Annotated in this window: 61 protein-coding genes (2 of these 61 running past the window's edge); 42 read left to right on the forward strand and 19 right to left on the reverse strand. The window is 33.4% G+C overall.

The features are described from left to right. A protein-coding gene (locus CHHT_RS01555) for a DNA-methyltransferase (protein ID WP_002819561.1) crosses the window boundary here: on the forward strand, positions 1-321 show its end. The gene continues 588 nt to the left of window position 1, outside the view; only the last 321 of its 909 coding nucleotides appear in the window; its start codon lies beyond the left edge, outside the window; the stop codon is at positions 319-321. Here CHHT_RS01555 and CHHT_RS01560 read toward each other — a convergent pair. The 3 genes from CHHT_RS01560 to CHHT_RS01570 form a co-directional block, all read right to left on the reverse strand. Then, the gene (locus CHHT_RS01560) at positions 318-884 is read right to left on the reverse strand and encodes a hypothetical protein (protein WP_002819560.1); all 567 of its coding nucleotides are present in this window, start codon (positions 882-884) and stop codon (positions 318-320) included. The two genes, CHHT_RS01555 and CHHT_RS01560, sit on opposite strands and share 4 nt — an antisense overlap. Further along, entirely contained in the window at positions 881-1,087 is a 207-nt protein-coding gene (locus CHHT_RS01565) for a helix-turn-helix domain-containing protein (protein ID WP_002819558.1), read from the reverse strand. The genes CHHT_RS01560 and CHHT_RS01565 overlap by 4 nt, the downstream gene beginning before the upstream one ends. A gap of 128 nt (positions 1,088-1,215) precedes the next feature. Next, positions 1,216-2,595: a phosphoethanolamine transferase gene (locus CHHT_RS01570; RefSeq protein ID WP_141079406.1), complete on the reverse strand. Its 1,380-nt coding sequence runs from the start codon at positions 2,593-2,595 to the stop codon at positions 1,216-1,218. 412 nt (positions 2,596-3,007) lie between these two features. On the opposite strand from CHHT_RS01570, the gene CHHT_RS01575 reads away from it, so the two are divergent. The 11 genes from CHHT_RS01575 (at position 3,008) to argS (ending at position 11,763) form a co-directional block, all read left to right on the forward strand. Continuing rightward, positions 3,008-3,628 carry a riboflavin synthase gene (locus CHHT_RS01575; protein ID WP_034962405.1) on the forward strand — a complete coding sequence of 207 codons (621 nt, stop codon included), beginning with the start codon at positions 3,008-3,010 and terminating at the stop codon, positions 3,626-3,628. Continuing rightward, entirely contained in the window at positions 3,612-4,289 is a 678-nt protein-coding gene (gene pgeF / locus CHHT_RS01580; protein WP_034962402.1) for a peptidoglycan editing factor PgeF, read from the forward strand. The genes CHHT_RS01575 and pgeF overlap by 17 nt, the downstream gene beginning before the upstream one ends. Before the next feature lie 32 nt (positions 4,290-4,321). Beyond that, a complete protein-coding gene (locus CHHT_RS01585; RefSeq protein WP_034962401.1) occupies positions 4,322-4,543 on the forward strand; it encodes a hypothetical protein in 222 nt (73 codons plus the stop codon). A gap of 148 nt (positions 4,544-4,691) precedes the next feature. Then, positions 4,692-5,471 carry a 30S ribosomal protein S2 gene (rpsB, locus tag CHHT_RS01590; protein ID WP_034962398.1) on the forward strand — a complete coding sequence of 260 codons (780 nt, stop codon included), beginning with the start codon at positions 4,692-4,694 and terminating at the stop codon, positions 5,469-5,471. Next, a complete protein-coding gene (gene tsf / locus CHHT_RS01595) occupies positions 5,471-6,535 on the forward strand; it encodes a translation elongation factor Ts (protein ID WP_034962396.1) in 1,065 nt (354 codons plus the stop codon). Before rpsB ends, tsf begins: the two co-directional genes overlap by 1 nt. A 2-nt stretch (positions 6,536-6,537) precedes the next feature. After that, positions 6,538-7,176, forward strand: a complete 639-nt coding sequence (locus CHHT_RS01600; protein WP_034962393.1) for an ABC transporter ATP-binding protein — start codon at positions 6,538-6,540, stop codon at positions 7,174-7,176. A 35-nt stretch (positions 7,177-7,211) separates the two neighbouring features. Continuing rightward, complete coding sequence (gene fliR / locus CHHT_RS01605; RefSeq protein ID WP_034962391.1) at positions 7,212-7,985, forward strand: flagellar biosynthetic protein FliR; 774 nt, start codon at positions 7,212-7,214, stop codon at positions 7,983-7,985. A 62-nt stretch (positions 7,986-8,047) separates the two neighbouring features. Then, entirely contained in the window at positions 8,048-9,289 is a 1,242-nt protein-coding gene (locus CHHT_RS01610; protein WP_034962389.1) for a hypothetical protein, read from the forward strand. Further along, positions 9,286-9,897: a guanylate kinase gene (gene gmk / locus CHHT_RS01615; protein ID WP_034962387.1), complete on the forward strand. Its 612-nt coding sequence runs from the start codon at positions 9,286-9,288 to the stop codon at positions 9,895-9,897. Before CHHT_RS01610 ends, gmk begins: the two co-directional genes overlap by 4 nt. Before the next feature lie 61 nt (positions 9,898-9,958). After that, positions 9,959-10,171: a twin-arginine translocase TatA/TatE family subunit gene (tatA, locus tag CHHT_RS01620; protein ID WP_034962385.1), complete on the forward strand. Its 213-nt coding sequence runs from the start codon at positions 9,959-9,961 to the stop codon at positions 10,169-10,171. Beyond that, entirely contained in the window at positions 10,171-11,763 is a 1,593-nt protein-coding gene (gene argS, locus CHHT_RS01625; protein WP_034962381.1) for an arginine--tRNA ligase, read from the forward strand. The genes tatA and argS overlap by 1 nt, the downstream gene beginning before the upstream one ends. Here the strand turns inward: argS and CHHT_RS01630 are convergent. Further along, entirely contained in the window at positions 11,735-12,610 is an 876-nt protein-coding gene (locus CHHT_RS01630) for a LysR family transcriptional regulator (RefSeq protein WP_034962378.1), read from the reverse strand. The two genes, argS and CHHT_RS01630, sit on opposite strands and share 29 nt — an antisense overlap. A 95-nt stretch (positions 12,611-12,705) precedes the next feature. Between CHHT_RS01630 and CHHT_RS01635 the strand changes: the two genes are divergently transcribed. After that, positions 12,706-13,731, forward strand: a complete 1,026-nt coding sequence (locus CHHT_RS01635; RefSeq protein ID WP_034962376.1) for a YeiH family protein — start codon at positions 12,706-12,708, stop codon at positions 13,729-13,731. A gap of 39 nt (positions 13,732-13,770) precedes the next feature. Here the strand turns inward: CHHT_RS01635 and nadD are convergent, their stop codons facing one another. Next, positions 13,771-14,625 (reverse strand): nicotinate (nicotinamide) nucleotide adenylyltransferase, encoded by an 855-nt coding sequence (gene nadD / locus CHHT_RS01640; protein WP_034962375.1) that lies wholly within the window; start codon positions 14,623-14,625, stop codon positions 13,771-13,773. A 59-nt stretch (positions 14,626-14,684) separates the two neighbouring features. On the opposite strand from nadD, the gene gap reads away from it, so the two are divergent. From gap to fabI, 4 genes are all read left to right on the forward strand, one after another. Further along, positions 14,685-15,677: a type I glyceraldehyde-3-phosphate dehydrogenase gene (gap, locus tag CHHT_RS01645; protein ID WP_034962373.1), complete on the forward strand. Its 993-nt coding sequence runs from the start codon at positions 14,685-14,687 to the stop codon at positions 15,675-15,677. A 1-nt stretch (position 15,678) separates the two neighbouring features. Beyond that, entirely contained in the window at positions 15,679-16,884 is a 1,206-nt protein-coding gene (locus tag CHHT_RS01650) for a phosphoglycerate kinase (RefSeq protein ID WP_034962371.1), read from the forward strand. Positions 16,885-16,981: 97 nt separating this feature from the next. Continuing rightward, positions 16,982-17,650, forward strand: coding sequence for a triose-phosphate isomerase (locus tag CHHT_RS01655; RefSeq protein ID WP_034962368.1), 669 nt, complete (start codon positions 16,982-16,984; stop codon positions 17,648-17,650). Between the two features lie 17 nt (positions 17,651-17,667). After that, a complete protein-coding gene (gene fabI / locus CHHT_RS01660) occupies positions 17,668-18,492 on the forward strand; it encodes an enoyl-ACP reductase FabI (RefSeq protein WP_059429585.1) in 825 nt (274 codons plus the stop codon). A 19-nt stretch (positions 18,493-18,511) separates the two neighbouring features. Here the strand turns inward: fabI and CHHT_RS01665 are convergent, their stop codons facing one another. From CHHT_RS01665 to CHHT_RS01685, 5 genes are all read right to left on the reverse strand, one after another. Further along, the gene (locus CHHT_RS01665) at positions 18,512-18,841 is read right to left on the reverse strand and encodes an ArsR/SmtB family transcription factor (protein WP_034962366.1); all 330 of its coding nucleotides are present in this window, start codon (positions 18,839-18,841) and stop codon (positions 18,512-18,514) included. A gap of 7 nt (positions 18,842-18,848) precedes the next feature. After that, a complete protein-coding gene (locus CHHT_RS01670; protein WP_034962361.1) occupies positions 18,849-19,808 on the reverse strand; it encodes a permease in 960 nt (319 codons plus the stop codon). Positions 19,809-19,957: 149 nt separating this feature from the next. Continuing rightward, positions 19,958-21,529, reverse strand: a complete 1,572-nt coding sequence (locus tag CHHT_RS01675) for a DNA polymerase III subunit gamma/tau (protein WP_034962359.1) — start codon at positions 21,527-21,529, stop codon at positions 19,958-19,960. An 8-nt stretch (positions 21,530-21,537) separates the two neighbouring features. Continuing rightward, entirely contained in the window at positions 21,538-22,875 is a 1,338-nt protein-coding gene (gene rho / locus CHHT_RS01680; RefSeq protein ID WP_059425916.1) for a transcription termination factor Rho, read from the reverse strand. 181 nt (positions 22,876-23,056) lie between these two features. Beyond that, a complete protein-coding gene (locus CHHT_RS01685) occupies positions 23,057-23,938 on the reverse strand; it encodes an aldo/keto reductase (protein ID WP_234945121.1) in 882 nt (293 codons plus the stop codon). Positions 23,939-24,120: 182 nt separating this feature from the next. On the opposite strand from CHHT_RS01685, the gene CHHT_RS01690 reads away from it, so the two are divergent. Further along, positions 24,121-26,481: a heavy metal translocating P-type ATPase gene (locus tag CHHT_RS01690; protein ID WP_034962357.1), complete on the forward strand. Its 2,361-nt coding sequence runs from the start codon at positions 24,121-24,123 to the stop codon at positions 26,479-26,481. Between the two features lie 2 nt (positions 26,482-26,483). Continuing rightward, a complete protein-coding gene (ccoS, locus tag CHHT_RS01695; protein ID WP_034962355.1) occupies positions 26,484-26,714 on the forward strand; it encodes a cbb3-type cytochrome oxidase assembly protein CcoS in 231 nt (76 codons plus the stop codon). 53 nt (positions 26,715-26,767) lie between these two features. On the opposite strand, the gene CHHT_RS01700 is transcribed toward ccoS, so the two are convergent. Together CHHT_RS01700 and CHHT_RS01705 are read right to left on the reverse strand one after the other, a co-directional pair. Continuing rightward, a complete protein-coding gene (locus tag CHHT_RS01700; RefSeq protein WP_034962352.1) occupies positions 26,768-27,082 on the reverse strand; it encodes a c-type cytochrome in 315 nt (104 codons plus the stop codon). A gap of 138 nt (positions 27,083-27,220) precedes the next feature. Next, positions 27,221-27,535: a c-type cytochrome gene (locus tag CHHT_RS01705; protein ID WP_034962350.1), complete on the reverse strand. Its 315-nt coding sequence runs from the start codon at positions 27,533-27,535 to the stop codon at positions 27,221-27,223. Positions 27,536-27,675: 140 nt separating this feature from the next. Between CHHT_RS01705 and gmhB the strand changes: the two genes are divergently transcribed. The 4 genes from gmhB to gmhA are packed head-to-tail and all read left to right on the forward strand — an operon-like array spanning position 27,676 to position 31,082. Further along, on the forward strand, positions 27,676-28,182 hold the full coding sequence (gmhB, locus tag CHHT_RS01710; protein WP_051663733.1) for a D-glycero-beta-D-manno-heptose 1,7-bisphosphate 7-phosphatase: 507 nt from the start codon (positions 27,676-27,678) through the stop codon (positions 28,180-28,182). Beyond that, positions 28,179-29,147, forward strand: coding sequence for an ADP-glyceromanno-heptose 6-epimerase (rfaD, locus tag CHHT_RS01715; RefSeq protein ID WP_034962346.1), 969 nt, complete (start codon positions 28,179-28,181; stop codon positions 29,145-29,147). Before gmhB ends, rfaD begins: the two co-directional genes overlap by 4 nt. Further along, positions 29,140-30,516, forward strand: a complete 1,377-nt coding sequence (gene rfaE1, locus CHHT_RS01720; RefSeq protein WP_034962344.1) for a D-glycero-beta-D-manno-heptose-7-phosphate kinase — start codon at positions 29,140-29,142, stop codon at positions 30,514-30,516. Before rfaD ends, rfaE1 begins: the two co-directional genes overlap by 8 nt. Before the next feature lie 2 nt (positions 30,517-30,518). Continuing rightward, entirely contained in the window at positions 30,519-31,082 is a 564-nt protein-coding gene (gmhA, locus tag CHHT_RS01725; RefSeq protein ID WP_034962342.1) for a D-sedoheptulose 7-phosphate isomerase, read from the forward strand. On the opposite strand, the gene waaF is transcribed toward gmhA, so the two are convergent. Next, positions 31,048-31,992 carry a lipopolysaccharide heptosyltransferase II gene (waaF, locus tag CHHT_RS01730; protein WP_034962340.1) on the reverse strand — a complete coding sequence of 315 codons (945 nt, stop codon included), beginning with the start codon at positions 31,990-31,992 and terminating at the stop codon, positions 31,048-31,050. The genes gmhA and waaF overlap by 35 nt on opposite strands. Next, on the reverse strand, positions 31,976-33,007 hold the full coding sequence (locus CHHT_RS01735) for a glycosyltransferase family 4 protein (RefSeq protein ID WP_034962339.1): 1,032 nt from the start codon (positions 33,005-33,007) through the stop codon (positions 31,976-31,978). The genes waaF and CHHT_RS01735 overlap by 17 nt, the downstream gene beginning before the upstream one ends. A gap of 81 nt (positions 33,008-33,088) precedes the next feature. Between CHHT_RS01735 and CHHT_RS01740 the strand changes: the two genes are divergently transcribed. The 5 genes from CHHT_RS01740 to CHHT_RS01760 are packed head-to-tail and all read left to right on the forward strand — an operon-like array spanning position 33,089 to position 38,551. Then, entirely contained in the window at positions 33,089-34,390 is a 1,302-nt protein-coding gene (locus CHHT_RS01740; RefSeq protein WP_064019631.1) for an O-antigen ligase family protein, read from the forward strand. After that, positions 34,365-35,285 (forward strand): glycosyltransferase family 9 protein, encoded by a 921-nt coding sequence (locus CHHT_RS01745; RefSeq protein ID WP_034962333.1) that lies wholly within the window; start codon positions 34,365-34,367, stop codon positions 35,283-35,285. Before CHHT_RS01740 ends, CHHT_RS01745 begins: the two co-directional genes overlap by 26 nt. Next, positions 35,282-36,337, forward strand: a complete 1,056-nt coding sequence (locus CHHT_RS01750; RefSeq protein WP_034962330.1) for a glycosyltransferase family 4 protein — start codon at positions 35,282-35,284, stop codon at positions 36,335-36,337. Before CHHT_RS01745 ends, CHHT_RS01750 begins: the two co-directional genes overlap by 4 nt. Then, positions 36,327-37,406: a glycosyltransferase family 9 protein gene (locus tag CHHT_RS01755; protein WP_034962327.1), complete on the forward strand. Its 1,080-nt coding sequence runs from the start codon at positions 36,327-36,329 to the stop codon at positions 37,404-37,406. The genes CHHT_RS01750 and CHHT_RS01755 overlap by 11 nt, the downstream gene beginning before the upstream one ends. Continuing rightward, positions 37,403-38,551: a glycosyltransferase family 4 protein gene (locus tag CHHT_RS01760; RefSeq protein WP_034962325.1), complete on the forward strand. Its 1,149-nt coding sequence runs from the start codon at positions 37,403-37,405 to the stop codon at positions 38,549-38,551. Before CHHT_RS01755 ends, CHHT_RS01760 begins: the two co-directional genes overlap by 4 nt. Here the strand turns inward: CHHT_RS01760 and CHHT_RS01765 are convergent. Continuing rightward, a complete protein-coding gene (locus CHHT_RS01765; protein ID WP_232051097.1) occupies positions 38,496-39,536 on the reverse strand; it encodes a glycosyltransferase family 9 protein in 1,041 nt (346 codons plus the stop codon). The two genes, CHHT_RS01760 and CHHT_RS01765, sit on opposite strands and share 56 nt — an antisense overlap. 135 nt (positions 39,537-39,671) lie before the next feature. On the opposite strand from CHHT_RS01765, the gene CHHT_RS01770 reads away from it, so the two are divergent. Further along, a complete protein-coding gene (locus CHHT_RS01770) occupies positions 39,672-40,442 on the forward strand; it encodes a polysaccharide deacetylase family protein (RefSeq protein WP_034962323.1) in 771 nt (256 codons plus the stop codon). On the opposite strand, the gene rfaQ is transcribed toward CHHT_RS01770, so the two are convergent. From rfaQ to waaC, 4 genes are read right to left on the reverse strand one after another with little or no spacing between them, the layout of a single operon-like run. Then, positions 40,421-41,491: a putative lipopolysaccharide heptosyltransferase III gene (gene rfaQ, locus CHHT_RS01775; RefSeq protein WP_034962322.1), complete on the reverse strand. Its 1,071-nt coding sequence runs from the start codon at positions 41,489-41,491 to the stop codon at positions 40,421-40,423. The genes CHHT_RS01770 and rfaQ overlap by 22 nt on opposite strands. Further along, positions 41,488-42,183, reverse strand: a complete 696-nt coding sequence (locus tag CHHT_RS01780; protein WP_034962321.1) for a glycosyltransferase family 2 protein — start codon at positions 42,181-42,183, stop codon at positions 41,488-41,490. The genes rfaQ and CHHT_RS01780 overlap by 4 nt, the downstream gene beginning before the upstream one ends. Continuing rightward, positions 42,180-43,064 (reverse strand): lipid A biosynthesis lauroyl acyltransferase, encoded by an 885-nt coding sequence (locus tag CHHT_RS01785; RefSeq protein ID WP_034962320.1) that lies wholly within the window; start codon positions 43,062-43,064, stop codon positions 42,180-42,182. Before CHHT_RS01785 ends, CHHT_RS01780 begins: the two co-directional genes overlap by 4 nt. Continuing rightward, positions 43,057-44,025, reverse strand: coding sequence for a lipopolysaccharide heptosyltransferase I (waaC, locus tag CHHT_RS01790; protein WP_034962318.1), 969 nt, complete (start codon positions 44,023-44,025; stop codon positions 43,057-43,059). The genes CHHT_RS01785 and waaC overlap by 8 nt, the downstream gene beginning before the upstream one ends. A gap of 59 nt (positions 44,026-44,084) precedes the next feature. On the opposite strand from waaC, the gene CHHT_RS01795 reads away from it, so the two are divergent. From CHHT_RS01795 to CHHT_RS01855, 13 genes are all read left to right on the forward strand, one after another. After that, entirely contained in the window at positions 44,085-44,894 is an 810-nt protein-coding gene (locus CHHT_RS01795; protein ID WP_034962315.1) for a 3'-5' exonuclease, read from the forward strand. A 41-nt stretch (positions 44,895-44,935) separates the two neighbouring features. After that, a complete protein-coding gene (locus CHHT_RS01800) occupies positions 44,936-46,153 on the forward strand; it encodes a nucleotide sugar dehydrogenase (RefSeq protein ID WP_083427825.1) in 1,218 nt (405 codons plus the stop codon). Between the two features lie 9 nt (positions 46,154-46,162). Beyond that, positions 46,163-47,221 (forward strand): NAD-dependent epimerase, encoded by a 1,059-nt coding sequence (locus CHHT_RS01805; RefSeq protein ID WP_034962313.1) that lies wholly within the window; start codon positions 46,163-46,165, stop codon positions 47,219-47,221. Further along, positions 47,218-48,036, forward strand: a complete 819-nt coding sequence (locus tag CHHT_RS01810; protein WP_034962311.1) for a DNA ligase — start codon at positions 47,218-47,220, stop codon at positions 48,034-48,036. Before CHHT_RS01805 ends, CHHT_RS01810 begins: the two co-directional genes overlap by 4 nt. 10 nt (positions 48,037-48,046) lie before the next feature. Next, positions 48,047-48,289 carry a hypothetical protein gene (locus CHHT_RS01815; protein WP_034962310.1) on the forward strand — a complete coding sequence of 81 codons (243 nt, stop codon included), beginning with the start codon at positions 48,047-48,049 and terminating at the stop codon, positions 48,287-48,289. An 87-nt stretch (positions 48,290-48,376) separates the two neighbouring features. Further along, positions 48,377-49,585 (forward strand): MFS transporter, encoded by a 1,209-nt coding sequence (locus CHHT_RS01820; RefSeq protein WP_034962308.1) that lies wholly within the window; start codon positions 48,377-48,379, stop codon positions 49,583-49,585. A 52-nt stretch (positions 49,586-49,637) separates the two neighbouring features. Next, the gene (gene galE, locus CHHT_RS01825) at positions 49,638-50,630 is read left to right on the forward strand and encodes a UDP-glucose 4-epimerase GalE (protein WP_064019634.1); all 993 of its coding nucleotides are present in this window, start codon (positions 49,638-49,640) and stop codon (positions 50,628-50,630) included. Continuing rightward, a complete protein-coding gene (locus CHHT_RS01830; RefSeq protein ID WP_034962306.1) occupies positions 50,627-51,955 on the forward strand; it encodes a UDP-glucose dehydrogenase family protein in 1,329 nt (442 codons plus the stop codon). The genes galE and CHHT_RS01830 overlap by 4 nt, the downstream gene beginning before the upstream one ends. A gap of 127 nt (positions 51,956-52,082) precedes the next feature. Then, positions 52,083-53,612 carry an oligosaccharide flippase family protein gene (locus CHHT_RS01835; protein ID WP_034962304.1) on the forward strand — a complete coding sequence of 510 codons (1,530 nt, stop codon included), beginning with the start codon at positions 52,083-52,085 and terminating at the stop codon, positions 53,610-53,612. Next, positions 53,609-54,652, forward strand: coding sequence for a glycosyltransferase (locus CHHT_RS01840; RefSeq protein WP_034962302.1), 1,044 nt, complete (start codon positions 53,609-53,611; stop codon positions 54,650-54,652). The genes CHHT_RS01835 and CHHT_RS01840 overlap by 4 nt, the downstream gene beginning before the upstream one ends. Then, positions 54,649-55,692: a glycosyltransferase gene (locus CHHT_RS01845; protein ID WP_034962300.1), complete on the forward strand. Its 1,044-nt coding sequence runs from the start codon at positions 54,649-54,651 to the stop codon at positions 55,690-55,692. Before CHHT_RS01840 ends, CHHT_RS01845 begins: the two co-directional genes overlap by 4 nt. Further along, positions 55,689-56,810, forward strand: coding sequence for an N-acetylgalactosamine-N,N'-diacetylbacillosaminyl-diphospho-undecaprenol 4-alpha-N-acetylgalactosaminyltransferase (pglJ, locus tag CHHT_RS01850; protein ID WP_034962298.1), 1,122 nt, complete (start codon positions 55,689-55,691; stop codon positions 56,808-56,810). The genes CHHT_RS01845 and pglJ overlap by 4 nt, the downstream gene beginning before the upstream one ends. Beyond that, positions 56,794-57,247, forward strand: the start of a protein-coding gene (locus CHHT_RS01855; RefSeq protein ID WP_034962296.1) for an STT3 domain-containing protein. Its footprint extends 1,826 nt past the window's final position; only the first 454 of its 2,280 coding nucleotides appear in the window; its start codon is at positions 56,794-56,796; its stop codon lies off the right edge, out of view. Before pglJ ends, CHHT_RS01855 begins: the two co-directional genes overlap by 17 nt.

Raw genomic sequence — 57,247 nt, forward strand, 5'->3', positions numbered from 1 at the left:
GTAAACAATGTAAAGAAATACGGAGTAGGACTTTTAAAAACAGAAGGCTATATAAATCATAATGGCTTTCTATCAAATATATTTGAAGGCTATCAAAGAGATAAAAAAGATGATTTCAATAAGCATATAACGGTTAAACCAATAAAACTTATAGAAAAATTAGCAGAGATGATTGTTCCAAAACAAACAAATAATATTATAATTGACCCTTTTATGGGAAGTGGGACAACAGCATTAGCTTGTAAAAATTTAGGTATTCCATATATTGGTTTTGAATTAAATGAAGAGTATATTAAAATAGCAAATATGCGATTATCTTAAAAATCATATTTGGCTTTTAAACAAGCCAAATATTGAACTATATCTATTCCACCATAGTTTATGATAAAATCAAAAGCATCTTTGTCAGAGATAATTTCCCAACCGCCGTTTATAGCAGCAGTAATAGCCGCTGGTAGGTTATCGTTTCTTAAAATCAGGAAAACTGGATTATATCCCATTTCTTTTAACATTTTTCCATATAATTTAAATTTTTTCAGCGTTCCACTATCGCCTGAACCAATTCGATATTTAGCATCAATTGCCAAATTACCTATGAAATAATCTACAGGGTGGTCTGTTCCAAAATCAACACTTTCTGGTGGCTTAAATAGATTATTGGAAGTAAAAAGCTCTTTGGTTATTAATTCCCAAACTCTTCCAAGCTCTCTATTCCAATATTGCATATTTTGCATTTTTGTTTCATAAGTTATATTAAAAAAATCCATTAAAATATCTGAGTCAGAAACAATTGTGTCAAATTTCTTTGATTTAAAATTACTTTTATATTGCGACAAAATATCAATAACATTACGTTCTATTTGCTCTATAACTATATTCATCATTTTAGTAACTCCGACAAATCAGCTCCTAGAGCTTTTGCAATTTTATAAGCATTTATTAGGGTAATATTTTTCTCACATCTTTCTATACTGCCAATATAAGTTCTATGCAGACTAGATAATTCTGCTAACTTTTCCTGAGTAATATTTAGTGCTTGTCGTCTTTTGCGAACATTTTTTGCAAATATGTTTAAAATGGAAATCATAATTTATATTTTATAAATAAGTAACAAAATAAATCAACACTCTATTGATAGCATTTTTTAGAAATCAATACACTATAAAAACAGAGCCAATTTAAATTATGCTGATTATTTATTATTAGTACATGTATTCATGGTTTTAGTTCCAAATCATAATCTTTTCCGCTGTAAAATCTTTTTCTGCTAGCATTGAATGCATTATCAAATAGACTTCTTGTATTGTTAAAATCTTTGCTTTTTATTCCTGCAATATCCATAAAAGCATGAATAAAATCATCACTCATAAATGGCAAATTTTGAGCATTTTGTATCTTTTTTATAATATCTGGACGATTTTGTTTTAGTTGCGAACTGACGTAAATCATAAAAGGAATTTCTACCATATATCTTGAGGCCATGGTATCACTATGTCCTGCAAAATCTCTAAAATCATAAACTTCTTCACCATGATCGCTAAGATAAAATACAATTGCTTCATCATCTTTAAATTTATCCATTATATCACTTACTATTTTATCATTATAAAGTATTGCATTTACGTAATTGGCTACTATTTTGGATTGTTTTTTATCTAGATTAATATCGGTTTTGATATCTTGATAAGTAAATTTTTCAAAATTTGCTGGATATCTCTCTTTATATCCTCTATGTGTACCAAGAAGATGAAATATATAAAAGCTATTTTCTTTTGTTTGCGGTAAAGTTTTAAAAATATCAAGTAAAATACCATCATACGTTAGTGGCGATTTGCCATCAACTCTTTGACTTGAATATTTTGTAATATGACTTCTTTTTGCTATTACAGAGTAAGAGTTTCCATATGAGGCTACTGATTCTTGATTGCTAAGCCAAAATGTTTTATATCCGGCAAGTTTTAAAATGTCAATCAAATTCATATGCTTATACCAAGCTGTAGATGAATTTTCATAGTTTTTAAATGTTAGAACGCTTTCTAAAGCTTGATTTGTATGTGAATATGATGATATTATATCGTTAAAAATAAAAAGTTCTCCATTTTTGGTTTTTTGGCTTAAATTCTGCGTGTTTTTTAATGGATATCCATATAAATTCATATAGTTTCTTTGTGTGCTTTCACCGATTATTAAAGCTATTTTTGGAATTGCATTTTTTATTTCAACTTGATAATTTGTAGATTTTATGGATTTGTCTAAATTTCCTTCCATAATTTTTATCTCTTTTAACATCTCATTTTGGTTGATGAATGTTTGATAAATAATGTCTATCCATTGCTTGAGATACATTTTATCATTTGTTATGAAGCTATCAAATTTTTTAATTAGCACTCCGGTTGATATGATAAAAATTATCAAAAGAATGATTTTAAATTTTTTAGTGAGTATTTTTAGATTGTCTTTGTTTGATTTAGTACAAAAAAATAAAATAGAAAAAGCAGTAAAACCAAGTAAAAATGGAAGTGGCTTCGTTATATATGAGTTTAGGAATTCTAGCGACTCATTTGGATTTGTAGATAAAAGTGTATCAAAAAACACTAAATTTAATGTGTCATGAAAATTAATAATAAGAAATATTTCTACTATACCAATTAATGCAAAAATAATGACAAAAATACGTTGAATAATTATGCATATATATGGGTAAAAAACTAAGTATATAAAAAAGGCAGAAAAATACTAAAAAATTTGAAATAAGATGTGCGATGCATTGTTTTTGCATTCTATAAAATTCATTTATACCCCCCCCTATGACAATATTATAGAAAAGCATACTCAAAAATAATTCAACAAGCAAAATATAAAATAATCTTCTATTTAAAATCATTTTGATCCTTAAAATTATAGTTTAAATATATGTATAATAGCAAAAAAATATTATTTCCAAAGTAAAATTTGTAAAAATGAGCTAAATTTAATATAATTTCTTATCAAATTTTAGGATAAGATAATGTTTAATGGGCTGATTAGAGAGATTGCAAAAGTTAAAAGTTTTGATGGCAAATTTTTAAGTTTAGAAGCTAAATTTAGACCGAGTTTAGGTGACAGCATAGCGATAAATGGAGCTTGTTTGAGTGTCGTTAGCATTCAAAATGATGGTTTTAGCGTAGAGCTTAGTAGCGAAAGTTCTAAGAGTTTAGCCATAGAAAATTATAAAGATAAAGTCCATATAGAGCCTGCGATGAAGATAGGCGATAGGATAGATGGGCATTTGTTGCAAGGTCATATTGACGCTGTAGGTGAGATAATAACTATCAAAAAGTTGCTAAGCGGGACTGATTTTTTTATAAAACTCCCAAAAGATATTATGCATTTAGTGGCAAATAAAGGAAGCATCGCAGTTGATGGTGTGAGTCTTACGATAAATGAAGTTTTTGAAGATAGCATAAGACTTACTATCATACCTATTAGCTTTAGAGATACGCTTTTTGGCGAGTTTAAAGTAGGTAGGCGAGTAAATATCGAAACAGACCTTTTGGCTAGATATGTAGAGCGGATTTTGGGTATCAAAAATAGCCACAACAAAAAACTATCGTGGCAAGAAGCGGATTTTTATGCTAGTTTGTATTGAAAATAATGACGTTTTAGCCGGATTTAGCACTAAAAAAGGTGGTGTTTCGAGCGGCGTTTATGAAAGCTTAAATTTAGCTACTCATGTTGGCGATGACAGACAAAACGTACTTGAAAATAGAGAAATTTTAAGGCGTAAAATCGGCGCGAAAAAGCTGATTTTTATGGATCAAATTCACTGCGATGAGATTTTTGAAGTATTAAGTTTAGATGATGAAATTCCGCCTTGCGATGCTCTTATCACTAGTCTAAAAAACGTAGCATTATGCGTCTTGGTGGCTGATTGTTCGCCTGTGCTGATATATGATAAGCTTCAAGGCAAAATAGCTGCTATCCACGCAGGACGCGCTGGAGTAACACTTCAAATAGTTACAAAAACGATCAAAAAAATGGGATCAAAGGCTATAAATTTAAAAGTAGTAGTAGGTGCAAATATAAGCGGGAAATGTTATGATATAGGAAATTTAGATCTAGGTGAGTTTAATAAATTTAAAAACGGAGTTAAATTTAATATGAATGCGGCTTTAAAATGTGAGCTTGATAGTTTTGGTGTGAGAGATTATGAATTTAGTGATATTTGCACACATTGCGACGAGAGATTTTTTTCATACAGAAGAGATGGTGTGACAGGAAGATTTTGCGGATTTATCTACCTAAAATAGGTAAATTTAAAAATATAGATTAAAGGAATACAATGCATTATGACGAGTTTAAACCTAGTGATTTAAATTTGATACTTATAGCTCAAAATGCCAAAAAATTTGGTATCGATTTTATGAGCAATCCACGTACTTTAGAACTATTATTTTCCAAAAAACAGACAAAGATCGCTCAGCCAAATTTAGAAGCTTTATCTCATATATTTGAAGTTTTAGAACGTATCAAACAAAATAGTCAGCTAAGCAATAAACCTTAAATCATATTTAAATTTATAAAAATATAAGCAAAAAAAAGATAAAATCCAAACTTCATTTCACATATGCTAATCCTTGTTTAGTTGCAGTTAATGTCGCTGTTAAGGAGCATAGAGGAATAAACTAATCAAATTTTTTAAGGAGAAACTCATGGTTACTATGAGAGATTTACTAGAGTGTGGTGTGCATTTTGGTCACCAAACAAGACGCTGGAATCCAAAGATGAAAAAATTCATTTTTGGCGAGAGAAAAGGTATCTATATAATAGATTTACAAAAGACTATTAGATACTTCAGATACACATATAATGTTGTTAGAGACGCTGCAGCTGAGGGCAAAACTATACTATTTGTCGGTACAAAAAAACAAGCTGGTATAGCAGTAAAAGAGTACGCAGAAAAATGCGGAATGCCTTATGTAAATCACAGATGGCTTGGTGGTATGATGACAAACTTTGGAACTATAAAACAATCAATAAGAAAACTTGAAGTTATAGAAGCTATGGAAGAAGACGGCTCTATAAACTTACTTACTAAAAAAGAAGCTTTGATGCTAAGACGCAAAAAAGAGAAGCTTTTAGCAACTCTTGGCGGTATCAGAAATATGAAAAGCTTACCTGATATGATGTTTATAATTGACACTGTAAAAGAGAAAATCGCAGTTGCTGAGGCAAACAAACTAAGAATGCCAGTAGTTGCTCCTATCGATACAAACTGCGATCCAGACACTATCGACTTCCCGATACCTGGAAATGACGATGCTATAAGAAGCGTTCAATTATTCTGCCAAGAGATGGCTGAAGCTATCAACGAAGGTAAGGCTTTAAGAGATCAAGACGAAACAGAGCAAGAAGTAGCTCCAGTAAGTCAAGAAGAAAAAGACGAAGTCGTGGCTGAGGCTATGAGCGAAGCTGATTTTGAGGAGCAATAATGGAAATAAGCGCAAGTATGGTAAAAGAGCTCCGTGAAAGTACCGGAGCTGGTATGATGGACTGCAAAAAGGCTCTCCAAGAATCAAATGGAGATATGCAAAAAGCAGTTGATATACTAAGAGAAAAAGGTCTTGGTAAAGCAGCCAAAAAAGCTGATCGTTTAGCGAGTGAAGGCCTTGTAAGCGTAGTCGTAAGTCAGGACAACAAGACTGCAACTATAACTGAGATTAACTCTGAAACTGATTTTGTGGCTAAAAATGCGACTTTTGTAGACCTAGTTAAAAACACAACTGTTCATGTTCAAAGCAACTCTATAAATACAGTTGAAGAGCTAAAAGAGAGTTCTATCAACGGTGTTAAATTTGAAGAGTATTTTCAAAGCCAGATCGCAACTATCGGCGAAAATTTGGTTGTAAGAAGATTTGAAACTATCAAAGCTGGAGTAAATGGCGCAGTTGCCGGATATATTCACTCAAATAGCCGTGTGGGCGTTTTGATAGGAGCAGCTTGCGACTCTGAGGCAACAGCTAGTAAAATTCATGATTTCCTAAGAAATCTTTGTATGCATGCTGCTGCTATGAAACCTCAAGTTATAAGCTATAAAGAGTTTGACCCTGAGTTTGTAGAAAAAGAGTATCTAGCTCTTAAAGGTGAGCTTGAAAAAGAAAATGAAGAGCTAGTTCGTCTTAAAAAACCTCTTCATAAAATACCGGAGTTTGCAAGCCGTGCTCAGCTAAATGATGAAATCATTGCAAAGGTTACTGAGCATTTAAAAGAAGAGCTTAAAAAACAAGGCAAACCTGAAGCTATCTGGGATAAAATCCTTCCTGGACAAATCGATAGATATATAGCGGATAATACTCAACTAGATCAACGCCTTACTCTTTTAGGACAATTTTATGTAATGGACGATAAAAAAACTATCGAACAAGTTATCGCTGAAGAAGCAAAAAAACTTGGCGGTAGCATCGAGATCGTAAGCTATGTACGCTTTGAAGTAGGCGAAGGCTTAGAGAAAAAGACAGAAGACTTTGCAGCTGAAGTAGCAGCTCAAATGGCTTAATAATGCTAAAAGCGGTAAATTTATCCCATAAATTTGACTATCCGCTTTTTAGTGATCTAAATTTAGATATAAATCCCGCCACTACCACAGCCATAACAGGCGTGAGTGGTAGCGGGAAATCTACTATCTTACATATTCTTTCCACGCTTTTAAAACCTGCTAGTGGCGAAGTTATATACAATGAAAAATCAATTTATAATATAAATGAAAATGAGCTTTTAAAAATTAGGCGCTTAGAATTTGGGATAATATTTCAAGCACACTATCTTTTTAAGGGTTTTAATGCTTACGAAAATATCGAGCTTGCAAACGTACTAAGCGGACATAAGATCAATATAGAACTTTTAAAAAAGTTAAAAATAGACCACGTGATGAACCAAAAAATCGGCGAACTTAGTGGCGGACAGCAACAAAGAGTTAGCATAGCAAGAGTTATGAGTAAAAAACCGCGTATTATATTTGCAGATGAGCCGACTGGAAATTTAGATAAAAATACGGCAAATGAAGTTATGGACGTGATATTTGACTACGTTAAAAATGAAAATGCTGCGCTTGTGATAGTAACACACGATGAAGATTTAGCAAGCAAGTGTGATTTTAAATTTAGGCTAAGTGAGCAAAAATTAGAGCAATTAAGCTAAATTTTGCTAAATTTATAAAAAATTAGAGCAAAATTATGGAGTTTGTCAATTTCTTAGGTCAAAATAATGTAGTAACATTTTTTCTTCTTTTTGTAAGAACTGGTGCATTGATGATATTTTTTCCATTTTTTAGCCATATGCAAATTCCAGTTGTTGTAAAAACCACTTTAGCTTTTATGCTTACTATTTTTTTATTTCCTTTAGCAGACTCTTCTTTAAACCTTGCAAATTTACAGATAGAATATCTCATATTAGAAACATTTGCTGAGCTTATGTTTGGACTTTGTGCTGGAGTGCTTTTGATGCTTGTTTTTGGAGCTATCCAGCTAGCAGGTGAACAGATATCAATGATAATGGGTTTTTCTATGGCTAGCGTTATAGATCCGCAAAGTGGTATGAACTCACCGCTTATCTCAAATATACTAAATTTCATAGTTTTGCTTGCATTTTTGCTATTTGATGGACATCATATCATATTGCAATTTATAGCTTATTCGCTAAATTTTATTCCGCTTGGTGGATTTTATCCAGATGAAAATATAGTAAGATATACCGCAAAAGGTGTCATGAATCTATTTTTATTTGGTTTTATTATATCGTTTCCTATTTTGGCACTATCTCTTTTAGCTGATCTTATCTTTGGTATGCTTATGAAAACTATGCCGCAGTTTAACCTTTTAGTCGTAGGTTTTCCTATAAAGATCGCAATAGGATTTGTAGTTTTAGCAGCTATAATCTCTGCTCTCGTAAAACTTTTTACCACTTTAATGATGAGAGTTTTTAATGATTTACCAAGCTTATTTTTTTAAATAAAGCTTTTAATAATGAAAAATAGCGTAAAATACATAAAATTATTGTGTAAGGGGCTAAAATGAAAGTTATTGTAGTAAATGATAATCCAGCTGTTTCTCGTCTTATCAATATAAGTCTTACAAGACTTGGCTATGAATTTAACGAAGTCAAAAATCTAGAAGATATAACTAGTAAGGATAATGAGCTACTAATATGCGATAGCTCTCTTTTTGATAAAGACGTAGATTATAGTTCTTATGCTAAAAATATTTTATATTTGGTTCCTAGAGGTAGTAAAATAGATGAAAATGCTCAAATATTGGAAAAACCATTTTTGCCGACGGATTTTATAGAGACTGTAGAAAAAATAATCAGCCCTAAAAATCACGATAAAGCTGAAGATAAAAATAGCGATTTTAACGATCTAGATGCTTATGATAACGTAAAGCTAGGAAATGAATTTGGAGAGTTTAAAGATATTAAAGACGCTGATTTTGAAGATAATCAAGATGAGATAGAAGCTTCAAATGATAGCTTTTTAGATCTTGATGATGACGATAAAGCGACTAATAACGCTTTAACTGATGAAAAATCAGATGAAAAATCAGAACCAGATGAAATACAAAACGATCAAGCTCAAAATACTCAAATACAAATAAAAGAAGACGAAAACGCGAAAGATGAGCTAGATGGTGATTTAAATTTAGATGATCTTGAAAGTGAAAAGATAGATGAGAATGGCGAAAAAGAAGATGAGCTTGATGAGCTAAATGATGAAGATGTTAAAGAGAATATCCAAACTAAAAATAGCGATAAAGAGCTTGATGAACTTAGTAGTATGATCGATGAGATAGACCAAATGGATCTAGATGCTAAAGATCTTAATGAAAACGATATAGAAGAGTATAGCGATATAAAAGAGCAAGATGTGGATGAATTTGCCTTTGAGGATATAGAAAGCTTAAAAGAAGATCTTGATTTGCAAGATATAGAAGATGAAAAACAAACTATAGTTGATGAACCAGAACAAGAAAATATAGATGACGATACTCAAAATTTGAAAGATTTAGAAGAAGATATGGAACCAAATGAAAATTTACAAAATCTCGATGAGATAAAAGAAGATGAGATAAAACAAGCTTTAGACGAGCCTATCATTGAGACAACGCAAAATCTACCACAGACAAAAGATGCATTGCCCGGCGAGTTGGCACAAAATATAGGAAAAGAGCTAGAAACTCTGCTAAGTAGTGGATCTTTAAAAGAGGTCTTAAAAGGACTAAATATAAAGATAAATATCAGTTTTGAGGAAAAAGAGTGAGCGGACAAATTCTTATCTTAAGTGGTCCTAGCGGAAGTGGAAAAAGTACGCTTTTATCAAAATTGATGAAGGAATTTGATGGTATTTATTTTTCCATTTCAAGCACTACTAGAAGTATAAGAGAAGGCGAGATTGCTGGAGTAAGCTATCATTATATCAGCGAAGATGAGTTTAAAAGGGGCATAGACGAGGGTAAATTTTTAGAATGGGCACAAGTACATAAGAATTATTATGGAACTAGTCTTGAGCCAGTTGAAGCAGCTCTAAAAGCTGGAAAGATCGTCATCTTTGATATAGACGTGCAAGGTTTTCATCTAGCACAAAAAAAATACGGCGAAATCATAACATCGGTTTTTGTCACTACCAAAAATAGAGACGAACTAAAAAAACGACTAAAACTTAGAGGTACTGATAGCGATGAAGTTATAGAAAATAGGCTTTTTAACGCCGCTACTGAGATGGCTCACATAAGTGAATACGACTACTTGATCATCAATGAAAATCTAGAAAAATCATATCTAGATTTAAGGGCTATTTTTAGCTCTCTTTTGGTAAAAGTCGAAAATTATGCCGTAAATCAAGTGATAGATGATTGGTGCAATAAGTAATTTATCTGTTTGTTAAATTTATAATTTTATGTTAGAATATTTTTAAAATTAAGGAGAAAATATGGGTAGTTTTAGTATGGGACACTGGCTAATAGTACTTGCTATAGTCGTTTTATTATTTGGAGCAAAAAAGATACCAGAACTAGCAAAAGGTGTCGGTAAAGGTATAAAAAGTTTTAAAAAAGAGATGGAAGATGAGCCAGTAGAAAAAATAGAAAAAGCTGAAGATACACAGAATGTTCAAAAACAAAACGAAACCACAAAGAACGTTTGATGAAAAACAGTGTTAAAGCTGAAATTTACAGTATTTTAGAGCGTGACTTTATCTTAGAAAAACCAAAAGATAAAAATTTAGCCCACTACGCAACTCCGCTTGCATTTAGCTTGGCTAAAGAGCTTAAAAAATCTCCTATGCTTATAGCGGAGGAAATTGCAAATAAATTTAAAAATAGCAAGTTGTTTGATGCTATCTCGATAAACGGATATCTAAATTTCAAGCTCAAAGGTGAGTTTTTAGATGATTTAGCAACCAAAGCTTTAAAACTTGATAACGCTTTTGGCACTAATATATCAAATAAAGAGAGTATCTTTATCGAGTATATCAGCGCAAATCCAACTGGACCTTTGCATATAGGGCATGTAAGAGGCGCGGTTTATGGCGATACATTAGCAAGGATAGCTAGACATATAGGAAAAGATGTTTTTACAGAGTACTATATAAATGATGCAGGAAATCAGATAGATCTACTTGGTGTATCCATAAGTCTTTTTGCCCGTGAAGTTTTATTTAGTGAAAATGTGCAGTATCCTGAGAAATATTATCGTGGCGAATATATCGAAGATATCGCTAGACTTGCGCTTGATAAATTTGGCAAAGAGATATTTTATGATGAAAGTAGAAATTTAGAGCTTGCAGAATTTGGTAAAGATGAGGTTTTGAAGGTCATTAAAAAAGATCTTAGCGACGTTGGTATATTTATAGAAAGCTGGGCTAGTGAAAAAGCGCTTTATGACGGTCTTGAACTAACTATAAAAAAGCTTGAAAATAGTGGTGAGATGTACGAAAAAGACGGTACTATCTATATAGCCTCTACAAAACTAGGCGATGACAACGATAGAGTTGTAGTAAGAAATGATGGTAGACCTACATATCTAGCTGGAGATATAGTTTATCACAATGCTAAATTTGAGAAGAATTTTGATCATTATATAAATATTTGGGGAGCAGATCATCACGGATATATAGCTAGGCTAAAAGCTGCTATACATTTTTTAGGTTATGATGAAAATCGTCTTGAAGTTATATTGATGCAGATGGTTAGCTTGTTAAAAGAGGGAAAACCGTTTAAGATGAGCAAGCGTGCAGGTACTAGTGTGCTTATGAGTGATATCTTAAGTGAGATAGGAAGCGACGCGCTTAGATTTATATTTATCTCAAAAGCAAATACGAGCAGTCTTGAGTTTGATATAGATGAGCTTAAAAAGCAAGATAGCTCAAACCCTATTTTTTATATAAATTACGCACACGCTAGAATAAATCAAATTTTCGCAAAAGCCAAAAAGTCACCTAGCGACGTCATAAATGCTGATCTTTCAAGCTTGGACGAAAATGCGAAAAATCTCCTTTTTGAAGCTCTTTTATTGCCTGAGGTTTTAGAAGATGCGTTTAGTTCAAGATCTTTACATAAGCTACCCGACTATCTTAAAACTTTAAGTGCGAGTTTCCATAAGTTCTATAATGAAAATCGCGTGGTAGGCGCTAGTAATGAAAATGAGTACTTAAAGCTATTTTCAGTCGTGGCTCTAAGCATTAAAGTAGCCCTAAATCTTATGGGGATCAAGGCAAAAGAGAAGATGGAGCATTGAGCTTGTAGATGATGCTATCTTTTAGCTCATCTACAAATCTTAAAAAATCAGCGTCCATATCTTTTTTCGCATGAAAAACTATACTTAGATCTCTTTTAAATTTGATATTTTTAATACGCACTTCATATAGATCTTTTGATAATGCAAATTTAGGTAAAACACTAAAAAATTTCTTACCTATCAAAGCTTTTTTTATCGCTTCTGTAGAGTTTATTTCCAAAGATATATTTAATCTTACGTCGCTTGGAATTTGAGATAAAAAAGTCTGCCTTGTACCTGAGCCATTTTCTCTTAATATCCAGCTAAATTTGGCCAACTCGTCGATATAAAACTCTTTATCCGCGTAATTTTTATCTCCTGTTACGACTACTAGCTCATCATCGCAAATTTTTATTTTTGAGATATTTTTATCGTAGATATCGCTCTCTATCACTCCTAAATCACATTTATGCTCTAACAACTCATTTACGATATCATACGTATTTTTTATGTTGAATTTGATGTTAAATTTATCATTTAGCTCTGCTATGATATCTGCTAAAAGATAGTTTCCGGTATTTTGGCTGGCTAAAATATTTAAATTTAAAATAGATCTGCTTTGCATTTTAAGCTCTACTTCTTTAAGCGAGTTATATATCGGTGTTATCATTTCGAGAAATGCTTTACCTTTTTGATTTAAGATGAGATTTTTATTTATTCTATCAAAAAGTAGCCCGTTTAACGAGTTTTCTAGCTCTTTTATGGAGTTTGAAAGTGCAGATTGTGATATATCAAATTCCTTTGCACTTGTGCTTACATTTTTTAGCTCACATAGCTTTAAGAAGTGTTCTATCTGTTTTATCGTCATATTTATCCATATATAAAATATATGATTATAACATAAAAAATATATTTTCCATATCAAAGTCATTTTTAGTATAATTCATAAAAAAAAGGAAAAATATGACTCATAAAGATATTTATATCAAAAGACGAGTAAAAGCTTGGATTTTTATGATGATACTTGGAGTTTGCGCTTATAGTCTTTCACTAACAGAACCGTTTGCAAAACTTGGTATATCAGCACTTATCATAGCTGTAGTTTTAGGTGCTTTTTTTGGAAATACCGCTCATTCTTTAGTCACTCTTGTGAGCAAAACAGGAGTTCTAGCTGTTTGTACAAAGCAAATTTTAAGACTTGGCGTTATATTTTACGGCTTTCGTATCACTATGGATGAAGCTTTAAGCGTAGGATTTGGCGGTGTTGTCTCGGCTGCGATCATTGTTTTTAGTACATTTTTACTTGGGTATTTCATAGGTATAAAACTCGGGCTTGATAAAAAATCGGCAGTTCTTATTAGCTCAGGCTCTAGTATATGTGGTGCGGCGGCCGTCTTGGCTACAAATAGTGTAGTAAACGCTGATTCAAACAGAGTCGCCGTGGCGATTTGTACGGTTGTCGTCTTTGGAAGCTTGGGAATGTTTCTATATCCTTTGATCTACAATCTTGGTTTTAGCGGACTTAGTGAGCTAGAAGCAGGGTTTATGAGCGGGGTTAGCTTACACGAAGTAGCTCACGCAGTAGCAGCGGGAAATGCCATAGGAGAAGACGGCGCTAGAGTTGCTGTCATTGTTAAGATGCTCAGAGTTTTGATGCTAGTGCCATTTTTGATCTTGTTAAGCGTGTTTAGCTTATATTTTTTATGCGAAAAGAAAAAAGGTGATAAAAGAGGGTCTTTCCCTTACTTCGCAGTTTGGTTTATAGTGGCTTTAGTGGTCGGCTCATTACCGTTTTTTCCTAGAGACACGCTGATGCCATTGATAAATTTATCTGATACGTTTATGCTATGCGTGGCGATGGGAGCTCTTGGGCTTACTATCACGAAAAATGCTTTAAAAAGTGCTGGAAAAATACCTTTTATATTGGCTACTATTTTGTTTTTTTGGTTGATGTTTTTAGGATTTATTTTGGCTAAAAGTTTTATTTGATAAGCCTTTTAAAATAGAAGAATTTAAAAGGCTGCAAATTTATTTTTTAAGATCTTTTAAAAATTCTTCTATATTGTATTTTGCTCTGTAAGCTTCGCTCATAAGATGGATCATGATATCGCCTAGGTCGATCACTGTCCAGTCATCGCTGCTCTCAACGCCTAGAAATTCTTCACCATTTGGTTTGAGTTCAGTTTTTAGATCGTCTAAAAGTGCGTAAGCATGGCGACCAGTAAGAGTCGTGGCTATGATGACGAATTTAGCTAAATATTCGCGACCTTGCATATCTACAACTTCGATATTTTCAGCTTTTTTTTCATCAAGTAGTTTCGTGATCCTATTTATCCTGTCTTGCATTTGTTTTTCCTCGTAAAATTTGATAACGTCCCTGCGTATAAGTTCTGGAACATTAGAAAAGTCAAGCTCGTCTCTGACTTTTGTCGATGAGATTTTAACATTTAAATCTAGTTTTTGCAAATTCGGCGGTACATAAATATCATCCCTTGAGGCGACTACGAACTTTACCAAGGTATTTAAAATGTTAAATTTATACCATTTTTCTAAATTTGCAAGCTGATCCGCGCCGATGATGAGATAGATCATACCCGGATTATAAATTTTTTTAAAATGCAAAACGCTTTCTAGGCTAGGTACGGCTCTATTTTGTTCTATTTCAAACTTACTAATCTCTACTTTTTTTAAATTTCCCCAAAGAGTTTCGCACCAAACAAGGCGTTTTTTGGGATCTGTGCTAAATTTAGATTTAAATGGATTTAAAAATGTTGGGACAATGATGAGCTTATCTATATCTAAAACTAGCAAAGCGGTTTTTACTATTGCGTTATGACCGTTATGAGGAGGATCAAAACTTCCGCCGAAAATTGCAATATTCAATATTTTTTAACCTTTTTTTTAGTAGAATTAAACTTAATTATACCCAAAAAAGGAATAAAATGGCGCTTAAAATTGCAATCAATGGTTTTGGAAGAATCGGTAGATGTGCTGCAAGAATTATATTAAATAATCCTGAGTATGAACTTGCTGTTATAAACGATACCGCTGAGCGAAAGATGACTAGATATCTACTGAAATACGACACCGTTCATGGCGAATTTGATAAAGAAGTAAATGTTATAGATAATAATTATATCGAAGTGGACGGTAAAAAGATCAGGGTTTATTCTACTCGTGAGATTGAGAGTTTAGATCTAGAGGGTATCGACGTTGTTTTAGAATGTACAGGTAAATTTCTCACAACTGAAAAATGTGAAGCATATCTAAAACAAGGCGCTAAAAAAGTAGTTATGAGCGCACCTGCAAAAGACGATACTCCTACTTTTGTCTTAGGTGTAAATTCAAACACTTATAAAGGCGAAAAGATAGTGTCAAATGCGAGCTGTACGACAAACTGTTTGGGTCCTGTTACTAGAGTATTAGAAGATCTTTATGGTATAGAGAAAGGTCTTATGACTACTATCCACGCTTATACAAACGGTCAAAGTTTAGTAGATGTAAAGTGCCGTGACTTTCGCCGTAGTAGAGCCGCTGCGGCAAATATAATACCTACTAGCACGGGCGCAGCAAAAGCTATGAAGCTTGTTATGCCAAGCTTGAACGGTAAGCTCCACGGACAGAGTGTTAGAGTTCCTGTGCCAAATGTTTCTATGGTCGATCTTACTGCGGTTTTGGGTAAAAGCGTGAGTAAAGAAGAGCTAAACGCTGCTTTTGTAAATGCTAGTAAGACAAGTCTAAAAGGCATTATGGCTGTTGATTTTGATGAAAGAGTTAGTAGCGATTTTAACACTTCTAATTACTCAAGCATAGTTGCAGCCGATCTTACTCAAGTAATTTGCGGCGATATGATAAAAGTTATGGCGTGGTATGATAATGAGTGGGGTTATACTTCAAGACTCGTAGAGATGGCTAAATTTATAAGCGAGAGATGATATGAGCGAGATAATTTCTATAAAAGATATAAATTTTAAAAGCGGTAGTAAGGTTTTTGTAAGATGCGATTTTAACACTCCTATGGATGAGTTTTATAATATCACAGATGACAGAAGGATCCGCTCAGCGATCCCTACTATCAGATACATTTTAGATCAAGGTTGCTCTGTTGTTTTGGCGAGTCATTTAGGACGTCCAAAAAACGGCTACGAAGAAAAGTTTTCTTTACTTCCAGTAGCAAAGAGGTTAGGCAGGCTTTTAGATAGAGATATAATCTTTGCTACTGATGTAGTAGGAAATGACGCAAAGAACAAAGTAGCTTCTTTAAAACAAGGAGAAGTTCTTTTACTAGAAAATCTTCGTTTCGAAAAAGGTGAAACGAAAGACGATGAAAACTTAGCTAAAGAGCTAAGTAAATTTGGGGATTATTACGTAAATGACGCTTTTGGAGTATGCCATAGAGCTCATAGCTCGGTTCATGCTATTACAAAACTATTTGACGATGAGCATAAGGCTGCTGGATTTTTACTGATAAAAGAGATTGAATTTGCTAGAAATTTGATAAAAAAACCGACTAGACCGTTTGTGGCAGTCGTGGGCGGAAGCAAGGTCAGCGGAAAGCTTCAAGCACTTACAAATTTACTTCCTAGAGTTGATAAACTCATCATCGGCGGCGGTATGGCGTTTACCTTTTTAAAGGCTATTGGTGAAAATATCGGAAATTCTCTTCTTGAAGAAGATCTTGTAGAAGAAGCTGCAAATATACTTAAAAAAGGACGCGAACTAGGCGTTAAAATTTATTTGCCAGTTGATGTAGTTGCGGCTCAAACATTTAGTGCTGACTCTGCTATAAAGTACGTCTCTGTTCAAGAAATTCCAAATGGTTGGATGGGGCTTGATATAGGTCCAGCTAGCATTAGACTATTTAGAGAAGTCTTGAGTGACGCGCAAACCATATGGTGGAATGGTCCTATGGGCGTGTTTGAGATGGATAAATTTAGCAAAGGTAGCATAAAAATGAGCCATGCTATAGCTGAGGGTTTTGCTACTTCAGTAGTCGGCGGTGGTGATACGGCTGATGTTGTAGAGCGCGCCGGAGACGCAGATGAGATGACGTTTATCTCGACTGGCGGTGGAGCGAGTTTGGAGCTTATAGAAGGCAAAGAGCTTCCAGGCGTTAAAGTATTGCTCAAAGCTGAATCTTGAGTCTGATAGCAGCACGAAGTGGATGCTTGCATACTCAAATAAATTTAGATAATAGACTAACATATCTGTTTTTACTAGAAGCATTAAAGGGTCATAAATGATATATGCGGCAAATTTGAAATGTAACCACACAAGAAGCGGTTTTTTGGAGTATGCAGGAGAGCTTGACAATAAAATAAGCGGTGAGAATGTGATAGTTTTTCCGCCTTCAAGCGCGTTTTTAGAAGCTAAGTTTAAATTTGTTCAAGGTGCACAGAACTTTTATCCGTGTGATAGTGGCTCATTTACCGGAGAGATAGGGGCAGCTATGCTTGATGAGTTTGGCATCACTACTGTCTTGATCGGACATAGCGAAAGAAGAGCTTTAGGAGAAGACGAGCCGTTTTTAAAGGCAAAATTTGATTTTGCAAAGCAAAAAGGCTGGGATATCATCTACTGTATAGGTGAAGATGATATAACTCATATGAACGGAAGTACAAAAGAGTTTTTAACAGATCAACTTGAAAATATCGACTTAGAATATGAAAATTTAGTCATAGCTTACGAGCCTATCTGGGCTATTGGTACTGGAAAAAGCGCAAATTCTGCGATCATAACAGATATTTTGGATTTTATATCTACAAAAACGACTGCGCCATTGCTTTATGGTGGAAGCGTAAATGAGAAAAATATATGTGATATAAAAGCTATAAAAAACTGCAACGGAGTTTTGGTAGGAACTGCAAGCTGGGACGCAAAAAACTTTATAAATTTGATAAAAGCTTAAATAAAAAGGAAAAAATAGTGGTAATGAATGGTAAAAAAGGACTTATAGTCGGCGTAGCAAATAAGATGAGCATAGCTTATGGCATCGCAAAAGCGTGTAAAGATCAGGGTGCAACTTTGGCTTTTACGTTTTTAAATGACGCTATCAAAAAGCGCGTTGAGCCTATCGCAACTGAGCTTGGAAGCTCTCTTATATATGAGCTTGACGTAAACAACAAAGAGCATTTAGACTCATTAGCAAGTAAGATAAAAGCTGATTTTGGGGATATCGATTTTATAGTTCATGCTGTTGCTTACGCTCCTAAAGAAGCTTTAGAGGGTGAGTTTATAGATACTACAAAAGAAGCATTTGACGTGGCTATGGGTACTAGTGTGTATTCGCTTATAAGCCTTACTAAAGCTGTTTTGCCTGTGCTAAAAGAGGGCGGTTCGGTGCTTACTTTAAGTTATCTTGGCGGAGCTAAGTTTGTGCCGCATTATAACGTAATGGGTGTGGCAAAAGCGGCTCTTGAGAGTAGCGTAAGATATCTTGCTCGCGACCTTGGAAAGAAAAATATAAGGGTAAATGCTATCTCAGCAGGCCCTATAAAAACACTAGCGGCTAGTGGAATAGGCGACTTTAAGATGATACTAAAATGGAATGAATGCAACGCTCCACTAAAAAGAAACGTTAGTATAGATGATGTTGGCAAAAGTGGAATGTATCTTTTAAGCGACCTTGCTAGTGGTGTTACGGGTGAAATTCACTACGTTGATGCAGGATATAATATAATGGGAATGGGCGACGCCGTAGTAGGCGAAAACGGCTCTACTGTCCTTGCGTGGGATAAATTCAAAGAGTAAATTTGATAAAAGTGTTTTATTAAAAACACTTTTCTTTTTGAGTAATTCTATTTAATTCTGGCAAATTAAGCTGGATATTTTGAATTTCATTTAAAGCATTTTTACAATATGAGTTCATATTTTCATTAAGTCCATAGTAAGCCCATACACCTTTTCTCTCAACACTTAAAAAGCCGGCGTCTTTTAGGATTTTTAAGTGCCTTGAAAGACGTGATTGTATCATTTGTAAAGAATTTTGTAAATCACATACGCAAAGAGTGCCATATTTGTGTAAAAAAGCTAGAATTTTTACTCTACTTTCATCATTCAAAGCCCCAGTAATTTTTAAAAAATCATCTAAATTTTCCATTTTATTCCTACAAAAATATATCTATTAATACTCCAAATATTATAGCGATAAAAAGCACACAAGAGATAAATATCAGTAAGAAATTCATTTTAAAAATGCGTTTTAGTAAGATGAGTTCTGGTAAAGAACAGCCTCCCCCAGATATTAAAAAGCTCATCACTGCTCCTAAAGATACGCCACAATCCATCAAAGATAGACCTATAGGGATGATGGCTTCGACTCTGATATAAAGCAAAACTCCGACAAAAGCAGCTATTACGACACTAAAGATCTCGAATTCTTGTAGATAAGTTTGCAAAAATTCTTTTGGAACAAAACCGTGGATAAGAGCTCCGATGCCCATACCTATGACGATATACGGAAGTAGTTTTTTATAATCTTTTAACACTTTTATAAATAGATCTTTATAGCTACTTTTAGTTTGAGAATTTAAGCTCTGTTTTTGAGTGCTAAAATTTATTATTTTAGTTTGGCAGCAGTTTTGTTTGCTTATATTGTGATGATTTGATGGCGTGAAATACTCTTTTTTGATAAAATCATCGTTTAAAAATTTATCAGAGTTAAATTTAGAAATACTCAAAGAAAATATAAAAACAAAAACGAAAATAAATAATATATAAAATAAGCTGAGTTTTAAACCAAAAGATATGACTAGCATAGCGATGATTATCGGGTTTACAAGTGGTGAGACTAAAAGATAAGCCACGCTCACTCCAAAGCTTACCCTTGCTTTTAGCAAAGCAATTAGCAAAGGTATGGTAGAGCAAGAGCAAAAAGGTGTTAAAGCTCCTAAAAACATAGCTTTGATATAGCTCAAAAGAGAGTTTGCACTTAGATATCTCTCTATTTTCTTAGAAAATTTCTGATTTAATAGTGCCACTATAAAAGCAATCGCGATAAATAAAACAGAAAGTTCAATAAAATAAAATATAAAAGCTTTAATGCTTTCAAGAAGTTTTTCTAACATCTATTCCCCTTATAAAATAAATTTTTGTAATCATATCATAAAAATTATAATATGTCAAGATATATTGATATATTATATTATTCTTTTGAATTAAAATAGAAATAACTAAGTTGGGGAAATGGGAGTACCCTAACTAAGGTGTTATTTATCTAATCATTATCTTTCAAAATCTCAGGTTCGCCAAATAGTCTTTTTAGCTCTCTCGCATTTGAGTTGAGTTGTGCTAGAAGAGGATCTTCGTCTTTTTTTGTGAAGACTGGTATGCTGAGTTTTGTCTCAATGTTTTGAGATTGTTCTATAGCTAACTTTTTATCTGGGACTTGAGGTAGCTCGCTTTCTAAAAGTTTTTGGACTGCTTTGTTTTCTTTATGCTCAGCTTCTACCTTTTTTATTTCTATTTTTGCGCTATTTCCAAAGCATTTGCGCAGTATTTCCATTATGATAGCAGATGACCTTCTAAGAATTTCTTGATTTTTACCGCTTGCACTTGAGTTTAGTATCAAAATATTATCTTTAAATTCGACAAATTTCACGCACTCATCAAAGCAACTTCCAAGATCAAAATCTCTATCGTAAATTTGATTTAAAAAGTCTTGATAAGGAGTTTGAATTTTCTTTATCTGTATTTGCTCTGGTGCTACTATGCTTGTTTGCACAAGCTCTAGTTTACTGTCTTTGAGCTCTTTTATAGCGTCATCTATGCTAGTTAGATTAAAAGCTTCAAGCATCATAAAAAGCGCTAAATACAAGGCAAACTCAGGATCACTGCCTTGACCTAGCATATTTTTTGTTTCAGACAATATCCTAAAAAATCGCTCAAAAATAAGTATAGAAAACTTTGAGTTTTGATTTATAAATTTATCTTTTAAATTTATAATGAGTTCGTCGATGATCAGCTCTGCGTCGCTTCGGCTAAGTTCTTTTAATAAATTTAAAAGAGTGTTTTTATCTCTGCTAGCTACTACTTCAAGGATCTCTTCTATCTTTTGCGGATCAAGAAGTCCAAGCATATCTGCGACTGATTTTTGACTAACGAATTCGTGAGAGAAGATAATGGCTTGATCAAGTAAAGTTAGAGTATCTCTAAGGCTTCCAGATCCACTTCTTGAGAGTATCTCAAGTGCTTTTTGTTCGTATTTTATACCTTCTTTGTTTAGTATAAACTCAAGATGTTTTAGTATATTTGACTTTGATATTGGTTTAAATCTAAAGTGCTGTGTACGTGAGAGTATCGTGGCTGGAAGCTTAAGCGGATCAGTGGTCGCTAGTATAAACTTTATGTATTCTGGCGGTTCTTCAAGTGTTTTTAGTAAAGCATTAAATGCTTCTTTTGTGAGCATATGAACTTCGTCGATGATAAAGATCTTAAATCTAGCGCTTGATGGAGAGTATTTTGTATGTTCGATGAGCTCTCTTATATCATCGATTTTTCTGTGACTAGCGGCGTCCATCTCGATGATGTCTAGGTGACGTCCTTCGTTTGCCATAATGCAGTTTGCACAAATCTCACAAGGATGCGAGCTGATACCTTTCTCACAAAGCAAAGCTTTGGCAAATATCCTAGCACTGCTTGTTTTACCACTTCCCCTTAATCCTGAAAAAAGATACGCATGACCAAGTCTGCTAGAGTCAAGTGCGTGAGATAAGCTATTAGCTACAACGTCTTGACCGATAAGCTCATCAAAGCTCTTTGGGCGGTATTTTAGGGCTAGTGCTTTCAAGCTTTTTCCTAATCGTTCATACTTCCAAGAAGCTCTTCGTTGCTAGCGGTTTTAAGCATTTTTGAGTATAAGAATTTGAGCGCTTCTACATCTTCCATTGTTGCTATGATATTTCTTATAGCCCAAATTTTGCCTAATTTGTCTGGACCTTGAAGAAGTTCGTCTTTTCTAGTACCTGATTTTAAGATGTTGATAGCTGGATAAATTCTCCTATCGCTGATGTTTCTATCTAGCACGATCTCGCTATTTCCAGTACCCTTAAACTCTTCAAATATCACGTCATCCATACGTGAGCCTGTGTCTATTAGAGCTGTTGCGACTATGGTTAGGCTTCCGCCATTTTCTATATTTCTTGCTGCACCGAAAAATCTTTTTGGTTTATGTAAAGCGTTTGCATCTACGCCACCACTTAATACCTTACCGCTACTTGGAGTTGCAGTGTTATAAGCACGAGCCAAACGAGTGATGCTATCAAGCAAGATCACTACATCTTTACCCATTTCTACTAAACGTTTTGCTTTTTCTATAACAAGCTCAGCGACCCTTACGTGATTTAGCGCAGGCAAGTCAAAAGTCGAGCTAAATACCTCTCCTCTTACTGAGCGTTCCATATCAGTAACTTCTTCTGGACGCTCATCTATAAGAAGAACTATGAGTTCAACTTCTGGATGATTTCTAGCTATCCCGTGAGCTAGTTCTTTCATAAGCTCGGTTTTACCTGTTCTTGGAGGAGCGACTATGAGTCCGCGCTGTCCTTTTCCTATCGGCGTAAAAAGGTCTAAAACGCGCCCAGTTAGCTTCATCGGGTCATATTCTAATTTCAATTTTTGAGTTGGAAAAATCGGTGTTAGGTTGTCAAATAGCGGTCTTTCTTTAGCTTCTTGGATGGATTTATAATTTATAGCTTCTATTTTTAAAAGAGCGTAATATTTTTCTTGTTCTCTTGGCTCTCTAACTTGTCCTGTTATGATATCTCCGACACGAAGAGCAAATTTTTTGATTTGGCTAAGACTTACGTATGTGTCATTTGCCGAGTCGCTTAAATTTGCATCTGTTGCCCTTAAAAATCCATATCCGTCTGGAACTATTTCTAAAATACCTGTAAATAGTATAAATCCACCTTGTTTTGTTTGTGCTTTTAGTATCTCAAATACGAGCTCTTGACGGCGAAATTCGCGTGGATTTTCCACTCCTACTTCGTCTGCTATGGCTACTAGGTTGTTAAGGTCGAGTTGTCTTAATTCTTCGATTTTGTATCCATCAACTGGAATATGAGTACGCGAATGTTGCTTTTTATTGTTCCCTGCGTTGTAGGATTGCTCTTTGACATTGTCTTTATTTTCCATTAAACCTCTTTAAATTTTTGTGATAATATGCAGTCACAATGAATAAAATATGTAGTTTTGAAGTTGAGATTTTATACAAAAAATATAAACTTGTCAAGATTGATGCCTTAATATCATCAGATTAACGCCGTATTTTAAATTTTAATAATCAAGACAAGTTCGGCTGAATTATTTTTTTGATTTAGTACCATCCAAATAATGATTTGTTTGTATCTAAGTGTGAAATTTTAGTTAAATCTTCATCATCAAGACTAAAATCAAAAATATCTATATTTTCTATCATTCTGCTTTTTTTGCTGGTTTTTGGGATAGCGATGATGCCGTTTTGTATCAAGTATCTAAGCCCGATTTGTGCTATAGTTTTACCGTGTTTTTTAGCAATTTTGTCTAAAACAAGATTTGAAAAATACCCGTTTTTGCCGTTTGCAAAAGGACTCCAAGCCTCTAAACGCGTATCTTTCATGACTGCTCTTAGTTCTTTTTGCATAAAAAACACATGAGTTTCCATTTGGTTTATCATAGGCGTTATTTTGACATCTTTTACAAAATCAACATATTTTTTAGCGGTAAAATTTGAAATCCCAATAGCCCTTAAAATGCCGTTTTCATAGAGCTCTTCCATAGCTTTATACATCTGTTTTGAGCTAGAATACGCCCCGTGTATAAGAAGTAGGTCTATATATTCAAGCTTAAGCTTTTTAAGGGCTACATTTATGGACTTTAAAGTCTCTTTATAGCTCATATTTTGTGATAGTTTTGTAGTGATGAAGAGCTCTTGTAATGGCACTTTGCTTATGCGCAAAGCTTCTCCTACCTCTTCTTCATTGCCATACATTTGGGCTGTGTCTATAAGCCTATATCCTACGCTTAGCGCGTCTAAAACGCATTTGGTAGTATCGCTCAAATCATATGTTCCATAGCCTAAAATAGGCATTTTTACGCCATTATTTAAAATTACGCTTGGAATTTGTGGCTTGTTTGTAGCAAATAAATTTGAGTTCATAAGCGCTAATCCTCCGCTAAATTTGACTAAATTTGATATAAATTCTCTTCTTGTTTGCATTTTGTACTCCTTGTTTATTATACAATAAAAGTAAAAAATAAAAGTAGAACGATACTCCAGATCTCTTGCCTTATCCTATAAAAATCGTTTTTTAAATTTATTTGTGACAAAAATAAAACAGATTATTTTATACCTTAAGCGATATTTTTATATAATTATCTAAATTTAAAATATGGATCTTTATGGGTAAATTTAAATGTCTTCATTGTAAAAGCGAGTTTGATACTAGCGGTGCGATTTTAGACGAAAATGGCAATGAATTTTGCTGTAATGGCTGTAAAAATGTATTTGCTTTTTTGAGTTCAAATGGGCTTGATGAGTTTTACGATAGGCTTGGAAAACAGACGCATATAAAAGCAAAAAAAGTAGAAGAGTTTAAAGATGAGTCTAGTAAAAGTTTTTACAAAAATTATGTTAAAAATAGCAACGGCTTTTGCGAAATTTATCTTATTATAGAAGGAATTCACTGCTCAGCTTGCGTATGGCTAAATGAAAAAGTTTTATCAAATTTAAATGGCATAGTCGAAATAGAAATAAATACCGCATCAAATAAGGCTCACATAAAATGGGACGATAGCATAGTAAAATTGCCTGAAATTTTAAATATGATTATGGCTATTGGCTACAATCCTGTGCCTTATGACCCAAACAAAGCAGAGGCAAGAGCTTCGCAAAAAAGAAGGGAATTTTATGCAAAAATGCTTACTGGGCTTTTTTGCACGATGAATATAATGTGGATTGCAGTAGCACTTTACTCTGGATATTTTAGCGGAATGAGTAGTGAGATAAAAGACATCTTGCATTTTGCTGAGTTTGTTCTTTCTAGCCCTGTGCTTTTTTATACCGGTAGTGAGTTTTTTAAATCTGCTTATTTGGGGCTGAAAAACAAAAGAGTAGGTATGGATTTAAGTGTAGCTGTCGGGGCTAGCATGGCGTATTTTTACTCAGTTTATGCGATGCTTTCACGCAGTGGCGAAGTATATTTTGATAGTGTAGCGATGATAATCACCTTTGTGTTTATAGGGAAATTTTTAGAGGTTATAAGCAAAAAAAGAGCTATTGATAACTTAGATAGTTTAAGCGGTATGCTAGTTAGTGAAGTTAGCGTGAAAAATGGTGATGATTATGAGCTAAAAAGCGTCAATGATGTAAAAATAGGCGATATCTTAGCTTTGCGTCAGTCAGAAAGAGTTCAGATAGATGGTATTGTAAAAAGTGGAGTTGGGAGCTTTGATTATTCGAGTTTGAGTGGTGAGAGCTTGCCTGTGCTGTTAAAAAGTGGTGATGAGATAATAAGCGGTGCGATATGTGTAGATGGAGCTTTGGAGTATGAAGCAAAGAAAACTTTTGAAAGTTCTATGCTTAGTAAAATCATCTCTTTGCTTGAAAATGCAAGTTTTAAAAAGCCACGCATCGAAGAGTTTGCAAATCAAATTTCGGGTAAATTTTCTATTGTAATTTTGCTTTTAGGAATGCTTACATTTATATTTTGGAGCTTTAACTCTAGTGTGTCAAATGCAGTAATCATCGCTGTTTCTGTTATAATCATCGCTTGTCCTTGTGCTCTGAGCTTAGCTACGCCAGTAGCTAGCTTGATAGGTCTTGGGGTGAGCTTGAAAAAAGGTGTGATATTTAAAGAAGCAAGGATATTAGAGAGTTTAGCAAAGTGCAAATGTATAGTTTTTGATAAAACTGGCACTCTTACTAAAGCTAAACTGACTTTGGTAAAAGCTACTAAATTTGAAGAATTTGATGAAAACTTGCTTTATTCTTTGCTTAGTGTTTCTACTCATCCAGTAAGCGTTGCACTTAAAAGCTCATTAGAGGGGAAAATTTACCCTTTACAAGAAGTGCAAAATGTATTGGCTCGTGGAGTAAAAGCTAAATTTAATGGTATTAGCTTAGTTGGTGGAAGTAGTGAGTTTATGCGTGAGCTTGGAATTTATGCAGATTTTAGTGATGCGAATTATTGTTTTGCGATAAATGGTAGAGTGGTTGCTTTGTTTGAGCTAGAAGACGAGCTAAGAAGTGATGCAAAAGATGTCATAACAAAGCTGATAGATAGCGGTTTTAAGGTCGTTATGCTGACTGGAGATGATAAAAAAGTAGCTAAAAAAGTAGCTAAAACACTTGGTATAGATGAGTTTTATGCTGGAGTTGATCCTATTAGAAAATCTGCTATCATAAAAGAGTTAAATTTAAATATGCCTACTGTTATGGTAGGAGATGGTATAAATGACAGCGTTGCGCTGAGCATGGCAAGTGTGGGTATATGCCTTGGAAGTGGCGCTGCTATCAGCGTAGAAAAAAGCGATGTTATCTTGCTAAATGATAATCTAAGTAGCCTAAAAGATGCCATAGATATCTCTAGATATACATTTAAAGCTATTAAACAAAATCTCGCTTTTTCGCTTATTTATAACGCTATAACCGTGCCTCTAGCTATGGCAGGGTTCATCATACCGCTATTTGCTGCACTTTCTATGTCTTTTAGCTCGGTAATAGTTGTTTTAAACTCATCTAAGATCAAATTTAAAGGTTAAAAATGGGAGCGATCATAGCTATAATGCTTGGAATTTCTACATTTCTTGGAGCCTTGGCTCTTTTTGGGCTAATTTGGGGTGTGAAAAATAGACAATTTGATGATTATTCCAAATTTTTAGATGGTACAAAGTATGATAGCGAGGATTCACTCAATGATGCATATAAGATGGAAAAAAGAAAAGAAGAGCTTATAAAAAAGAAAAAAGAAAGCGGTTATCGCCCACCTGATTAAAGTAAATTTGCACCCAAATTTGATAAATTTAGGATGCAAATTTTACTAAAAGCTTATTTTAAAGTTGAGATATAGTCATTAACTGCGACCATATCAGCTTCGCTTAGTGGAGCCATTTGACCTTTCATAATTCCGCCCATACCAACTTTACCTTTACCGCCATTTAATGTTCCGTCTTTGTATGCTTTCATATCTGCTAGACGTGTTGCAGCATCTATCTCAGTGAGTACTGGAACTTTATTTAGGTATTTTTTCTCAGCTTTTGCGCCGTGGCAAACTGCGCATTTTTTGAAAATAGTCGCGCCATCAGCCGCAAAAGCGCTACATGCGAAAGCAGCTATAACAGAAACAAATAAAATCTTTTTCATTTTTTGTCCTTAATAAATAGAAATGTTCGTTATTATAATGATAAAAGGCTAAATTTTCGTTTAATAGAATTTGTATAATAAATGCTTAAGATTTGCGGTGATTGCGGATAAAAAAAGCAGCGATTTCGCTGCTTAATATTATTTCAAAGTTGAAATATAGTCATTGACAGCAGCCATATCAGCTTCGCTTAGTGTAGCCATTTGACCTTTCATTACGCCGCCCATTCCAAATTTACCTTTACCGCCTTCTACTGTGCCAGCTTTATACTCTTTCATAAGAGCAAGTCTCTCAGCAGCGTCTACCGTAGTAAGTACTGGAACTTTGTTTAGATAGCTTTTCTCAGCTTTTGCGCCGTGACAAGCTTTACATTTGTTAAAAATAGTCGCACCATCAGCAGCGTACAAACTACAGCTCAAAGCAGCAAGTGCAGAGATAAATAAAATTTTTCTCATAATAATCTCCCTCAAATAAAAAAATTAATTTTAAAATTATATATTCGTTTTATAAAATTAATAGTAAACGAGATGATTAAATTTTGATAAATAAAAATAAATCATAAAAATTTAATGTAAAATCGTGTAAAATGCACTTTATGAAAAAAATAAAAGCGATTTTTTTAGATAGAGACGGAGTTATAAATAAAGACTTGGGTTATGTTAGTAAAATCGATGATTTCGTGTTTTGTGATGGTATTTTTGAAGCTTTGCGCGGATTTTTGAAGCTTGGTTTTGCGCTATTTGTAGTTACGAATCAATCTGGCATAGGAAGAGGATATTACACTGAGGATGATTTTTTAAATTTAACTAAATTTATGCTTGATAGATTTAAAAAAGAAGACATTGACATAAAAAAAATATATTATTGCCCTCATGTTCCAGAAGAAAACTGCGATTGTAGAAAACCAAAGCCGGGTATGATTTTAAAGGCTTTGAGCGAATTTGATATAAATTTAGAAAGTTCTATGATGATAGGTGATAAAAATAGCGATATACTAGCCGCAAACTCCGCAGGTATCGATAATTGCTATTTAATCGGCGAAGATAGCAGCTTAAAAACCGTTTTAGACGTGTATAAGTTAGTATATAAGGAATGTATATGAAAATAGTAGTAACTGGAGGAGCCGGATTTATCGGTTCAAATTTAGCCAAATATTTTATGGACGAAAATGAAGTTTTGGTTGTGGATAAATTTAGAAGTAATGAAGTTTTTAGCAACGGAAATTTAAAAAGTTTTGGTCATTTTAAAAATTTAATCGGCTTCAAAGGCGAGATTTACTGCGGCGATATCTGTTCTAAAGAGACTTTAAAACGCATAGAGAATTTTAATCCAGATGTTATATTTCACGAAGCAGCGATCTCAGATACTACTGTGAGTGAGCAAGACGAGATAATAAAAATAAATTTAAACTCATTCAAGGATCTATTAAAAATAGCTAAAAACTGTGGTTCAAAAATGATATACGCAAGCAGCGGTGCCACATACGGCAATGCTCCAAGTCCGCAAACTGTCGGACATCTTGAAAATCCAGCAAGTGTTTATGGTTTTTCTAAGCTGATGATGGATGAGCTAGCTAAAGAGTTTTATGCTAAGTTCAAAACTCATATCGTTGGGCTTAGGTATTTTAACGTATATGGCGGAGGTGAGTTTTTCAAAAACAAAACTTCTTCTATGATTTTGCAGTTTGGGCTTCAAATTTTAAGTGGCAAAACTCCAAAATTATTTGAAGGTAGTGATAAAATTTTAAGAGATTTTGTGTATATAAAAGACGTTATAAACGCAAATAAACTAGCTATAAATGGTATAAGCGGAGTTTATAATGTAGGAACAGCAAATCCTAGGAGTTTTCAAGATATCGCTGATATTTTGCAGCGTGAAATCGGTGTAAATTTAGGCAACGAATATATAAAAAATCCATATACCACTCAGTATCAGTTTCATACTCAAGCAAATATCACTACTACAAAAAATGGGTTAAAATATGAACCAAAATGGAGTTTGGAAGATGGGATTAAGGATTATTTGCCAGAGATCAGACGTATTTTTAAGGAAGAATTAAATGGTTAATGTTTTAGTGGTCGGTGATTTGATGATAGATCACTATGTGTGGGGAAGTTGCGATAGAATCTCTCCAGAAGCTCCTGTGCAAGTAGTAAATATCAAAAACGAAACTAAACGCTTAGGCGGCTTGGGAAATGTTATTTCAAATTTAAAAACTCTTGGCAGTGAAGTAGGCGTTATCAGTGTTGTTGGCGATGATGATGTGGGTGATGAGATACTTGAACTTCTAAAAGATAGGGGCGCTAAAACTGAGCTTATAATCAAAGAAAAAGGACGAAAATCCAGCCAAAAAAGTCGCATTATGGTAGCTCATCAACAAGTTCTTAGGCTCGATACCGAAAGTGTTTGCGAGATAAGCGTAAGCGATGATATCATATCTAAATTTGAAAATATTTTGAGCCGATATGATATCGTGTTACTGAGTGATTATGGAAAGGGTGTATTAAGTCCATATCTTACAAAAGAGATTATAAGAATCACGAAAAAATCAGGGAAAATGGTTTTAATAGATCCAAAAGGTAAAGATTACTCAAAATACAGCGGCGCTACTTTGCTAACACCGAATAAAAAAGAGGCTAGCGAGGCGCTTGGATTTGCGATAAATGATGAAGATGATTTAAAAAGTGCTTTAAAAATGCTTAAAGATAAATTCAAGCTCGATTATTCGTTAATCACTTTAAGCGAAGATGGAATAGGGCTTTTAGATCAAGAAGTAAAAAAATTTCCAGCAATTGCAAAAGAGGTATTTGACGTAACAGGAGCAGGCGATAGTGTGCTTGCTACTCTTGGATACTGTCTTGCTAGCAAAATGAGCTTAGAAGAGTCTATAGAAATAGCAAATTTAGCAGCAGCTGTTGTAATTGGTAAAGTAGGAAGTGCGGATGCTAGTTGGGGTGAAATCGAGAATTTGAAGTCTAAAAAAAGCGGCTTTGAACGTAAGATTATAAGTCTTAGTGAGCTGTTAAGAGTGGGCAGAAGCGGTAAAACTATGGTATTTACAAATGGTTGTTTTGATATACTTCATTTTGGGCATATTAGTTATTTGCAAAGTGCGAAAAAACTAGGAGATATGCTTGTTGTAGGATTGAACTCAGATAGATCTGTTAAAGAGCTAAAAGGAGAAGATAGACCAGTAAATGCTCAAAGTGACAGAGCAAGTATGTTGGCGGCTTTGGAATTTGTAGATTTTGTTGTGATTTTTGATGAGGATACGCCTTTAAATTTGATAAAAGCGTTGAAGCCCGATATTTTAGTAAAAGGTGCTGATTACGCAGGTAAAAAGGTTGTTGGAAGTGAGTTTGTGCGTGAGGTAAAGTTGATAAATTTTGTAGATGGAAAAAGCACCACAAATATAATAAATAAGATAAAAGGTTAAAAATGAATACTGTATTTTTAAATGAGCTAGAAGCTCACAAAGAGACTTTAGCTAAAACTTATGAGCTAAATGAAAATGTTTTAAAAGCGTGTGAAATGGTGGTTGAAACTTTAAAAAATGGCGGCAAGGTTTTGATATGCGGAAATGGTGGAAGCGCTGCTGATTCTCAGCATTTTGCAGCAGAACTTACAGGGCGTTATAAAACAGAGAGAACTCCGCTTGCTGGGATCGCTCTTAGCACCGATACTTCGGCTCTTACTGCTATCGGAAATGATTATGGCTATGATGAGGTTTTTGCAAGACAAGCAGCGGCTTTAGGCAGACGTGGTGATATCTTGATAGGAATTTCTACTAGTGGAAATAGCGCAAATGTTTTAAAAGCACTAAAAACAGCAAGACAAAACGGACTAAAAACACTCGGGCTAAGTGGTAGAAGCGGGGGCACTATGAATGATTTTTGTGATTTAAATTTGATAATACCTGCTAATGATACTGCTAGAATCCAAGAGATGCATATTTTGGTGATTCATACTATTTGTCAAGCTGTGGATTTAGCTTATAAATAGCATCTAGCACCATTTTTGGTGTTAGATTTTTCATACATTCGTGTGAGTTCAAAGGACAAACTCTCTTCATACAGGGCATACAGTCTAAATCAAGATGTAGTATCTTTGCATTGTTATTTTTATATGGAGAGGTTTCTTTGAACTTAGTAGGTCCAAAAAGTGCTATAGTAGGCACTTTAAAAGTTGCTGCTATGTGCATAGGACCGCTATCGTTAGTGATAAACATATCAAGACCTGCTATAAAGCTTGCTAGCTCACAAATAGTGGTTTTGTTACATAAATTTTGGTATTTTACTCCGTTTTTTTCAAGTTCTAATGCTATTTCGTCGCAGATATTTTGTTCATTTTTTCCTCCAAAAATGACAACTTCATAACTCTTTTTTAAATTTATAGCTACGTTTGCAAAATATTGCGGATACCATCTTTTCGCACTTCCGTAGCTTGCTCCTGGATTTAGCCCTAGAGTTTTGTTTTTAAATTTAAAAGGAGCAAAATACAATTTTAGCTCATCTATGCTTTGTTTTAAACTCAGACAATTGATAATAAAATTCATATATTTTTGTACCTGATGAATTTCGTTTTTTGTAGGTGTAAAAATAGCTTTTTTGTCTGCTTTTATAAATTTAAAAAATACTTTTGAGTAAAAGTGACTTCTAAAACTTACGGCTATATCAAATTTATCTAAATTTAAAGCTGTTTTTAGCAGATAAAACAGTCTGAACTTAGCTTTTTTCGAATTATCGATAATGATATTTTCACAGTTTGGATAAGAGCTGTAGATACTCGTGCTAATCTCTGATCCAAAAAAGGTTATCTTACAGTTTGGATAGTTTAGGGCTAGACTTTGAACAGCAGCGCTTGCCATCACGGCGTCACCTAGCCATGTGGGCAGCTCAATTAGTATGCGCATTTATGATTTCCATTGTTTTTTTAGCGTTATCTTCTATGCTGAATTTTTTTGATAATTCTAAATTTGAAGCTTGTATTTTTGAGAGTAGTTTGCTATCTCTTAAGATTTTTTCTATGAAATTTGCTATCTCAAAACTCTTAGGATTATCCATTATAAAATCTTTATCAAGTATCTCACTAGCACCGTTTTGTTTGGTTGTTATGCAAACGCATCCATAACTAAGAGCTTCTAAAATGACATTTGAAAACGGCTCGTAATGAGTAGGAAATATAAACACATCAGCGCCTTCATAAAAGTCATTTACAACTCTTTGTTTGCCTGTAAATATGGCGTCTATACCCAGTTTTTTTGCTAGATTTTTATATTTTTTTATATTTTTATCACTACCTACTATAATTGTGTTTATAGTGAGCGATATGTTTGACACAATGTTTAGAAACTCGCTTACGCCTTTTCTTTTAAAACCACTTCCTACAAAAAGCAGTATAGGAAGCTCATAATTTAGCCCAAATTTCTCACAAAGTCGCATTTTAGCGCTTCCTTTTTCTACTTTTGTTGGAAGATTTATACCGTTGTATATGGTTGTGATTTTATCTTTGTCGATACCGTATGTATCTATGATCTGCTGTTTTATCAAATTTGAGTTTGCGATTATGCTTTTGGAATTTAAAAAGCATTTTTTTTCAAGATAAACATATACGAAATTTAAAGGATTAAAAAACCAAAACGGTTTTAGAGATCTATAAACTTTATGCACCCCATCACCAGCTCTATAGATATCAGCTGATGTGACTCGTTCTAAGCTGAAGTATATCTCATCATCTTTTTTTTCATTTTTTACTTGAGCATTAAATTTAAGTGCTTTTAGCCATGAGCTTAATTTTTGACTTCCTTTAAAGCTTCTTATTTCTGAGCTTATATTTGAGCCTTCAAGTGCGTTTTTAAGCCTTATTAAGTATCTCTCAGCTCCGCCAGTTGCTTTTGGATTTGTTCTTAAAAATATTATCTTTTTCATTTGATGATTTTAGCATAAAAATATTTTATGGATTATTAATCCAAATTAGGCTAAAATTCAAATATTTTTTTTGGAGTTTTTATGCAAAAATATACTTCTTGTTTAGAATACTTTAAGTTATTTTTATTTTCCATTTATATGCTATTTTTACCTATTGCCCACACTGCTGCTGTTCAGTCTATTAGTTTAGGGTTATTTATATTTTTGATTTTAATTTGTGATTTTAGAAATTTAAATATCAAAAATTTATTATATTTAAAAAATTTGATTGTTGTGTTTTTACTGTTTTTGGTTGTATCATATTTTTCTCTTTTTTATACTGTTGATTTTAAAGAGAGTTTAAAAGAGATAAATAGTGAGCTGCTTAAAAAGATTGTAGTAATGCTATTTATGTTTTTATACTTTTCTACTCTTCCTAAAAATAAGATAAAATATTATATTTTTATAATTTTTGCCGTATTTATCGTGCATACATTAATTAACCTTTTTACTTGGTATTTAAGTGGATTTAGTTTAAGTACAAGAACTGGCGGATTATTAGATGGATATTTGCATGGTGGTGGGGGTGAAAGATTTGCGATTTGGGCATGTTATGCTTTTGCATTTAGCCTTGGTGTATTTTATTTTTTAAATAAAAAAGTTGGATTTTTATGTATATTACTGAGTTTAATTAGTATTTTTACTACTCATGTAAGGGCGTCATATTTAGCAAGTTTGATTTTGATCGTGATATTTGTATTTATGTTTATTAAGTCTAAATTTATTAAATTTGGATTTGTATTTTTGCTGTTATCTATTTTTGTAGGTTTATATGATAAAACTAGCTCTTTAAATAACAGATACAATGTCGCTAAAGCAGTTGATTATATAAATTTATTGCAAAACTCACCTCAGGGTATGGGTGAAGAATACAAACAAAAAAATTTAGATTTTTCTATATCTTCAAGACTGTCTATGTGGAAAGCGGCTTTGCTTTATAAATCAGACAGTATTTTTACGCCATCAGGTTATGGTAGATTTTTATATGGAAAAACTATCAGACTAGCCGATAAAGAAAATCAACCTTTTGCTATTTTTGCTCAAGTTCATAATGAATTTATGGGTATTTTCTTTTCATTAGGTTTTTTTGGATTAATAATTTTTCTTTTTATATGGTATTTTTATTTTAAATTTGGACTAAATTTGATGAAAAATAGCACTGAAAATTTATATAAATTTTTTGGATTTTTTGGATTTTTTGGCGGGATAAGCTTTGTGATAAATTTAGTTTTTGGAAGTTTTTTTGGTGATAGTGAAGCGGCGTTTTTTTATGTTTTATTCGGTATGATTTGTGCGATTTTATTAAATGGTGATAAAAATGAAAATCTTACTTATAAGAAATGATAATATAGGTGATCTTATCTGCACAACTCCTGCCATAGAGGCGCTTAGAAAGCATTTTTGTAACGATCAAATCGATATAGTAGTAAATAGTTATAATGAATGCGTTATCAAAAACAATCCATTTATAAATAAAATTTATAGTTATACAAAACCGAAGCATAAAAAAGGAGTTTTTCAAAAGCTAAAAGCCATTTTTGGTAAAGCTAAAATGCTTTTTGAAATTTATAAAACCGGTTATGACACGGCGGTTGTATTTCGCACTGGCTACTCCGCTTCTGCTGAATTATTTGCCATAGTTAGCAGAGCAAAAAAAATAATCGGCGTAGGCGATAAAAATGGTAAATCACTCATTAACGATAAAGTAGTATTTTCAGGTGAGCATGAAGTTATGTTCTGTTTTGAGTGTTTAAAGTCGCTTGGAGTACGCTATAACGGTGAAAAAACACTTTTCGTACCAGATGCTATAAGTGAGCAATACAAGGATTTTGTATTTTTTCATATTAGTTCAAGGATTTCTCAAAATATGTTAAATGATGAGCAAATTTTGGATATATCTAAGTTTTTAAAAGCTAAATTTGATAATGTTGTTATAACAGCTGAAGATCCTGATTTTGGACAAAATATATCTAAAAAAAGCGGTATAAAATATCTAAAAACATCAAGTTTTAATGAACTTGCGAGCTTTTTAAGCGGTGCAAAACTACTTTTGTCGTGCGATGGCGGCGTTATGCATCTTGGACCTGCACTTGGCGTAAAAACTATAGGAATACTTGGAAAAACAGATATAAATCGTTGGTCGCCGTGGGGAGCAAAATGTCTGCAAGATGAGAGTTTAGTGGCTTCAAATTTAAATATACAAGCGGTATTTGACGCAGTTAGCGAGGTAATGAAATGATAAATATACTAGAGCTTGAAAGCTCACTTGGATTTGGCGGACAAGAGCATAGAACTATGCGTCTTATCAACGCGCTTGATGAGAGTAAATTTAAGGTATTTTACGGGCTAAATAGAGGTTCAAAGTCTCTTGAAAAGCCTATAAAATGTAGATTTGTAGAGTTTAATCTAAAAAAAGTTTATAATGTTTTTGCTATTATTAAAATTTGCTGGTTTGTTAAAAAAAATGGTATTAAGATTATCTCTACGCATTCTGGAAAAGATGGAAATATCGGCTCTATCGTAGGTAAAATCTGCGGCGTAAAAGTCGTGCGTACAAGACACTTGCAAACTCCTATAAAATCACCATTTAGCTATAATCTTAGCTCAAAAGTAGTAGCTGTTTCAAATGCTACAAAAGAGTCTCTTATAAGGCGCGGCGTAAAAGAGAATTTGATAGAAGTTATCCGTACTGGTGTCGATACTCAAAAATATACTAAAAATTTTAAACTAAATTTAAAAAAAGAGTTAGGATTGAGTGAAGAAACAGTATTGATAGGTATAGTAGCAGTTCTAAGAGCGGCTAAAAATCATAAACTTTTAGTAGAAGCTTTTAGCGAATTAAACTTACCTAAAACAGCTTTGGTAATCATCGGCGATGGACCACAAAAACAGAATTTAGAAAATCTTATAATCGGTAGAAATAACATATTTATGCTTGGGAACAAAGACAATGTGAGCGAGTTTTTAGGTTCGCTTGATATCTTTGTGTTACCATCGAATATGGAAGCTTTGGGTACTGCTATCTTAGAAGCAAGTAGTGCAGGAGTTGCTTGCATAGGAAGTAGAGTTGGAGGCATACCAGAAGCTATCAAAGATGCTCAAACAGGACTTTTGTTTGAAAATGGAAATTTAGAAAGCTTGAAAACGTCTCTGAAAAATTTGATAGAAAATGCAGATCTTAGAGCTGAGTTTGCAAAAAATGGTATAAAATATGTAAAAGATAGCTTTTCTACTGAAGTTATGGCAAAAAAGACGCAACAAATTTATGAGGAGTTGGTAAATGAGGATTAATTTTTATGAGTTGGTCGTTAAATTTCTACTTAGAAATAAAAAAGTTATAAAAACCAACTCAGTAAGTCAATCTTTCAAAACTGTCTGTTTTTTTAGTAATACCGCCATAGGAGACACGCTTTTTAACACTCCTGTTTTTAGGGAATTTAAAAAAGTATATCCGGATAAAAAAGCTATAGTTCTTTTAAATCCATCAAATGCAGATCTGTTTATAAATAGCCCGTTTATAGATGAAGTAATTTTATATAATGGTAAATGGAGCGGTTTTTTCAAGACTTTAAAGATATTAAAATCTAAAAATGTAGATATAGCTTTTTTGCTTCATTCAAACGAGCCTCAAGCTACGCCATTAGCCGTTCTTAGCGGTATAAAATATATTTTTAAATTACCAAATTCTAAAAATAAATTCAACCATTTTCACTCAAACTCCACTGCGACTTACGGCAAACCGAGATATATCGTTCTAAATAGGCTAGAACAGCTTAGTTTTATAGGGATTAACTCTGATGATACGAGGCTTGAGCTATTTTTGGAAGATAGCTGCTATAAAAATGTAGATAAAGTTTTAAAAAGAAGTAGTGGTGATAAATTTATCGGTTTTCAAATGGGCGCTAGTACAGTTTCTAGGCAGTGGTTTTCACAGCGTTGGAAAGAGCTTGGGGATTTGATCTTAAGTAGCACTAACGCAAAAATAGTTTTGACCGGAAGCCCTAGTGAAAAACATATGTGTGACTCTCTTGAAAAACTGCTTGATAGTAAAAATGTTTTGAATTTAGCTGGTAAATTTAGTATAAAAGAAGCAGCAGCGTTGATAGACAGGCTTGATATTTTTATCACTCCAGACACAGGACCTTTGCATATAGCAGCTGCACTTAGAACGCCTACTATAGCGTTATTTGTCGTAGCAGAACCCAAAAACTCAAATCCAAATTTTGACACCGATATACATAAATTTATAAAAAAAGAAAGAACTTGCGAAATTTGCATAGCAAAAAGCTGTAAATATCAAGCTTGTATGTTGCAAATAGAAGCAAAAGAAGTTTTTGATATGATAAAAGAGATGATGTGAAAAAGATTTTATTTATAGATACCGGGCTTGAGTATGGCGGCGGAACAAAGAGTTTGTTGTATCTTTTAGGCGCTTTATCAAGCAAAAATGAGTATAAAATTTATGTATATTTTGAAAATGATTATATGGTTGGTGATAAAAAAATATCTTCCATTATAGAAAGTTATGGAGCTAAGTTCATATATTTTGAGCATAAAAAGAGGATTTGTAAATTTAAAAAAGAACTTCTTAGATTGTTTTCAAAAAAACTTTTGGATAAAGTTCTGTATAAAAATGATCTTGATTTTGCTATTAAGTTATTTAATAATATCGGTACTAATATCAATAGCAGTTATGAGTTAAATAAAAAAATAGATATAAATTTAGTTCATCTCAACAACCATTTTTCAACGAATTTGGCTTACAATGAAGCTGCAAATTTGCTTGGTATAAAAGTTATCCAGCATTTAAGAAAGAACTCAAAAATAGAAGATTTTAAGCTGTCTAAACTAAAAAAGCTTAGTTTTTTAGCTATTAGTGTTTCAAATTCAACCTATGATTTTTACGCTAATCAGATGGAAATTTCTAAAAATATCGTTTATAACCCTGTCATTTACAGCGGTCTAGCTACAAATCAACATTTAGATAATTCTGATATTTCTATCATTATGCCGGCAAATTTCTTAAGTCTTAAAGGACACAGCCTTGTTTTTGACGCTTTTTTAGACTTAAAAAGAGATGATGTCAAGCTTTATCTTGCAGGAGGCGAAGTAGATAAAAAACTTATCCAAAAGCTTCAGATATTAGAAGAGCAAGGCAAGGTAAAATATCTTGGTTTTATAAAAAATATGGATGAAATTTATGCAAAGAGCGATTATATCCTTGGATTTTCAAGTGATGAGGGATTGCCTAGAGTTGTTATCGAAGGACTTAGCGCTGGACTTGGAGTGATATATTCTGATATCCCAGTTATAAAAGAAATTTATAATATTTCATCAAATAAAGATAATTTTCATATAGTAAAACGCGATAGCGCTTCTTTGTTAGAATGTTTAAAAAAGCTTAAAAAACCATCATCTAAAGAGCCTGATATGGCTATAATATCTAATTTTAGTTTGGAAAATTATCTTTGCAAGATAGAAAAGATTTATAAAGATTATTTATAAATTCATATATATTTTTTTCATCTTTTTGAGTGATTTCAAAATACTTTTTAGCATCCGTCTTATAAATCGTATCAAAAACAGCACTAAATGGTGGCAAATTTGATGTTATGATAAGCGAGTTAAATACACCTCTTTGTTCGCTTGCAAAACAAGGACCCATAAAACATATAGTAGGTACTTCCATAGTGTCTGCGATGTAGTAATTTCCAGTGTCACTTGAGATATAAAGGTTCATTTTTGATATGTAAAAAGGTAGTTCATTGAGGCTGATTTTATCTATTAATGATACTATTTTTATATTTCTTGTGTTGGTATTTTTAAGTAAATTTATCTCATCTGCGACTCCGAAAATATAAATTTCAACATCGAATTTGCTTAAGATTTCAAAGATTTTATCCCACGTTTGAGGAATTATCGTTTTCATTTTATTTCCGGCACTAAGACTTAACCCAACTTTGAATTTATGCTCATTTATAAGTAAATTCTCACACTTTTCAGGTATGAATAGTGGTTTTTGAACCATTTTTTTAACTTTAATCGTATCTTTTTGGGGTTCATTTTGAAAAAGTTCTAAATCAAGCATTTTTAAGTATGTTTTAAGCGTCAAATCGTTTTTTGTATGTTGAATTACCTTGGCGTTTTTTGAAAGTAAATAAAAAAAAGAGCTGTTTTTGTAGTGGCTGATCGTAATTATATGCTTTGGAAAAGCGAACTTAGCTAGAAATAAATTTAGATTATTTGGCATTAAAACATAAATTTTATCATAACTTTTAAAAAATAGTTTAAAACCCAAAATAAACTTTTTAATCCCTTTTTTATATTTGTTTATTGCAAATTTATTTTCTATTCTGGAGTCGTAATCTGCAAAATTAAGATTTATTTTATCTAAAACAATATCAAATTTACCGCCTTTAGTGCTGCTAGCTGCGTCAAAAATGATTGTAGAGTTGACGTAATCGCCGATTTTGGCTGTTTGAATAATCAATATTTTATCTGTTTTTTTGCGAAAAAATGATAAAATCAACAAAAAAGGATATAACAAAAAGTAGTATATAACGTACAAATTTAACCTCTGTTTTTTTGTAAGAATACTATTTTTTTTATTATAAAAAGATTAGATATGAGTATAACCGTTCTTATGTATCATCATGTTTTGCCAAAATCAGGATTTATCGCTAGCAGTCTTAGCGAATTTGAGTCTCAAATGAAGTTTCTTAGTCAAAATGGTTATAAAACTTTAAGTTCAGATGAATTTTTGAAATTTAAAAAAGGTGAGCTTAAACTACCCAAAAAGAGCGTTTTTATAACTTTTGATGATGGTTGGAGAGATAATTATTACTACGCTTATCCAATTTTGAAGAGATATGGTTTAAATGCAACTCTGTTTTTAGTGACTAGTTGGATAGAAAAAGCAAGCGAGCAAAATGCACTTAGAAAAGCCGAGTTTAGAGCGTTATCGCATAAAGAAGCAAAACAAAAAGCTATCAGCGAGCCTGCTAGTTTGTTTCTAAGCTGGGATGAGGTGGAAAAAATGAAAGATGTTTTTGATTTTCACTCTCATACAAATGGGCATGATGATGCTTATTTCGGAAATTTAAGATTTGAAGATGATATTTTTGCTTGTAAAAAGATAATAAAAGATCGCTTAGGATTTGATGATGCTCATCTTTGTTGGCCGCGCGGACAATATGATGAAAACAAGTTGCAAGCGGCAAAAAAGATCGGTTATGAGATATTTTATACCACGAAACGAGGTATAAATAAACCTGATAATAATTTAAAATATATAAAAAGAGTTGCGGTTAAAAAAGACGCTAAATGGTTAAAAAAGACGCTATTTATATATCAAAATGATATTTTAGGAAGTTTTTACTCAGCTTTGAAGAACTGAGATATACTATTTTTTATCAAATTTAAGTCTAAATTTATAAGACAATCGCTCCTTTTTGAGCCGTTACAACCATCTTTCCCGCAAGGAACGCAATCTAAGTTTTTTTGGATAACTTTGTGTTTTCCCATCGTTTGAATACCGTTTTTTTGCGTATATCCGCTTTTTATACAAGAGTTATCCCAAGGTCCCCAATGAAATGCTCCGCTAGGTCCAAAAAATGCTATGCAAGGCACATGATTGGCTGCTGCTATATGCATAATTGCAGTATCTACTCCTATAAAGAGTTCTGATTTTGAGCTTAAAAACGCTACTTCTTTTAAGCTCAAATTTCCTAAAAATAGCACAGGTTTTGTACGGCAATTTTTGAGTATATTTTCCATTTTTTCAAGCTCTACTCGGTTTTTATCACAGGTTAATACTACTTTTTGATTTAAATTTAGTTCGCAAAAATCTATAATTTTAGCCAAAGTTTCATCATCTATACATTTAAAAAGCCATCTGCTCATAGGATGAATATGGATAAATTTATTTGGTATATTTTTAAATTTAGAATCTTGTGAGTAGTCATCGAAATATATCTTAACTCTAGCATTTTTTGGCTCATATCCTAAAGCTTTGAGTGCGTCTAAATTTGCTAGTACTGTATGTGTAGAGCCTTGTTCTTTTATTTTGTGAGTTATAAATTTATTAAAAATGCGATTTTTAGCCAAATAGGATACAACTGTTTTTGCACCGCAAAACTTGGCTATGATGAGACCTCTGTCTCCTTTTGTAGTTTGGATAACGATATCAAATTTCTCATTTTTTAGATCTTTTGCAAATTTATATTCAAGATAAATGCGCTTAAAAATAGTTGTCTTTTTTACTTCATTTCTATCATATATATGGATTTTATCTACATTTGGATTACCTTCTATCATTGCCTCACAGCCTTTATTTAAAGCAAAATGTATCTTTGCATCAGGGTAATAGTGTTTTAAATTTTCTAATAAAGGAGTTGTGAGCAAGACATCGCCTATATTTCTAAATTTCATTACTAAAATTTTCATTTTATATACTTCCAAAATGTATATTCACTATAAAGTTTAGCAATAATAAAGCCATTCCAACCTTCCAAAAAACCACCTTTTAAGATATATAATTTAAAAAAAGTCCAGCAAGGATTAAGTACAGCTTTTATTCTATTTGATTTTTTATTTAGGCTTGAGTAGCTGTTTTGTTTATTTATAAACTGCTCCACGCTCTCATAAGCATGGTGGATAAAGTGATTTTTTAGTACTCCTATTTTTGAGTTAGTAATCACGCTTTCATGTACGCTTCTACCGTCAAATTTAGCATAATTTTTATTGAAAAATCTTATTGTATAGTCTGGATAAAGCCCCATTTTTCTAATTGGCTTACCAAAAAAATAATTTAGCCTAGCAATTTTGTATGCTTTAAATTTAGGATTTTTAAGCTCATCTATAATTTCGTTTTTAAGCTCTTTAGTAATTACTTCATCGCTATCAAGCACAAAGATCCATTCGTTTTTTGATAAATCAACACCGAGCTGTTTTTGTGCACCAAATCCAAGCCATTTTTGGCAAGTGATTTTAACGTTTTTAAATTCAGAACAGATTTTTAAAGTTTTATCGTTTGAGCCGCTATCTACTACCACGATTTCATCGGTCCAAGATATGCTTGATAACACTTCTTTGAGATATTTTTCACTGTTGAAAGTCAGCACTATAAAGCTTATCATTTATAAATTTCCTCATAAAAATGTTTAAATTTTTTATGCATCCAAAAGTACTCATCCGGCTTATCTTTTATCATCTGCTCAGTAGCGTCGCTTTGAGCTTGAGTTGCCTTTTGAAGCTTATTTTCTCCATAATTTTCAACTAAAATTTCTTTAAAAAAGCAAATTTCGTTTTTATTTCTTGAAATGCGTTTTATAAAAGCAGGAATGATAATAGCTCCTGTTTTGCTAGCAAAGATACTAGCAGCTGGGGTGTGCATTATCTTTTTACCGAAAAACTCACACTGAACTCCGTCTTTTTTGGCTGTATTTTGATCTACCAAAATTCCAAGCATACGTCTATTTTTAAGAGCTTTAAGAATATCTCTCGCACCGCCGTCTTTCGGTATAAGCTCTATGTCGAATTTTGTTCTATTTTTGCTTAAAATTTGATCCATAACACTGCTATCAAGGTTTCTACCAACTATAGAAACACTACCAAACTTTGCTGCCATCGCAAGACTAAAAAGCTCCCAGTTTCCATAATGCGCAGTTTGCACTATGATAGGGCGTTTTGTGGCTAATGCGTCCAGCAGTATATTTTCATTTTTGAAACTAACTTTATTTAGTATATTTTCTTTTGTGCTATCTTGATTTCGTAAAAAATCAGCTCCAAAATATCCAAAATTCCTATATGTCGCTTTTATGATTTTTTCTATTTTTTGTTCTGTAAATTCTGGAAAGCACATTTTTAAATTTACTCTCATAATATTTGTATGTTTTTTATCGAATTTATAAAAAATATACGCAAGTGCCGTAAAAAACGGACTTTGCAAAGACTGCGGAGTATAAGTTACTATAAATTTAAAAAATTTATATAAAAATAGATAAATCATATCACTCATTAAGTAGCCTTTTTGCCTCTTTTATAACTAAATTTGGATCTATATCGCATACGCAAAAATCGCTTTTATCAATACATTTTGCATCTACTTTTTTGCCTGCGTCTAGCACTATATTTTTATCTGTTTTATAAGCATTTCGTCTGCTTGGACGATTACCAAAAATAGTTATAGAAGCTCTGTTTTGCGCCCACGCAATGTGAGTTATACCGCTATCGTTTCCTATGACCAAATCAACTTTGTTTATAAGATTTATCACGCGATTTAAACTAAGCGCTGGAAGCAGCTTAGCATGAGTATTTTTTGTAAGCTCTAATGCTTTTTCTTTTTCTTTTTGCGAACCAAAACTTATAAGGATATTGCACTCTTTTAGCCCATTTATCACCGTTTTAAATTTGTCGTAGCATTTGCTTTTTTCGCTTGCAAATGGAGCTATAAGTAGATTTTTACTATTTTTATCTAAAAAATCAAAATCGTCGTCGCTAGCTGCAAAACACGGCAGTTTATTATCTATCTGGTTTGTGTTAAATTTAAAATCAAGAGCCTTGCTTGCTAGAGTTAAATTTCTAATTATTATATTTTCATTATAATCGCAGTTAATTTTTGTGCTATAGAACATACTGCAAAGTGGCTCTTTTACGCTAAGTTTGTCAAATCCTACTACATTTTTTCCTAGAATTCGCCCGACGATAGCTGATTTTATAAGTCCTTGAAAGTCGATGATGATATCAAATTTATTTCTAAATTTAGATAAAATCTTATAAGTTTTTACAAATTTTTTATCTTTTAAAGGAAGTTTTACAACCTCTTTGATATCTTGATGAGAGTCTAAAATGGAGCCAAACTTTTCATCTACAAACCACGAAATTTCCGCTGCTTTGCAATATTTTTTTATAAATTGCAAAACTATGACCGTATGTACTATATCGCCAAGGCTAGAGAGTTTTATGATGGCTATTTTCAACTATTTTTCCATTGTTTTTTGGTATGATTGTATAAAAAATATTCTAAAAAGTAGGTAAAATGATAAAGAGTGATCATATTTGCGTATTTGATTGTGAAACTGTGCCAGACAGTGATACTTTGAGAAAAGTTTTTGGCTATGAAGGAGACGATAAGGAAGTTGCTAAACGCGCTATGAGTGAGCAAAAAGAGAACACCGGTAGCGAGTTTTTACCAGTTTGTTTTCATAAAGTCGTTGCTATATCGGCTGTTATGGCTGATAAATTCGGCAGATTTTTGCGAGTTTCAACGATGCAAGGGCAAGACGAAGAGGAAAAAATAACTAAATTTATCCAGTTTATTAATAAATTTAATCCGCGCTTGGTGAGTTTTAATGGTCGTGGATTTGATATCCCTATGCTTATGATCAGGGCGATGCGCTACAATATATCCTCTCCATCGTATTTTGATGTGAATGATAAAGAAAACGGTAAGGATAAATGGACAAATTACAGAAGTAGATATGATGGTATTTTTCATTTGGATTTGCTTGATCATATCAGCGAGTTTAGATCAGTAAGTGGACTAAAGCTAGATCATCTTTGTAGTAGCTTAAATTTACCTGGAAAGTACGACGTGCACGGCGATCAAGTCCTTGAGATGTTTTACGATGCCAAGCTTGATAAGATAAATGAATACTGCGAAAGCGATACTTTAAATACTTACTGGTTATTTTTAAAATACGAGCTTTTAAGAGGAAATTTGACAAAAGATGATTACGCTAATTATATAAGTGTGATGAGTGAATTTTTAAATGATCAAAAGCAAGGTATGAGCTATACTGACGTATTTTGCAGATATGTAGAAGATGAGCTAAAAAGGCTTAGTTAATATTATTTTTGGCATAATTTTAAAAAACTTTAGGAGAAAAAATGAGAGATATAAAAATAGGGATTATCGGTCTTGGATACGTCGGAATGCCTTTAGCTGCGGCGTTTAGTGACGCTTTTAGCGTTGTAGGATTTGACCTAAATGAAAAACGAATAAATGAGCTAAAAAATGGTATCGATAGGACTCTTGAACTTGACGTTATGCAGATGACTAAAGTGTTAAAAAACGGTATGAAATTTAGTATAAATTTAGATGACATAAGAGAGTGTAACTTTTACATAGTCACCGTTCCAACACCGATAGATAAAAATAATCGCCCAGATCTCACTCCGCTTTATAAATCAAGCGCGAGTTTAGCAAAAGTGCTTAAAAAAGGCGATATAGTAGTATATGAAAGCACGGTTTATCCAGGAGTTACTGAAGATGAGTGCGTGCCTGTGCTTGAGACTAGCGGACTTAAATTTGGCGTGGATTTTGAGTGTGGATACAGTCCTGAGCGTATAAATCCCGGTGATAAAGAGCACACCGTTACAAAAATCAAAAAAATCATCTCCGCAAGTAGTCCTAAAGCCCTTGAAACCGTAGAAGCTGTTTATAGCAAGATCATAAAAGCAGGGGTTTATAAGGCTAGTAGCATAAAAGTAGCCGAAGCTGCAAAAGTCATAGAAAATACGCAACGCGACATAAATATCGCCTTTGTAAATGAGCTACTTATGATATTTGACAAGATGAAGATAGACACGAATGAAGTGCTTGACGCAGCAGCTACAAAATGGAATTTTTTAAATTTCCGCCCAGGACTTGTGGGTGGGCATTGCATCGGCGTAGATCCATACTATCTTACGCATAAAGCAGAAGAGATCGGCTATCATCCAGAGATCATTTTAGCAGGACGTAGGATAAATGACAATATGGGAATTTACCATGCAAATCAGTCTGTTAAAATGATGATAAAAAACGGTTTGAAAGTAAATGGTGCTAAAGTTTTGGTGCTTGGGATCACTTTTAAAGAAAACTGCCCTGATATTCGCAACTCAAGAGTTATCGATGTGATAAAAGAGCTTAAAGAGTTTGGCTGTAATGTAGATGTTTATGATCCTTGGGCGGACGCAAATGATGTGAAAAAAGAGTACGGCTTGGAACTTCTAGAAAATTTAAATTTAGATGGATATGAATGCGTGATCTTGGCTGTAGCACATAAAGAGTTTTTAAGCGTAGATTTTAGCAAATGCTTGTCTTATAAAATCAAACGAATTTAAGGGCGGCTTATGAAGATTTTAGTTACTGGAACAGCCGGATTTATAGGATTTCATCTAAGCCGTGAGCTAGCTAAGCGTGGCGACACGGTGGTCGGATTTGACTGCATAAATGATTATTACGATATAAATTTAAAATACGCAAGGCTAAACGAGCTTGGTATCAAACGTGAAAATATAGAAGAAAACATAGCTGTTAGTTCTAGTATTTATCCAAATTTAAGCTTTATAAAAGCAGATTTAAGTGACCTTAAAACCATGCAAAAGCTTTTTGAAGAGAGCTCGTTTGACTGTGTCATAAATTTAGCCGCGCAAGCAGGAGTTCGCTACTCACTCATCAATCCACACGCTTATATAAATAGCAATATTTTAGGCTTTACAAATATACTTGAGTGCTGTCGTCATCACGGCGTGAAAAACCTAGTATATGCAAGCTCAAGCTCAGTTTATGGACTAAATGAAAAAATGCCGTTTTCCACCCACGAGAGCGTAAATCATCCTATCAGTCTATACGCTGCAAGCAAGAAATCAAACGAGCTTATGGCTCACACTTATAGTCATCTTTTTGGACTTAGCACGACTGGACTAAGATTTTTTACCGTTTATGGCGAGTGGGGACGTCCAGATATGGCTCTGTTTTTATTTACCAAAGCTGCCTTAGAGGGTAAAACTATTGATGTTTATAACTACGGAAAGATGAAAAGAGACTTCACTTACGTAGCTGATATCGTAAAAGGTATAATGAAATGCGTTGATAATCCAGCTACTCCAAATTTAGCTTGGGACGCTAAAAATCCAGATCCAGCTACTTCAAACGCGCCTTATAAAATTTATAATATTGGTAATAACTCTCCAACCTCGCTAATGGACTATATAAAGGCGATCGAGATAAAACTAGGACGAGAAATCAAAAAAAATCTTATGCCGCTTCAAGCAGGCGATGTTCCTTCGACTTACGCCGATGTGAGCGATCTAATAGAGGACTTTGACTATAAGCCAAATACTAGCGTAAATGACGGAGTTGCAAGATTTGTGAAGTGGTATGTGGACTATTATAAAGTAAAAATTTGAAGTTTTTAGCTCTATTATTATCCGTATTTTTAGGTTTAAAAGCCGAAGTTATGCTATTAAAAGAGTATAGCGATGAAAATTTAAGTGATTGGTATGCTAGTGAAAAGTATGATGGTGTGAGAGCTATCTGGGATGGTAAGAATTTGAAAAGCAGAAATGCTAAGATCATCAACGCTCCAAAATGGTGGCTAAAAGATTTTCCGAGTTTTGCTATAGATGGCGAGCTTTGGAGCAAAAGAGGCGAGTTCGAGTTTATCAGCTCAGTGGTAAGCTCTTTTGATGATAAAGGTTGGGCAAATATCAAATTTATGGTATTTGACGTGCCAAACGCTAAGGGAAATTTACGTGAGCGACTAGAAGTGTTGCGTGAGTTTTTAAAAGAAAATCCAAATAATTTTATACGAGTAATAGAACAAATAAAAATAAACTCAAACCAAGATGCTTTTGCGTTTTTAGATGAGGTTATTAGTGGTGGCGGTGAGGGCGTAGTCGTAAGAAATGCAAATGTGCCTTATAAAAACGGTAGAAGTGGTGAAATTTTAAAGCTCAAAAAATTTAAAGATAGTGAATGCAAAGTCGTCAAACTACAAAGTGGTAAAGGTAAATTTGAAGGGCTTTTGGGTTCGCTTATTTGTGTTGATATTTTTAGCAATGTAGAGCTTAAGATCGGCTCTGGATTTAGCGATGAGCAAAGGCGAAATCCGCCAAAAATAGGTAGCATTATTACTTATAAATATCAAAATTTAACCAAAAATTTAAAGCCTAGATTTCCCATATTTTTACGTGTTAGAAGTGATAATAATTTAACAAGATAAAGGATAAAATATGAAAAAAGTATGTTTTTTAGCCATAGTATTTGCTATGAGCGCTGGTGCGTGGCCTATAAACGAAGCTAGTAACGCTTTTGAGAGAAAATATCATAATGAAGGTTCTATCTATAGACAGTTAGGACAAGGTAAATGGGAATGTACTGATAGATATGCTAAAGACTCAGCTGAGCTTGAATGGTGCATAAAAGGCTGGAATTATATGGATGAAAAGCTAGAAAGTAAGAAGAGGGATTGGTGATATACGCTTTCAAAAGTAGGCGTTTTTTAATCCAAAAACTAACCATGATTGCTTAAAATGATATAAATTTAAAAGGCAAAAAAATAAATGTTTCTAAACAAAAATATCATTTTATTGCTTTTAGGGCAAGGTTTTAGTGGCGCTGTTGTCTCTTTGCTAACTTTTAGTAGTGGATTAGCTGGAAAGTGGCTGCTTGATGGTATTTTGTATGCTAAGGCTCCTAGTTGTCTGCATTGTTATAACAGTAGTTTTGCCTCGCTTCCTATCTCTGCTACGCTTTGTGGAGCTTTTATAGCTGTATTTTTTTCATCAAATTTAATGCAAAAATTTGGTAGAAAAAAGGTCTTTTTATATGCTTCTTTGATTGGTTGTTTGGGCGCTGGTTTTGCTATGTTTTCACTAGTGTCTGGGCTATTTTATCTATTTTGTTTTGCGACTTTTTTGCTCGGATTTTTTACTGCGCTTAATCAATTTTATAGATTTTTAGCTAATGAAGCTCTAAATTTAGCTACGCAAAATGACAAAAACAGAGCTACAGCCTTTGTCGTAGCAGGTGGGATAATGGGTGGTATTTTAGGACCAAATTTAGCAAACATCGGCACTTTGATATTTGATACGCCTTTTGTTGGCTCATTTTTATTTGTGCTTTTGCTTTGTGCTATAAATTTTGCTATTACTCTGCCATTAACGCTTACTTCACCAAATACTAAAAAACCATCTCAAAAAGTTCCTTTACTAACTTGCTTAAAAGAGCCAAATTTCATTCTTGCTACGCTAGCTTGCGCTTTTGGATTTGCATTTATGACGCTCATTATGAACGCAGCACCACTTGCGATGAGTGAATATAAATTTAGCTATGACGAAGCTAAAAGTGTGCTTGTGTGGCACTTCATAGCTATGTATGCACCAAGCTTATTTTTAGCGTTTTTTATGAAAAATTTAAGTCCGTTTAGGCTTATTTTACTTGGGATTTTGTTTTATTTGATTGCTGTTTTGGTAGCACTTTTTAGCGTGAGTTTTTGGGGATTTTGGGTGAGTTTAGTGCTTGTTGGTATCGGCTGGGCTTTTAGTTTTAATGGCGGAACATTTATGCTAAATGCCATAAACTCAGAGTATAAACTACGCTTACAAGGTCTAAATGCCATTAGCATTTTTGGAGCAAATTTGTTAGCAAGTTCTAGCGTAGGATTTGTGCTAGCAAGTGGTGGTTGGGAAGTGCTAAATTTGATTTCTTTTGGATTTATAGTGATATTTTTTATTTTGTTTTATATATTTAGAATGCAAGATAATCTTTAAGCCCAAACTAGCTATAATAACCACTAAATTTAAAGCAAGACAAAGGCGAAAAATGAATATCTTGATAACCGGAGGAGCTGGATATATCGGCTCTCACGTTTTAAAAGCTCTGTTAGAAGAGGGTGGGCATAATATAACAGTTGTAGATAATTTCTACACAGGAAGTAAAGAGGCGTTAGTAACGCTTGAAAAAGTTGGGAAATTTGAGTTTATAAAATGCTCTTTAGAAGACACTTCTAGCCTTAGGGAGATTTTTAGAGAGCGTAATTTTGAAGCGATCATACATTTTGCAGCGTATATAGAAGTATTTGAAAGTACGGTAAAACCACTGAAATATTATCTAAATAACACGGCAAACGCCGCAAATTTAATAAATTTAGCTGTTGAACACGGTGTGAGTAAGTTTATATTTAGCTCGACTGCTGCTACTTATGGGGAGCCTAGTAGCGGCGTAGTTGATGAACAAAGTGAGCAAAATCCGATCAATCCATACGGTAGAAGCAAGCTCATGACAGAATGGATCTTAAAAGACGCCGCGCTTGCAAACAGGGATTTTAAATTTGGTATTTTGCGTTATTTTAACGTAGCTGGAGCAAGCACGGATGGGCTTATCGGTCAAAACTATCCAAATGCGACTCACTTAATCAAAGTAGCCACTGAGACGATTACTGGAAAAAGAGAAAGTATGAGTATTTTTGGGAGTGATTATGCTACAAAAGATGGAACTTGCATAAGGGATTACATCCATATAGAAGATCTTGCGAGTGCTCATTTGGCCGTACTTGAATATCTAAAAACAAATGATAGTGATATATTTAATGTTGGCTATGGTAGAGGATTTAGTGTAAAAGAAGTCATCGAAACAGCTAAAAAAGTCAGCGGAGTGGATTTTAAAGTATTAAACGCCCCGCGCCGTGAGGGAGATCCAGCTATGCTTATATCAGACGCTAGTAGGCTTAGAAATAAAACTAGTTGGAAACCGACTCGCGAGAGTTTGGAGCTCATCATTAGCTCAGCTTTAGAGTGGGAGAAAAAACTTAAATGAAAATAGCAGTAGTAGGTATAGGATATGTTGGATTAGTCAGTGGAGCTTGTTTTGCAAAGATGGGTAACGATGTTATTTGTATAGACGTCGCAGAAGAAAAAATACAAAATCTAAAACAAGGCATTATCCCAATTTATGAACCAGGTCTTAAAGAGATAGTAATCGAGCATTATGAGAAGCAAAATTTAAGATTTAGCACAGATATCAAAGGAGCTTTAAGCTTTGCTAATGTTGTTTTTATAGCAGTCGGTACGCCTATGGGCGGAGATGGACAAGCGGATTTAAGATATGTTTTACAAGTTGCAAAAAGCATAGGCGAACATATGCAGCGCCCACTCGTCGTGGTCGATAAAAGTACAGTTCCAGTAGGAACTGCGCATAAAGTAAGCGAAGTTATATCAAAAGAGCAGCAAAATAGAGGCGTGGAGATCAAATTTGAAGTAGTTAGCAATCCTGAGTTTCTAAAAGAAGGAGCTGCTGTTGAGGATTTCTTAAAGCCTGATCGCGTTGTGGTAGGAGCTAGTAGTGAGTTTGGATTTAATGCTTTAAGAGAGCTTTACGCGCCGTTTATGAGAAATCATAACCGCCTTATAGAGATGGATGTAAAAAGTGCAGAGATGACGAAATACGCTGCAAACTCTATGCTTGCTACTAAAATCAGTTTTATAAATGAGATGGCTACCATCTGTGAAAAAGTCGGAGCAGATATAAATATGGTTAGGCGCGGGATTGGAAGCGACTCTCGTATAGGATACAGTTTTATCTATCCTGGATGCGGTTATGGTGGAAGCTGTTTTCCAAAAGACGTTGAAGCACTTATCTACACCGCTAAACAAAACGGTATAGATCCGTTGGTTTTAAAAGCAGTTGAAGATAGAAATAAAGCTCAAAAAAGAGTGATTTTTGATAAGATAAATACATATTTTAATAGCAATTTAAAAGGTAAAACTATAGCAATCTGGGGGCTTGCATTTAAACCAAATACTGATGATATGAGGGAAGCAACTTCCATAACTATTATAAAGTTACTTATAAAAAATGGAGCTAAAGTACAGGTTTTTGATCCAAAAGCTTATGCTGAAGCTAAAATTTATTTTAAAGATTTAGATGTGGTTTATGCTCCAAACAAATATGATGCTTTAAATGATGCTGATTGCGTAGCGTTACTGACTGAGTGGAGTGAGTTTAGATCTCCCGATTTTATAGAGATGAAAAATCGCCTTAAAACTCCTATTATATTTGATGGACGAAATCAGTATGATAGAAATATTTTAAAAGAGCTTGGATTTATATATTTTGAGATAGGTGTTGCTAATGATTTTTAAATTTAAAAAAGTGTCTAAAAATGACATTTACTTACTAAATATAAATTTTTGCAATGCAAAATGCATAACTTTATAGGTTTTGAAAAGATGAATTTATTTATCTACAAAATAAAGTGATTTGTTTGCAATGGCTTTAAATCTTATATCAAGTATCGTAGTTTTTAGTCTTCAGATGCTTATAAATTTCTTTTTAACTCCTTTTATCTTAAAGGTTTTAGGAGATGAAGCGTATGGATTTTTAGGCCTTGCAAACTCATTTGTAAATTACGGTTATATCTTAACTTTGGTTATAAACTCAGTCGCAGGACGCTTTGTGGCGTATGAATACCACAGAGGAAACCTCTTGCAAGCAAGCAAATACTACTCATCTGTTCTTGCCGTAAATTTCATATTTTGTATTTTTATCTGCGTGGTTTGTTCTGCTTTTATACTAAATTTAAAAGAGTTTATAAACGTTTCAGAAGCCTTAGTGGACGATGTCAAGCTCACTATGGCGTTTTATTTTATAAATTTTTGTTTAGGACTTTTTAACGCGGTTTTAACCATAAGTGCTTTTGTGAAAAACAAGCTTTATATGATTTCAGTTAGAAATGCCATTTCGACTGCGATTTTCGCGTTTGTTTTGGTGGCGCTTTTTTATATTTTTAAGCCGATGATCTACTACACCGCGGTTTCTGCGTTATTAGCGTCGATTTTTGTATTTGTCAGCGCGATTTATATAACGAAAAAACTACAAACCGGGCTTAAGTTTAGGCTGAAGTATTTTAGGCTAAGCTTAATCAGAAAACTCATAAACTCAGGAACTTGGAATAGCTTTAATATGCTAAGTCATACTTTGATAAATGGTATTGACTTGCTGCTTTGCAATATCTTTATAAATGCAGCTTCTATGGGAATTCTCTCTGTATCAAAAGCTGCTATTTTGATAGCTGAGTCATTTATAGGTACTGTTGGCGCGACTTTTATGCCTAAATTTATAGAGTTATACTCAAAACAAAGCATAAATGATCTCATAAACGAAGTGAAGTTTTGCTTAAAAACGTTGGCTTTTATAAGTATCTCTCCAGTAGCTGTATTTGCAGTGCTTGGAAGCGAATTTTATACTCTTTGGCTACCTTTTAAAACTGCTTATGAGATAAGTTTTATTTACAATCTTTCTCTCATCGCTTTAATACCAGTAATTTTTATAGCAGCTATGCAGCCTCTTCTTAGTTTAAACACGGTTACAAACAAGCTTAAACGCCCTGCCATCGCAAATCTTATTATGTCTTTTAGTGTTGTTACTTTTCAGCTGATTTTTATAAAAGATTTCGGGCTTTATTCTATCGCGATTTGCGCAAGTAGCGGATATTTGGCTAGAATAATTTTATTTGATATACCAAATGCCGGAGTAAATTTAAATCAAAAAATGAGTCTATTTTATCCGGTATTTTTAAGAAATGTTTCTGTTTTTGCCGTTATTTTAGCTTGTTTATATGTGATGCATAGCTTTTTTGTGATAACTACTTGGAGTAAATTTGTACTTTATGGATTTTTTATGCTTTTGGTCGGATATGCTTTGAGTCTGTTTTTTATATTTGACAAATTTGAGATGTCTGTTTTGATGAGAAAATTTAGCTTAGTATTGAACAAAATAAAAAATAGGAGAAGCCTATGAAGGTTTTATTTGTCATCTCGACTCTTAGGGCAGGTGGTGCTGAGAGAGTCGCTAGCACTTTAGCTCATAAATTTAGTCAATGTTTTGACGTAACTCTTTTAAAATTCGATAACGACGAGCCGTTTTATGAGTTGGGAGATGAAGTAAAGCTAAAAGAGCCGGGTTTAAGCGTAAGTGACAAGGGAATTTGGGGAAATTTAAAAAAGAGATTTGGCAAGATATTTTGGATAAGAAAATTTATAAAAGATGAAAAATTTGATCTAGTTGTGTCGTTTATGGATAGTACGAATTTACTTGTAACACTAGCAAATTTGGGCTTAAAAAGCAGACTTATCATAACTGAGCATAGTTATCATAAATTTCTAAGCATAAAATGGCAGATATTAAAAAGAATTTTTTATCCGCTTGCAGATGCTCTTGTCGTTCTTACAAAAGAGGATTTGAGACATTATGATTTTGTAAAATCAAAAGTAATCTATAATCCTATGTTTTTAAATGGTTTTGATACCAAACTAGAAAAAGAAAATTTGATCTTGTTTGTAGGACGCCTTATAAAAGTAAAAGGTTGCGATATCTTTTTACGCAGTTTAAATTTGATAAAAGACGATCTAAAAGACTGGAAAATAGCTGTTTTGGGCGATGGAGAAGATAAAGAGAGCTTATGTAAATTAGCTTTAAATTTAGGGCTAAATGTAGAGTTTAAAGGAGCGGTAAATAATATATCTGATTATTATAAAAAAGCAAAAATACTAACTCTTAGCTCAAGAAGTGAAGGGCTAGGAAATGCCCTCATAGAGGCGATTTTTTACGACGTCCTTAGGGTGGCGACTCCTACAAGCGGCGCAAAAGAACTGATAAATGATGGATTTGATGGTCTTTTAAGCGAAGATTTTGAGCCACAAAGTTTAGCCAAAAAGATCAAAATAGCTTTAGGATATGATCTAAGCTTGGTTGAAAATGCAAGATCTAAAAGAGATAAATTTGAGCTGGAAACTATTTTTAAAGAGTGGGAAAATTTGATAAAAGAAGTCGTAAAATGAAAATACTTTTTTTTATATCGGCCATTAGAAACGGTGGAGCTGAGCGAGTTTTGCAAGCTTTAAGTAACGCTTTTTTAGAGATAAATCATAGTTGTGAAATAGTGTATTTTGAAGAAGATCTTCATCTTTATGATTTTAAGTGTAAAAAGACGCATTTAAATATATATCAAAATACAAGTCTTTTATCTAAATTTAGCAAATTTATAACTATAAGAAAATTCATAAAAAGTAAAAAACCAGACGTCATCATCTCGTTTATGGATCAAACAAATATAAATTTGATAATTTCAACTATGTTTATGAAAAGAAATTTGATTATAACAGAACACGTTAGCCACGACCTTTTGAAGTCCAGGATTTGGAGATTTATCAGGGATTTTAGCTATAGATTTGCTAGCGGACTTAGTGTGCTTAGTAAGGCTGATTTTGAGTATTATAAATTTGTCAAAAATAGAGCCATTATATACAATCCGATTTTTGAATTTAAAAATGGTGAAAATATACAAAAAGAAGATATTATATTAAGTGTTGGGCGGCTTGAGTTTGTTAAAGGCTACGATATTTATTTTGAAGCTTTAAGTTTGATAGATAAAAATTTACTTAAAAAATGGAAAATTTACGTAGCAGGAAGTGGAAGCTTAGAAGCAGATCTTAAAAAAATAGCTCTAAATTTGGGCTTGCAAATAGACTTTTTAGGCTACAAAGAAGACATTGTTAAGCTTTATAAAAAAGCTAAAATTCTAACTCTTAGCTCAAGAAGCGAAGGGCTTGGAAATGTTTTAATAGAAAGCATATTTTACGGTTGTGCTAGAATTTCAACTCCTACAAATGGGGCAAAAGAGTTGATAAATGATGGCTTTGATGGATTTATAAGTGAAGACTTTAGTCCTAAGGCTTACGCCTTAAAACTTGAAAAAATGCTAAAAAATAGCGATTTATTAAGCAAATTTAGTGCAAATGCAAATTTGAGAAAACCACAATTTAAGATAGAAAATATCATAGATCAGTGGCAAACATTTATAAAAGAGTGCGAAAAATGAAAAAGATGAGTGTATTTATATATTCTATGGCAGGAGGCGGTGCTGAAAGAGTAGTGAGCAACCTTTTAACGGAGCTTGTAAAAAAGTATGAAATTCATCTGATTTTGATGAATGATAGAATTTCTTATGAAATTCCAAGCAGTGTAAAACTACACTTTTTAGAGCGTTCAAAGCCGTTTGAAAATGGGTTTTTGAAGCTTATAAAACTTCCTTTTTTGGGTCTAAAATACAAAAAACTTTGTAAAAATTTGGGTATTGATTTACATTTTGTTTGGATGAATAGACCTTGTTATGTGGCTGGATTTGCTAGAGTATTTGGCGATAAAAAACTTCTTGTGATGAACGAGTGTTCGACTCCTAGCGTTCTTTATAAAGTGCCAAATCTCAAAAGTCGTATAAGCAAAACTCTGCTTAAATGGCTCTATCCAAAAGCTGATTTTATCTATCCAAATTCACAAGGGAATTTAGACGATTTACGTGATAATTTCGGTATAAATCCTACTAAAATGAGAGTTCTATACAACGCTTTAAACTTAGAAGAGATAAAAGAAAAAAGCAAAGATGAAATTTCCCAAACAAAGCCGTTTTTTTTGAGTGTTGGCAGGCTTGATAGCGGTAAAAATCACGAGCTTTTGATAAGAGCTTATGCAAATTTAAAAAACTGCGATAAGGATCTTTTGATACTAGGCGATGGTGTCTTAAAAGAGCATCTACAAAACGTTATAAATGAGCTAAATTTAAACGGTCGAGTAAAGCTTTTAGGATTTGATAATAATCCATATAAATATATGTCAAAATGCTACGCTTTTGTTTTTGTAAGCCTTTTTGAAGGCTTCTCAAACGCTCTTATAGAAGCACTTGCTTGTTCTAAACTAGTCATTTCAAGCGAACATAAAAGTGGCGCAAAAGAGCTACTTGGAGATAATGAATGGGGTGTTTTAGTTCCTTTAAACGATGAAGTCGCCACTACTAGAGCTATGCAAAAAGCTTTGGACGAGCCTCTTTGGGTGAAAATTTATGAAAAAAACGCTATCATAAGAGCAACACTCTTTGATAAGAAAGAAATAGCCCAGCAGCTTACTATAGAATTAGAGGATATGTATGAAAAACTTGGTTAATTTTTTGTCTCTGTTTAGATCAAATACATTTATATTGATTATTTTAGCATACGCTTTTAGCGTGATTTGTAGATTTGAATGGACATATTGGGCCAGTAATTACGCTGAGTTTTTTTGGAATAATCAGCTTATGATAAGCACAAATGACGGATATGCGTTTGCAGAGGGCGCTAGGGATTTACTAGCTGGATTTCATCAGCCAAATGATCTTAGTTTTTATGACGCTCCGCTTTGCTTAGTAAGTGCTTTTTTGGTTAAAGTAACTCCGTTTTCTCTAGAAACCGTACTCGTTTACCTGAGCGTTTTTTTAGCCGGACTTGTGGTTGTACCTATAATCCTCATCGCAAGAGAGATCGGAGATATAAAAGCTGGGTTTGTAGCCGCACTGCTAGCAAGTATCGCAAATAGCTATTATAACCGCACTATGGCTGGGTATT

This window comes from Campylobacter hyointestinalis subsp. hyointestinalis (genome assembly GCF_013372145.1).
Taxonomy (GTDB): Bacteria; Campylobacterota; Campylobacteria; order Campylobacterales; family Campylobacteraceae; genus Campylobacter; species Campylobacter hyointestinalis.

What these genes read in the sequence shown, in the direction of transcription:
- CHHT_RS01690 (WP_034962357.1), top strand. Translation starts at nt 24,121, where the DNA reads ATGGGTAAATTTAAATGTCTTCATTGTAAAAGCGAGTTTGATACTAGC.
- CHHT_RS01780 (WP_034962321.1), bottom strand. Translation starts at nt 42,183, where the DNA reads ATGATAAGCTTTATAGTGCTGACTTTCAACAGTGAAAAATATCTCAAA.
- gmhB (WP_051663733.1), top strand. Translation starts at nt 27,676, where the DNA reads ATGAAAAAAATAAAAGCGATTTTTTTAGATAGAGACGGAGTTATAAAT.
- rfaQ (WP_034962322.1), bottom strand. Translation starts at nt 41,491, where the DNA reads ATGAAAATTTTAGTAATGAAATTTAGAAATATAGGCGATGTCTTGCTC.
- CHHT_RS01800 (WP_083427825.1), top strand. Translation starts at nt 44,936, where the DNA reads ATGAGAGATATAAAAATAGGGATTATCGGTCTTGGATACGTCGGAATG.
- CHHT_RS01785 (WP_034962320.1), bottom strand. Translation starts at nt 43,064, where the DNA reads ATGAGTGATATGATTTATCTATTTTTATATAAATTTTTTAAATTTATA.
- tsf (WP_034962396.1), top strand. Translation starts at nt 5,471, where the DNA reads ATGGAAATAAGCGCAAGTATGGTAAAAGAGCTCCGTGAAAGTACCGGA.
- CHHT_RS01560 (WP_002819560.1), bottom strand. Translation starts at nt 884, where the DNA reads ATGATGAATATAGTTATAGAGCAAATAGAACGTAATGTTATTGATATT.
- rfaE1 (WP_034962344.1), top strand. Translation starts at nt 29,140, where the DNA reads ATGGTTAATGTTTTAGTGGTCGGTGATTTGATGATAGATCACTATGTG.
- CHHT_RS01845 (WP_034962300.1), top strand. Translation starts at nt 54,649, where the DNA reads ATGAAAATACTTTTTTTTATATCGGCCATTAGAAACGGTGGAGCTGAG.
- CHHT_RS01820 (WP_034962308.1), top strand. Translation starts at nt 48,377, where the DNA reads ATGTTTCTAAACAAAAATATCATTTTATTGCTTTTAGGGCAAGGTTTT.
- CHHT_RS01770 (WP_034962323.1), top strand. Translation starts at nt 39,672, where the DNA reads ATGAGTATAACCGTTCTTATGTATCATCATGTTTTGCCAAAATCAGGA.
- CHHT_RS01805 (WP_034962313.1), top strand. Translation starts at nt 46,163, where the DNA reads ATGAAGATTTTAGTTACTGGAACAGCCGGATTTATAGGATTTCATCTA.
- CHHT_RS01745 (WP_034962333.1), top strand. Translation starts at nt 34,365, where the DNA reads ATGAAAATCTTACTTATAAGAAATGATAATATAGGTGATCTTATCTGC.
- CHHT_RS01600 (WP_034962393.1), top strand. Translation starts at nt 6,538, where the DNA reads ATGCTAAAAGCGGTAAATTTATCCCATAAATTTGACTATCCGCTTTTT.
- CHHT_RS01750 (WP_034962330.1), top strand. Translation starts at nt 35,282, where the DNA reads ATGATAAATATACTAGAGCTTGAAAGCTCACTTGGATTTGGCGGACAA.
- CHHT_RS01700 (WP_034962352.1), bottom strand. Translation starts at nt 27,082, where the DNA reads ATGAAAAAGATTTTATTTGTTTCTGTTATAGCTGCTTTCGCATGTAGC.
- CHHT_RS01575 (WP_034962405.1), top strand. Translation starts at nt 3,008, where the DNA reads ATGTTTAATGGGCTGATTAGAGAGATTGCAAAAGTTAAAAGTTTTGAT.
- CHHT_RS01755 (WP_034962327.1), top strand. Translation starts at nt 36,327, where the DNA reads ATGAGGATTAATTTTTATGAGTTGGTCGTTAAATTTCTACTTAGAAAT.
- CHHT_RS01830 (WP_034962306.1), top strand. Translation starts at nt 50,627, where the DNA reads ATGAAAATAGCAGTAGTAGGTATAGGATATGTTGGATTAGTCAGTGGA.
- CHHT_RS01565 (WP_002819558.1), bottom strand. Translation starts at nt 1,087, where the DNA reads ATGATTTCCATTTTAAACATATTTGCAAAAAATGTTCGCAAAAGACGA.
- pgeF (WP_034962402.1), top strand. Translation starts at nt 3,612, where the DNA reads ATGCTAGTTTGTATTGAAAATAATGACGTTTTAGCCGGATTTAGCACT.
- CHHT_RS01815 (WP_034962310.1), top strand. Translation starts at nt 48,047, where the DNA reads ATGAAAAAAGTATGTTTTTTAGCCATAGTATTTGCTATGAGCGCTGGT.
- CHHT_RS01705 (WP_034962350.1), bottom strand. Translation starts at nt 27,535, where the DNA reads ATGAGAAAAATTTTATTTATCTCTGCACTTGCTGCTTTGAGCTGTAGT.
- CHHT_RS01670 (WP_034962361.1), bottom strand. Translation starts at nt 19,808, where the DNA reads ATGTTAGAAAAACTTCTTGAAAGCATTAAAGCTTTTATATTTTATTTT.
- CHHT_RS01630 (WP_034962378.1), bottom strand. Translation starts at nt 12,610, where the DNA reads ATGACGATAAAACAGATAGAACACTTCTTAAAGCTATGTGAGCTAAAA.
- CHHT_RS01610 (WP_034962389.1), top strand. Translation starts at nt 8,048, where the DNA reads ATGAAAGTTATTGTAGTAAATGATAATCCAGCTGTTTCTCGTCTTATC.
- ccoS (WP_034962355.1), top strand. Translation starts at nt 26,484, where the DNA reads ATGGGAGCGATCATAGCTATAATGCTTGGAATTTCTACATTTCTTGGA.
- CHHT_RS01835 (WP_034962304.1), top strand. Translation starts at nt 52,083, where the DNA reads ATGGCTTTAAATCTTATATCAAGTATCGTAGTTTTTAGTCTTCAGATG.
- argS (WP_034962381.1), top strand. Translation starts at nt 10,171, where the DNA reads ATGAAAAACAGTGTTAAAGCTGAAATTTACAGTATTTTAGAGCGTGAC.
- waaF (WP_034962340.1), bottom strand. Translation starts at nt 31,992, where the DNA reads ATGCGCATACTAATTGAGCTGCCCACATGGCTAGGTGACGCCGTGATG.
- CHHT_RS01650 (WP_034962371.1), top strand. Translation starts at nt 15,679, where the DNA reads ATGAGCGAGATAATTTCTATAAAAGATATAAATTTTAAAAGCGGTAGT.
- CHHT_RS01655 (WP_034962368.1), top strand. Translation starts at nt 16,982, where the DNA reads ATGATATATGCGGCAAATTTGAAATGTAACCACACAAGAAGCGGTTTT.
- gap (WP_034962373.1), top strand. Translation starts at nt 14,685, where the DNA reads ATGGCGCTTAAAATTGCAATCAATGGTTTTGGAAGAATCGGTAGATGT.
- CHHT_RS01685 (WP_234945121.1), bottom strand. Translation starts at nt 23,938, where the DNA reads ATGCAAACAAGAAGAGAATTTATATCAAATTTAGTCAAATTTAGCGGA.
- rfaD (WP_034962346.1), top strand. Translation starts at nt 28,179, where the DNA reads ATGAAAATAGTAGTAACTGGAGGAGCCGGATTTATCGGTTCAAATTTA.
- CHHT_RS01665 (WP_034962366.1), bottom strand. Translation starts at nt 18,841, where the DNA reads ATGGAAAATTTAGATGATTTTTTAAAAATTACTGGGGCTTTGAATGAT.
- tatA (WP_034962385.1), top strand. Translation starts at nt 9,959, where the DNA reads ATGGGTAGTTTTAGTATGGGACACTGGCTAATAGTACTTGCTATAGTC.
- pglJ (WP_034962298.1), top strand. Translation starts at nt 55,689, where the DNA reads ATGAAAAAGATGAGTGTATTTATATATTCTATGGCAGGAGGCGGTGCT.
- rho (WP_059425916.1), bottom strand. Translation starts at nt 22,875, where the DNA reads ATGGAAAATAAAGACAATGTCAAAGAGCAATCCTACAACGCAGGGAAC.
- fliR (WP_034962391.1), top strand. Translation starts at nt 7,212, where the DNA reads ATGGAGTTTGTCAATTTCTTAGGTCAAAATAATGTAGTAACATTTTTT.
- rpsB (WP_034962398.1), top strand. Translation starts at nt 4,692, where the DNA reads ATGGTTACTATGAGAGATTTACTAGAGTGTGGTGTGCATTTTGGTCAC.
- CHHT_RS01635 (WP_034962376.1), top strand. Translation starts at nt 12,706, where the DNA reads ATGACTCATAAAGATATTTATATCAAAAGACGAGTAAAAGCTTGGATT.
- CHHT_RS01740 (WP_064019631.1), top strand. Translation starts at nt 33,089, where the DNA reads ATGCAAAAATATACTTCTTGTTTAGAATACTTTAAGTTATTTTTATTT.
- CHHT_RS01795 (WP_034962315.1), top strand. Translation starts at nt 44,085, where the DNA reads ATGATAAAGAGTGATCATATTTGCGTATTTGATTGTGAAACTGTGCCA.
- CHHT_RS01840 (WP_034962302.1), top strand. Translation starts at nt 53,609, where the DNA reads ATGAAGGTTTTATTTGTCATCTCGACTCTTAGGGCAGGTGGTGCTGAG.
- CHHT_RS01735 (WP_034962339.1), bottom strand. Translation starts at nt 33,007, where the DNA reads ATGAAAAAGATAATATTTTTAAGAACAAATCCAAAAGCAACTGGCGGA.
- galE (WP_064019634.1), top strand. Translation starts at nt 49,638, where the DNA reads ATGAATATCTTGATAACCGGAGGAGCTGGATATATCGGCTCTCACGTT.
- gmhA (WP_034962342.1), top strand. Translation starts at nt 30,519, where the DNA reads ATGAATACTGTATTTTTAAATGAGCTAGAAGCTCACAAAGAGACTTTA.
- CHHT_RS01585 (WP_034962401.1), top strand. Translation starts at nt 4,322, where the DNA reads ATGCATTATGACGAGTTTAAACCTAGTGATTTAAATTTGATACTTATA.